This is a genomic window from Pseudomonas sp. IT-232MI5 (genome assembly GCF_949767845.1).
Taxonomy (GTDB): Bacteria; Pseudomonadota; Gammaproteobacteria; order Pseudomonadales; family Pseudomonadaceae; genus Aquipseudomonas.
On sequence record NZ_CATKQE010000044.1, the window covers coordinates 343,095 to 397,957 of the forward strand.

55 protein-coding genes and 1 pseudogene (2 of these 56 cut by a window edge) are annotated in these 54,863 nt (G+C 59.3%); 30 read left to right on the forward strand and 26 right to left on the reverse strand.

Features of this window, described 5'->3' with window-relative positions; translation table 11 throughout:
• A protein-coding gene (gene coaBC, locus ACM6JQ_RS20060) for a bifunctional phosphopantothenoylcysteine decarboxylase/phosphopantothenate--cysteine ligase CoaBC (protein WP_414894607.1) crosses the window boundary here: on the reverse strand, window positions 1–431 show its 5' end (the start). 778 nt of this gene lie to the left of the window's left edge; the window shows 431 of its 1,209 coding nt (coding positions 1–431); the start codon lies at window positions 429–431; its stop codon lies off the left edge, out of view.
• Between the two features lie 135 nt (window positions 432–566).
• Here coaBC and radC point away from each other — a divergent pair, with 135 nt between their 5' ends.
• Window positions 567–1,241 carry a RadC family protein gene (gene radC / locus ACM6JQ_RS20065; protein WP_007920367.1) on the forward strand — a complete coding sequence of 225 codons (675 nt, stop codon included), beginning with the start codon at window positions 567–569 and terminating at the stop codon, window positions 1,239–1,241.
• Window positions 1,242–1,373: 132 nt separating this feature from the next.
• Here radC and ACM6JQ_RS20070 read toward each other — a convergent pair whose 3' ends face one another.
• Window positions 1,374–2,960 carry an ABC transporter substrate-binding protein gene (locus tag ACM6JQ_RS20070; protein ID WP_414894563.1) on the reverse strand — a complete coding sequence of 529 codons (1,587 nt, stop codon included), beginning with the start codon at window positions 2,958–2,960 and terminating at the stop codon, window positions 1,374–1,376.
• 448 nt (window positions 2,961–3,408) lie between these two features.
• On the opposite strand from ACM6JQ_RS20070, the gene rpmB reads away from it, so the two are divergent.
• Together rpmB and rpmG are read left to right on the forward strand one after the other, a co-directional pair.
• The gene (gene rpmB, locus ACM6JQ_RS20075; RefSeq protein ID WP_007920377.1) at window positions 3,409–3,642 is read left to right on the forward strand and encodes a 50S ribosomal protein L28; all 234 of its coding nucleotides are present in this window, start codon (window positions 3,409–3,411) and stop codon (window positions 3,640–3,642) included.
• 11 nt (window positions 3,643–3,653) lie between these two features.
• Window positions 3,654–3,809 (forward strand): 50S ribosomal protein L33, encoded by a 156-nt coding sequence (rpmG, locus tag ACM6JQ_RS20080; protein ID WP_003177274.1) that lies wholly within the window; start codon window positions 3,654–3,656, stop codon window positions 3,807–3,809.
• Between the two features lie 76 nt (window positions 3,810–3,885).
• Here rpmG and ACM6JQ_RS20085 read toward each other — a convergent pair whose 3' ends face one another.
• Window positions 3,886–4,095 carry a hypothetical protein gene (locus tag ACM6JQ_RS20085; protein WP_007920378.1) on the reverse strand — a complete coding sequence of 70 codons (210 nt, stop codon included), beginning with the start codon at window positions 4,093–4,095 and terminating at the stop codon, window positions 3,886–3,888.
• 158 nt (window positions 4,096–4,253) lie between these two features.
• Window positions 4,254–4,616, reverse strand: a complete 363-nt coding sequence (locus ACM6JQ_RS20090; RefSeq protein WP_007920379.1) for a cupin domain-containing protein — start codon at window positions 4,614–4,616, stop codon at window positions 4,254–4,256.
• Between the two features lie 237 nt (window positions 4,617–4,853).
• Here ACM6JQ_RS20090 and ACM6JQ_RS20095 point away from each other — a divergent pair, with 237 nt between their 5' ends.
• Window positions 4,854–6,347, forward strand: a complete 1,494-nt coding sequence (locus ACM6JQ_RS20095; RefSeq protein ID WP_007920380.1) for an aldehyde dehydrogenase — start codon at window positions 4,854–4,856, stop codon at window positions 6,345–6,347.
• Between the two features lie 191 nt (window positions 6,348–6,538).
• Complete coding sequence (locus ACM6JQ_RS20100) at window positions 6,539–7,684, forward strand: MFS transporter (RefSeq protein WP_007920382.1); 1,146 nt, start codon at window positions 6,539–6,541, stop codon at window positions 7,682–7,684.
• Between the two features lie 87 nt (window positions 7,685–7,771).
• On the opposite strand, the gene ACM6JQ_RS20105 is transcribed toward ACM6JQ_RS20100, so the two are convergent.
• Window positions 7,772–9,340, reverse strand: a complete 1,569-nt coding sequence (locus tag ACM6JQ_RS20105; protein ID WP_007920383.1) for a phospholipase D family protein — start codon at window positions 9,338–9,340, stop codon at window positions 7,772–7,774.
• A 60-nt stretch (window positions 9,341–9,400) separates the two neighbouring features.
• Window positions 9,401–10,822, reverse strand: a complete 1,422-nt coding sequence (locus tag ACM6JQ_RS20110; protein ID WP_414894564.1) for a PLP-dependent aminotransferase family protein — start codon at window positions 10,820–10,822, stop codon at window positions 9,401–9,403.
• 178 nt (window positions 10,823–11,000) lie between these two features.
• Between ACM6JQ_RS20110 and ACM6JQ_RS20115 the strand changes: the two genes are divergently transcribed.
• Window positions 11,001–11,243 carry a DUF1127 domain-containing protein gene (locus ACM6JQ_RS20115; protein WP_007920387.1) on the forward strand — a complete coding sequence of 81 codons (243 nt, stop codon included), beginning with the start codon at window positions 11,001–11,003 and terminating at the stop codon, window positions 11,241–11,243.
• Window positions 11,244–11,326: 83 nt separating this feature from the next.
• Here the strand turns inward: ACM6JQ_RS20115 and ACM6JQ_RS20120 are convergent, their stop codons facing one another.
• Complete coding sequence (locus tag ACM6JQ_RS20120) at window positions 11,327–12,637, reverse strand: NAD(P)/FAD-dependent oxidoreductase (protein ID WP_414894565.1); 1,311 nt, start codon at window positions 12,635–12,637, stop codon at window positions 11,327–11,329.
• Between the two features lie 148 nt (window positions 12,638–12,785).
• Here ACM6JQ_RS20120 and ACM6JQ_RS20125 point away from each other — a divergent pair, with 148 nt between their 5' ends.
• A complete protein-coding gene (locus ACM6JQ_RS20125) occupies window positions 12,786–13,139 on the forward strand; it encodes a YkgJ family cysteine cluster protein (RefSeq protein ID WP_007920389.1) in 354 nt (117 codons plus the stop codon).
• A gap of 132 nt (window positions 13,140–13,271) precedes the next feature.
• Here ACM6JQ_RS20125 and ACM6JQ_RS20130 read toward each other — a convergent pair whose 3' ends face one another.
• The gene (locus tag ACM6JQ_RS20130; RefSeq protein WP_003177284.1) at window positions 13,272–13,760 is read right to left on the reverse strand and encodes an Lrp/AsnC ligand binding domain-containing protein; all 489 of its coding nucleotides are present in this window, start codon (window positions 13,758–13,760) and stop codon (window positions 13,272–13,274) included.
• A 156-nt stretch (window positions 13,761–13,916) separates the two neighbouring features.
• Between ACM6JQ_RS20130 and dadA the strand changes: the two genes are divergently transcribed.
• The 6 genes from dadA to ACM6JQ_RS20160 all read left to right on the forward strand — a co-directional run bounded on the left by dadA (window position 13,917) and on the right by ACM6JQ_RS20160 (window position 20,229).
• Window positions 13,917–15,221 carry a D-amino acid dehydrogenase gene (dadA, locus tag ACM6JQ_RS20135; RefSeq protein WP_414894566.1) on the forward strand — a complete coding sequence of 435 codons (1,305 nt, stop codon included), beginning with the start codon at window positions 13,917–13,919 and terminating at the stop codon, window positions 15,219–15,221.
• Entirely contained in the window at window positions 15,193–15,546 is a 354-nt protein-coding gene (locus ACM6JQ_RS20140) for a RidA family protein (protein ID WP_042561737.1), read from the forward strand. The genes dadA and ACM6JQ_RS20140 overlap by 29 nt, the downstream gene beginning before the upstream one ends.
• 94 nt (window positions 15,547–15,640) lie before the next feature.
• Entirely contained in the window at window positions 15,641–16,714 is a 1,074-nt protein-coding gene (gene alr / locus ACM6JQ_RS20145; protein ID WP_007920392.1) for an alanine racemase, read from the forward strand.
• 88 nt (window positions 16,715–16,802) lie between these two features.
• On the forward strand, window positions 16,803–17,351 hold the full coding sequence (locus ACM6JQ_RS20150) for a cupin domain-containing protein (protein WP_007920393.1): 549 nt from the start codon (window positions 16,803–16,805) through the stop codon (window positions 17,349–17,351).
• Window positions 17,352–17,532: 181 nt separating this feature from the next.
• Window positions 17,533–17,946, forward strand: a complete 414-nt coding sequence (locus ACM6JQ_RS20155) for a c-type cytochrome (protein ID WP_414894608.1) — start codon at window positions 17,533–17,535, stop codon at window positions 17,944–17,946.
• Window positions 17,947–18,306: 360 nt separating this feature from the next.
• Entirely contained in the window at window positions 18,307–20,229 is a 1,923-nt protein-coding gene (locus tag ACM6JQ_RS20160) for an acetyl-CoA hydrolase/transferase C-terminal domain-containing protein (protein WP_414894567.1), read from the forward strand.
• 111 nt (window positions 20,230–20,340) lie between these two features.
• On the opposite strand, the gene ACM6JQ_RS20165 is transcribed toward ACM6JQ_RS20160, so the two are convergent.
• The gene (locus ACM6JQ_RS20165) at window positions 20,341–21,279 is read right to left on the reverse strand and encodes a hypothetical protein (RefSeq protein WP_095113226.1); all 939 of its coding nucleotides are present in this window, start codon (window positions 21,277–21,279) and stop codon (window positions 20,341–20,343) included.
• Window positions 21,280–21,735: 456 nt separating this feature from the next.
• Here ACM6JQ_RS20165 and ACM6JQ_RS20170 point away from each other — a divergent pair, with 456 nt between their 5' ends.
• On the forward strand, window positions 21,736–22,884 hold the full coding sequence (locus tag ACM6JQ_RS20170; RefSeq protein ID WP_095113227.1) for a hypothetical protein: 1,149 nt from the start codon (window positions 21,736–21,738) through the stop codon (window positions 22,882–22,884).
• A 117-nt stretch (window positions 22,885–23,001) separates the two neighbouring features.
• Here the strand turns inward: ACM6JQ_RS20170 and ACM6JQ_RS20175 are convergent, their stop codons facing one another.
• Both ACM6JQ_RS20175 and rep read right to left on the reverse strand, forming a co-directional pair.
• Entirely contained in the window at window positions 23,002–23,574 is a 573-nt protein-coding gene (locus ACM6JQ_RS20175; RefSeq protein WP_007920398.1) for a xanthine phosphoribosyltransferase, read from the reverse strand.
• 59 nt (window positions 23,575–23,633) lie between these two features.
• A complete protein-coding gene (gene rep / locus ACM6JQ_RS20180) occupies window positions 23,634–25,643 on the reverse strand; it encodes a DNA helicase Rep (protein WP_007920400.1) in 2,010 nt (669 codons plus the stop codon).
• Between the two features lie 262 nt (window positions 25,644–25,905).
• Here rep and ACM6JQ_RS20185 point away from each other — a divergent pair, with 262 nt between their 5' ends.
• A complete protein-coding gene (locus tag ACM6JQ_RS20185; RefSeq protein WP_007920401.1) occupies window positions 25,906–27,579 on the forward strand; it encodes a putative bifunctional diguanylate cyclase/phosphodiesterase in 1,674 nt (557 codons plus the stop codon).
• Window positions 27,580–27,687: 108 nt separating this feature from the next.
• Here ACM6JQ_RS20185 and ACM6JQ_RS20190 read toward each other — a convergent pair whose 3' ends face one another.
• Window positions 27,688–29,085: a NorM family multidrug efflux MATE transporter gene (locus ACM6JQ_RS20190; RefSeq protein WP_095113247.1), complete on the reverse strand. Its 1,398-nt coding sequence runs from the start codon at window positions 29,083–29,085 to the stop codon at window positions 27,688–27,690.
• A gap of 159 nt (window positions 29,086–29,244) precedes the next feature.
• Here ACM6JQ_RS20190 and ACM6JQ_RS20195 point away from each other — a divergent pair, with 159 nt between their 5' ends.
• From ACM6JQ_RS20195 to ACM6JQ_RS20205, 3 genes are all read left to right on the forward strand, one after another.
• The gene (locus ACM6JQ_RS20195; RefSeq protein ID WP_007920406.1) at window positions 29,245–30,165 is read left to right on the forward strand and encodes a LysR substrate-binding domain-containing protein; all 921 of its coding nucleotides are present in this window, start codon (window positions 29,245–29,247) and stop codon (window positions 30,163–30,165) included.
• Between the two features lie 184 nt (window positions 30,166–30,349).
• Window positions 30,350–32,326: a methyl-accepting chemotaxis protein gene (locus ACM6JQ_RS20200; RefSeq protein ID WP_007920409.1), complete on the forward strand. Its 1,977-nt coding sequence runs from the start codon at window positions 30,350–30,352 to the stop codon at window positions 32,324–32,326.
• A 219-nt stretch (window positions 32,327–32,545) separates the two neighbouring features.
• The gene (locus tag ACM6JQ_RS20205; RefSeq protein WP_414894568.1) at window positions 32,546–33,760 is read left to right on the forward strand and encodes an aldose 1-epimerase family protein; all 1,215 of its coding nucleotides are present in this window, start codon (window positions 32,546–32,548) and stop codon (window positions 33,758–33,760) included.
• Here ACM6JQ_RS20205 and ACM6JQ_RS20210 read toward each other — a convergent pair.
• A complete protein-coding gene (locus tag ACM6JQ_RS20210) occupies window positions 33,757–35,250 on the reverse strand; it encodes a YifB family Mg chelatase-like AAA ATPase (protein ID WP_053124981.1) in 1,494 nt (497 codons plus the stop codon). The genes ACM6JQ_RS20205 and ACM6JQ_RS20210 overlap by 4 nt on opposite strands.
• A 147-nt stretch (window positions 35,251–35,397) precedes the next feature.
• Window positions 35,398–35,595, reverse strand: a complete 198-nt coding sequence (locus tag ACM6JQ_RS20215) for a hypothetical protein (RefSeq protein ID WP_414894569.1) — start codon at window positions 35,593–35,595, stop codon at window positions 35,398–35,400.
• A gap of 204 nt (window positions 35,596–35,799) precedes the next feature.
• Here ACM6JQ_RS20215 and ACM6JQ_RS20220 point away from each other — a divergent pair, with 204 nt between their 5' ends.
• Complete coding sequence (locus ACM6JQ_RS20220) at window positions 35,800–36,018, forward strand: HigA family addiction module antitoxin (protein WP_414894570.1); 219 nt, start codon at window positions 35,800–35,802, stop codon at window positions 36,016–36,018.
• A 50-nt stretch (window positions 36,019–36,068) separates the two neighbouring features.
• Here the strand turns inward: ACM6JQ_RS20220 and ACM6JQ_RS20225 are convergent, their stop codons facing one another.
• Together ACM6JQ_RS20225 and ACM6JQ_RS20230 are read right to left on the reverse strand one after the other, a co-directional pair.
• Entirely contained in the window at window positions 36,069–36,596 is a 528-nt protein-coding gene (locus tag ACM6JQ_RS20225; RefSeq protein ID WP_414894571.1) for a Bro-N domain-containing protein, read from the reverse strand.
• A 359-nt stretch (window positions 36,597–36,955) separates the two neighbouring features.
• Window positions 36,956–37,216 carry an accessory factor UbiK family protein gene (locus ACM6JQ_RS20230; RefSeq protein WP_008086041.1) on the reverse strand — a complete coding sequence of 87 codons (261 nt, stop codon included), beginning with the start codon at window positions 37,214–37,216 and terminating at the stop codon, window positions 36,956–36,958.
• A 413-nt stretch (window positions 37,217–37,629) separates the two neighbouring features.
• Here ACM6JQ_RS20230 and glnK point away from each other — a divergent pair, with 413 nt between their 5' ends.
• The 4 genes from glnK (at window position 37,630) to sutA (ending at window position 40,414) form a co-directional block, all read left to right on the forward strand.
• The gene (glnK, locus tag ACM6JQ_RS20235) at window positions 37,630–37,968 is read left to right on the forward strand and encodes a P-II family nitrogen regulator (protein ID WP_002555808.1); all 339 of its coding nucleotides are present in this window, start codon (window positions 37,630–37,632) and stop codon (window positions 37,966–37,968) included.
• 38 nt (window positions 37,969–38,006) lie between these two features.
• Window positions 38,007–39,344: an ammonium transporter gene (locus ACM6JQ_RS20240; protein WP_007920417.1), complete on the forward strand. Its 1,338-nt coding sequence runs from the start codon at window positions 38,007–38,009 to the stop codon at window positions 39,342–39,344.
• A gap of 215 nt (window positions 39,345–39,559) precedes the next feature.
• Complete coding sequence (locus ACM6JQ_RS20245; RefSeq protein WP_007920418.1) at window positions 39,560–39,985, forward strand: secondary thiamine-phosphate synthase enzyme YjbQ; 426 nt, start codon at window positions 39,560–39,562, stop codon at window positions 39,983–39,985.
• 102 nt (window positions 39,986–40,087) lie between these two features.
• Window positions 40,088–40,414 carry a transcriptional regulator SutA gene (sutA, locus tag ACM6JQ_RS20250; protein WP_007920420.1) on the forward strand — a complete coding sequence of 109 codons (327 nt, stop codon included), beginning with the start codon at window positions 40,088–40,090 and terminating at the stop codon, window positions 40,412–40,414.
• A 143-nt stretch (window positions 40,415–40,557) separates the two neighbouring features.
• Here sutA and ACM6JQ_RS20255 read toward each other — a convergent pair whose 3' ends face one another.
• From ACM6JQ_RS20255 to lptM, 6 genes are read right to left on the reverse strand one after another with little or no spacing between them, the layout of a single operon-like run.
• Entirely contained in the window at window positions 40,558–41,256 is a 699-nt protein-coding gene (locus ACM6JQ_RS20255; RefSeq protein ID WP_414894572.1) for an HAD family hydrolase, read from the reverse strand.
• Window positions 41,253–42,152 carry a tyrosine recombinase XerC gene (gene xerC / locus ACM6JQ_RS20260; protein WP_397484591.1) on the reverse strand — a complete coding sequence of 300 codons (900 nt, stop codon included), beginning with the start codon at window positions 42,150–42,152 and terminating at the stop codon, window positions 41,253–41,255. The genes ACM6JQ_RS20255 and xerC overlap by 4 nt, the downstream gene beginning before the upstream one ends.
• A gap of 2 nt (window positions 42,153–42,154) precedes the next feature.
• Complete coding sequence (locus tag ACM6JQ_RS20265; protein ID WP_007911092.1) at window positions 42,155–42,880, reverse strand: DUF484 family protein; 726 nt, start codon at window positions 42,878–42,880, stop codon at window positions 42,155–42,157.
• 13 nt (window positions 42,881–42,893) lie between these two features.
• Complete coding sequence (gene dapF, locus ACM6JQ_RS20270) at window positions 42,894–43,724, reverse strand: diaminopimelate epimerase (RefSeq protein ID WP_007911094.1); 831 nt, start codon at window positions 43,722–43,724, stop codon at window positions 42,894–42,896.
• Window positions 43,725–43,727: 3 nt separating this feature from the next.
• Window positions 43,728–44,975 (reverse strand): diaminopimelate decarboxylase, encoded by a 1,248-nt coding sequence (lysA, locus tag ACM6JQ_RS20275; RefSeq protein WP_007911096.1) that lies wholly within the window; start codon window positions 44,973–44,975, stop codon window positions 43,728–43,730.
• 9 nt (window positions 44,976–44,984) lie between these two features.
• On the reverse strand, window positions 44,985–45,158 hold the full coding sequence (gene lptM, locus ACM6JQ_RS20280; RefSeq protein WP_007911098.1) for an LPS translocon maturation chaperone LptM: 174 nt from the start codon (window positions 45,156–45,158) through the stop codon (window positions 44,985–44,987).
• A gap of 327 nt (window positions 45,159–45,485) precedes the next feature.
• Here lptM and cyaY point away from each other — a divergent pair, with 327 nt between their 5' ends.
• The 3 genes from cyaY to rnk all read left to right on the forward strand — a co-directional run bounded on the left by cyaY (window position 45,486) and on the right by rnk (window position 46,586).
• Window positions 45,486–45,818, forward strand: a complete 333-nt coding sequence (cyaY, locus tag ACM6JQ_RS20285; RefSeq protein WP_007911100.1) for an iron donor protein CyaY — start codon at window positions 45,486–45,488, stop codon at window positions 45,816–45,818.
• Window positions 45,819–45,822: 4 nt separating this feature from the next.
• Window positions 45,823–46,047, forward strand: a complete 225-nt coding sequence (locus ACM6JQ_RS20290; protein WP_081498736.1) for a DUF1289 domain-containing protein — start codon at window positions 45,823–45,825, stop codon at window positions 46,045–46,047.
• A 128-nt stretch (window positions 46,048–46,175) separates the two neighbouring features.
• Window positions 46,176–46,586 (forward strand): nucleoside diphosphate kinase regulator, encoded by a 411-nt coding sequence (gene rnk, locus ACM6JQ_RS20295; protein ID WP_095113237.1) that lies wholly within the window; start codon window positions 46,176–46,178, stop codon window positions 46,584–46,586.
• Window positions 46,587–46,592: 6 nt separating this feature from the next.
• On the opposite strand, the gene ACM6JQ_RS20300 is transcribed toward rnk, so the two are convergent.
• From ACM6JQ_RS20300 to ACM6JQ_RS20310, 3 genes are all read right to left on the reverse strand, one after another.
• The gene (locus ACM6JQ_RS20300; RefSeq protein ID WP_414894573.1) at window positions 46,593–49,436 is read right to left on the reverse strand and encodes a class I adenylate cyclase; all 2,844 of its coding nucleotides are present in this window, start codon (window positions 49,434–49,436) and stop codon (window positions 46,593–46,595) included.
• 183 nt (window positions 49,437–49,619) lie between these two features.
• Window positions 49,620–49,865, reverse strand: a complete 246-nt coding sequence (locus ACM6JQ_RS20305) for a TIGR02647 family protein (RefSeq protein WP_003229392.1) — start codon at window positions 49,863–49,865, stop codon at window positions 49,620–49,622.
• Between the two features lie 275 nt (window positions 49,866–50,140).
• Window positions 50,141–50,425: a hypothetical protein gene (locus tag ACM6JQ_RS20310; RefSeq protein WP_007911108.1), complete on the reverse strand. Its 285-nt coding sequence runs from the start codon at window positions 50,423–50,425 to the stop codon at window positions 50,141–50,143.
• Window positions 50,426–50,548: 123 nt separating this feature from the next.
• Between ACM6JQ_RS20310 and ACM6JQ_RS20315 the strand changes: the two genes are divergently transcribed.
• On the forward strand, window positions 50,549–51,208 hold the full coding sequence (locus tag ACM6JQ_RS20315) for a glutathione S-transferase family protein (protein ID WP_095112857.1): 660 nt from the start codon (window positions 50,549–50,551) through the stop codon (window positions 51,206–51,208).
• A gap of 120 nt (window positions 51,209–51,328) precedes the next feature.
• Here the strand turns inward: ACM6JQ_RS20315 and argH are convergent, their stop codons facing one another.
• Complete coding sequence (argH, locus tag ACM6JQ_RS20320; RefSeq protein ID WP_414894574.1) at window positions 51,329–52,723, reverse strand: argininosuccinate lyase; 1,395 nt, start codon at window positions 52,721–52,723, stop codon at window positions 51,329–51,331.
• Between the two features lie 336 nt (window positions 52,724–53,059).
• On the opposite strand from argH, the pseudogene ACM6JQ_RS20325 reads away from it, so the two are divergent.
• The 3 genes and pseudogenes from ACM6JQ_RS20325 to hemC all read left to right on the forward strand — a co-directional run.
• Window positions 53,060–53,200: pseudogene (locus ACM6JQ_RS20325) on the forward strand (sensor histidine kinase); the annotation flags it as partial.
• The gene (locus ACM6JQ_RS20330) at window positions 53,197–53,943 is read left to right on the forward strand and encodes a LytR/AlgR family response regulator transcription factor (RefSeq protein ID WP_007911111.1); all 747 of its coding nucleotides are present in this window, start codon (window positions 53,197–53,199) and stop codon (window positions 53,941–53,943) included. The pseudogene ACM6JQ_RS20325 and the gene ACM6JQ_RS20330, both read left to right, overlap by 4 nt.
• A 138-nt stretch (window positions 53,944–54,081) precedes the next feature.
• Window positions 54,082–54,863 carry the 5' portion of a hydroxymethylbilane synthase gene (gene hemC, locus ACM6JQ_RS20335; protein WP_007911112.1) on the forward strand. It continues 160 nt past the right edge of the window, so the window shows 782 of its 942 coding nt (coding positions 1–782); the start codon lies at window positions 54,082–54,084; the stop codon falls past the right edge of the window.

A 54,863-nucleotide genomic window follows, 5' to 3' on the forward strand; every position in this document is an offset into this window, starting at 1 on the left:
TTTTCCAGGAGTTGCAGGTTGGCCTGGGTCGCCGGGTCGCGCCACATCGCCTGATTCATGGCCGGAGCAACGGCGACGACGGCGTCGGTAGCGAGCACCAGAGTGGTCAGCAAATCATTGGCGATGCCTTGGGCAAGGCGGGCGATCAGGTCGGCGGTGGCCGGGGCGATCAGCACCAGATCGGCCCACTTGGCCAACTCGATGTGGCCCATCGCGGCTTCGGCAGCCGGGTCGAGCAAGTCGAGGTGCACCGGGTGGCCGGACAGCGCTTGCATGGTCAGCGGGGTGATGAACTCGGCGCCGCCATGGGTCATCACCACGCGCACTTCAGCGCCCTGATCGATCAGGCGACGAACCAGATCGGCGCTCTTGTAGGCCGCAATGCCGCCGCCGACGCCCAGAACGATGCGTTTCCGATACAGCCGCTGCATAGGTCTGCCTTTCATTTCGTGGGTGACATACGTGGCGAACCCCCCTCCCCAGGGTGAATTCGCCCGCAAAAAAGATGGGCTAAGATATCACAGCGACCGCTACGGAACAGCGGCGCCCACAGACAGGGAATGTGTATGAGTATTCGCGATTGGCCTGCGGCGGAACGGCCGCGGGAAAGGTTATTGGAGCACGGGGCAGCGAGCCTTTCGGACGCTGAGTTATTGGCGATTTTTCTGCGCACCGGATTGCCCGGAATAAGCGCTGTGGACCTGGCGCGCAATCTGTTGACTCAATTCGGCAGCCTGCGTTTGCTGCTTGAGGCCGACCAGCACGCATTCAGCAAACAATTGGGACTCGGGCCGGCGAAGTTTGCGCAACTGCAAGCTGCTCAGGAAATGAACAGGCGGCATCTGGCTGAGAAATCACGGCAGAAACCAGCCCTGGAAAACCCTCAGGTCGTTCGCGATTATCTGAAATCGATGCTGCGTCACGAACCGCATGAGGTGTTTGGTTGCCTGTTTCTCGACTCCAAACATCAAGTACTGAATTTCGAGATACTGTTTCGCGGCTCGATCGACAACACCAGCGTGCATCCACGCGAAGTTGTGAAGCGATGTTTGGCCAATAACGCGGCGGCGTTGATCCTGTGCCACAACCATCCATCGGGGAACACTGACCCCAGTCAGGCTGATCGATTGCTGACCAAGCGCCTGCAGAAGACGCTGGAGCTGATTGATGTGCGAGTGCTGGATCACTTCATCGTCGGCGATGGTGAGCCGCTGTCGATGGCGGAGTGTGGCTGGATGTAGTTCTAGGGACAAAACGCAAGTCCATGTAGGAGTGAGCCTGCTCGCGATGGCTTCATTTCAGTCAACATGTTTGGTGGCTGGAAGATTGCTATCGCGAGCAGGCTCACTCCTACAGGTTATGTGTAAGGCAGGTTATTTGAGGTTGACCTTGGAATAGTCCTGCCGGCCGAACGGGCTTACCGAGTAACCCTGCACGTCTTTACGCGTCAGTGCGTAGGCCGTCGGGTGCGCCAGCGGCAGCCACAACGCCTGCTGCTGAATCTGCGTCTGCGCCTGTTCGTACAGCTTGGTACGCACGCCTTGTTCGCTGGTGGTCTTGCCGGCGCTGATCAACCTGTCCAGATCGGCATTGCAGTACCGCGCGAAATTGGTGCCCGATTTGACCGCGGCGCAGGAAAACTGCGGCGTAAGGAAGTTGTCCGGGTCGCCATTGTCACCGGCCCAGCCCATGAACAGCAGGTCATGCTCGCCGGCCTTCGCGCGACGAATCAATTCGCCCCATTCGATCACGCGGATTTCTGCCTGAATGCCGATTTCCGCCAGATCCGATTGCAGCAATTGCGCACCGAGGCTTGGATTCGGGTTTAGCAGGCTGCCTGACGGGCGTGTCCAGATGGTGGTCTGAAACCCGTCCTTCAATCCTGCCTTGGCCATCAGTGCCTTGGCTTTGGCAACATCGTGCGGGTACCCCGGCAGACTCTTCGCGTAACTCCAGGTGTTCGGCGGATAAGGGCCATTGGCCGCTTCTGCGGTGTCTTCAAACACAGCCTTGATGTAGTTGGCCTTGTCGAAGGCAAGGTTGATTGCTTGACGCACCTCCGGCTTGTCCAGTGGCGGATGCTGACTGTTGATGCCGACGAATGCGGTCATGAACGCGTCAGTCTTTTCGACTTTCAGTGTCGGCTCTTTCAGCGCGGCCTGTACGTCCAACGGTTTTGGCGACAGGGCGATCTGGCATTCATTGCGCCGCAGTTTCTGCAGGCGCACGTTGGCGTCTGGGGTAATGGCGAAGATCAACGGATCCACCGCAGGCTTGCCGCCGAAGTAATCCGGGTTGGCCTTGTAGCGGATCGCCGCGTCTTTCTGGAAACGGTTGAAGACGAACGGGCCGGTGCCGATTGGCTGGCTGTTGAGCTTGTCGGTCGCGGCGGCCTTCATCAGCTTGTCGGCGTATTCGGCGGAGTAGATCGAAGCGAAGCCCATACTCAGAGTCGCCAGGAACGTCGAATCCGGGTGATCAAGGGTGAAACGCACGGTGAGCGGGTCAAGTGCGTCGATTTTCTTGATCAGTGCCGGCAACTGCATCGACTGCGCATGCGGGAAGCCGCTCTGGGCGACCTTGTGCCACGGGTTGGCCGGGTCGAGCATGCGGTCGAAGCTGAATTTGACGTCTTCGGCGGTCAGTTCACGGCTTGGCTTGAAGTAGTCAGTCGTATGAAACTTCACCTGCGGGTGCAGCTTGAACACGTAAGTCAGGCCATCGGTGCTGACTTCCCAGCTGTCGGCCAGGCTCGGCACGACTTTGCCGCTGGCGGTGTCGAAATCCACCAGACGGTTCATCAGCACGTCGGCCGAGGCGTTGGTGGTGGTCAGCGAGTTGTATTGCACCACATCGAACCCTTCAGGGCTGGCCTCGGTGCAGACGCTCAGCGCGGCGGCCTGGGCCAGGGGGCTCAGCAGGAGCGGGGCGAGCAACAGGGGTAGGGCAGCGAGGCGCATGGTCGGTTTCCTTTTACAGATCGAAGGCCCATCTGCAAGTGCAGTCTGGAAAAGGCCTACCCTAGAGGTCTGGATTACAAATGACTATCCCCTTTTTGCATTTTCGGGGCACAGTGATGGCGGTTTTTCAGACTGCGGCGCGCGGTAAAAAGTCTGGATCGGCCGTGAGGACGATTTTCTGCGACGAGTGGTAAAAATCGATGCCAGCCTTTATCCAAGGCGTTCGCAGGCTGAAAAAGCGTCTTTTTATGGATTGATTGCACACCGAATGTTGTTGCACCCGGGTCTTTCTGGTATAAAGCAGCGCTCTTTTCTAGGGGCCCGGTTCCTTCACTGTAGGTGTAGCCGGTAAGACCTCTAAAGAAACGCGGCGCCTGGCGCCAAATGACTGAGAGATTAAGCGGCCAACCCATGCCGGGTTGGGCATGTGGTTTTAGAGGGCTGAGGCATGTCGAGAGTATGTCAAGTTACCGGTAAGGGTCCGGTGACTGGGAATAACATTTCCCACGCAAACAACAAAACCCGTCGTCGTTTCCTGCCGAACCTGCAGCATCACCGCTTCTGGGTTGAAGAAGAGAAACGTTTTGTGCGTCTGCGCGTATCTGCCAAAGGCATGCGTATCATCGACAAGCGTGGCATCACTGTCGTGCTCGCCGAACTTCGCCGCGATGGCAAGATTTAAGGGAGCTAATCATGCGTGAATTGATTCGTTTGATCTCGAGCGCCGGTACTGGTCACTTCTACACTACCGACAAGAACAAGCGTACTACCCCGGACAAAATCGAGATCAAGAAATATGATCCGGTTGTTCGCAAGCACGTGATCTACAAGGAAGGCAAAATCAAGTAATTGATTTTTCCGGACTTACGAAAAAGGCCCGTATCTCACGATACGGGCCTTTTTTGTTGCCTTGAAGCCTGATCGATCAACCACAGATCAGTTCAATGATCTCGTTTTTCTCGTTGACCAGGACTCTGATGCGGTCCGCATCAGTGCGCAGGTTGTACATGCCATCCGGCACTTCGAGGCGATGCTTTGTTACTCCGGCTGCGTTGCGCACAGCGAGCAGGTTGTCAGTAGTAGCAACATCGCCGAGGAAAAATTGCGCGTTGTAGAGATTGCATTGGCTGGACATTGTGCCTCCTTGCTTTGGTTTGAGTTGAGGCCCCTATTCATCGAATCAGACTAACCTCCTGGTTTGACTGATCTTTTCTCGATTCCTAAGCGGCCAGCCGAAGTTTCACTCAAACCTGCTGGACATGCCTTACCCTGCTCGTCACCGTGTGTGTCGGATCAGCTTTTCTGTTCAAAGATCACATAGACCTTGCGGCAAGCCTCCAGCACTTCCCAAGTGCCACGAAACCCCGCCGGAATCACAAACCGGTCACCAACACGCAAGGTCTTGGCATTGCCATCGCCATCACGCAGCACCGAAACGCCCTGCAAGATCTCGCAGTATTCATGCTCGGTGTAGTTCACTGTCCACTGACCCACCGCGCCTTCCCACACACCAACGCCCATCTGCCCACAAGGGCTTTCGTATTGGTGGAACACCGCTTGCTCAGGATCACCCTTGAGCACTTTCGCCGGGTCCGGACGATAGCGTTCGGCTTCGCTGCTGGTCAGGCTGATGTCGACGACGTTCTGGATGTTCATTGTTGTTTTCTCCCGTAATGACGACGTGATGGTTGGAATGGGCGAAAGTCTATGTTTATTAAAATGAACACCGCAAGGCCGTATAGCCGGCTTATGTCAAATATATTGAAACAACCCCGGCCGCTGGTTTAGGGTGGCGGGTGCCTTGGGCCGAAATGCAGGCTGGCCGGGCAGAATTTTTGAGGACGCTGGCGACGATCGCGCGGCGCTCGTATTGAACAAGAGGAGGACACTTAAATGACCACCCTGACTCGTGCCGACTGGGAACAACGCGCCCGCGACCTGAAGATTGAAGGCCGCGCCTACCTCAATGGCGAATACACCGACGCCGTCTCCGGCGAGACCTTCGAGTGCATCAGCCCGGTCGATGGCCGTCTGCTCGGCAAGATTGCCAGCTGTGACGCCGCCGACGCTCAGCGCGCCGTGGAAAACGCCCGCGCCACCTTCAATTCCGGCGTCTGGTCGCGCTTGGCGCCGACCAAACGCAAAGCCACCATGATCCGTTTTGCCGGCCTGCTCAAGCAGCACGCCGAGGAACTGGCCCTGCTCGAAACCCTCGACATGGGCAAGCCGATCAGTGATTCGCTGTACATCGACGTCCCGGGCGCGGCGCAAGCGCTGAGCTGGAGCGGTGAAGCGATCGACAAGATTTACGACGAAGTCGCCGCTACGCCGCACGATCAACTGGGTCTGGTGACTCGCGAGCCAGTGGGGGTGGTCGGCGCCATCGTACCGTGGAACTTCCCATTGATGATGGCCTGCTGGAAACTCGGCCCGGCATTGTCGACCGGTAACTCGGTGATCCTCAAGCCGTCGGAAAAATCCCCGCTGACCGCCATTCGCATCGCTGCGCTGGCTGTTGAAGCCGGTATTCCGAAAGGCGTGCTCAACGTGCTGCCGGGCTACGGCCACACCGTCGGCAAGGCGCTGGCCCTGCACAACGACGTCGATACGCTGGTATTTACCGGTTCGACCAAGATCGCCAAGCAATTGATGATCTACTCCGGCGAATCGAACATGAAACGCGTCTGGCTGGAAGCCGGCGGCAAGAGCCCGAACATCGTCTTTGCCGATGCGCCGGATCTGCAAGCCGCCGCTGAATCCGCCGCCAGCGCCATCGCCTTCAACCAGGGTGAAGTCTGCACCGCCGGTTCGCGTCTGCTGGTCGAGCGTTCGATCAAGGACACATTCCTGCCGATGGTGATTGAGGCGCTGAAGGCCTGGAAGCCGGGCAATCCGCTGGACCCGGCGACCAATGTCGGTGCACTGGTGGATACGCAGCAGATGAACACCGTGCTGTCGTACATCGAATCCGGCCACAGCGATGGCGCCAAACTGGTCGCTGGCGGCAAGCGCATCCTGCAGGAAACCGGTGGCACCTACGTCGAGCCAACGATTTTCGACGGCGTGAGCAACGCGATGAAAATCGCTCAGGAAGAGATTTTCGGGCCGGTTCTGTCGGTTATCGCCTTCGATACTGCCGAGGAAGCTATCCAGATCGCCAACGACACGCCTTACGGCTTGGCCGCTGCGGTCTGGACCCAGGACATCTCCAAGGCACACCTGACCGCCAAGGCTCTGCGTGCCGGCAGTGTGTGGGTCAACCAGTACGACGGCGGCGACATGACCGCACCGTTTGGCGGCTTCAAGCAGTCGGGCAACGGCCGCGACAAGTCGCTGCACGCGTTCGACAAATACACTGAGCTGAAAGCGACGTGGATCAAGCTGTAAGCCGTTAGGAGGGGCTGTTCGCGAGAGCAGATCCTCCAGACGAGGCAGATCCCTGTGGGAGCGAGCCTGCTCGCGAAAGCGGTGTATCAGTCAGCCCTTGTGCTGAATGTGAAACCGCTTTCGCGAGCAGGCTCGCTCCCACATTTGCTTGATGTGGCCTCTAAAAATAATTATCCACAGGAGCGTGGAACATGCGGTGGGCGACGTATTTCGCCGTGTTGGCGTCTGTCTTGAGTGTCGGCCTGGCCCTGGGGGTCAGCATGCCGTTGGTGTCGTTGCGCCTGGAGGGTTGGGGTTACGGCTCTTTCGCCATCGGTGTGATGGCGGCGATGCCGGCGATTGGCGTGTTGTTGGGCGCGAAAATTTCCAGCCATCTGGCGGCACGCTTCGGTACGGCCAACCTGATGCGCCTGTGTCTGTGGGCTGGAGCGCTGTCTATCGGCCTGCTGGCGCTGTTGCCGAGCTACCCGATCTGGCTGGTATTGCGCCTGATGATCGGCGTGATCCTGACCATCGTGTTCATCCTCGGCGAGAGCTGGATCAATCAACTGGTGGTCGAGAACTGGCGCGGAAGATTGGTGGCGCTGTATGGCAGCAGCTATGCGTTGAGCCAGCTCTCCGGCCCGTTACTGCTGGGTGCGCTGGGTACCGAGCATGATTACGGTTTCTGGGTCGGCGTCGGCCTGCTGCTGGTTTCGCCCTTGTTGCTGCTGGGCCGCAGCGGTGCACCCAGCAGCGAAGCGAGCAGCGTAACGTTCCGTGACCTGTGGGGATTCGCTCGTGAGCTGCCAGCGATTGCCTGGGCGGTTTCATTGTTCGCCGCGTTCGAGGCGATGATCTTGACGCTGCTGCCGGTGTATTGCCTGCAGCAGGGTTTTACCGCCGAGATTGCACTGGCGATGGTCAGCACGGTGGTGGTGGGCGATGCGCTGCTGCAATTGCCGATTGGCGCGTTGGCCGACTACCTGTCGCGGCGCACGTTGTTCGCCGGTTGTGCGCTGGTGTTGATGCTGTCGAGTCTGGCGATCCCGCTGTTGCTCGATACGCTGCTCATCTGGCCGCTGTGGGTATTGTTCGGGGCGAGTGCCGGCGGGTTGTTCACCCTGTCGTTGATTTTGATTGGCGAGCGTTATCGCGACGATGCACTGGTGCGGGCGAATGCGCATATTGCACAGCTGTGGGGCGTGGGATGTCTGGTCGGGCCGCTCGCGGCCGGGGCGGGCAGCCAGTGGATCAATGGGCATGCGTTGCCGTTGTTGATGGCGATTGGGGCGTTTGGGTTGGTGATTCTGCTCTTGCGCCAAGGGGCATTCGGACCCATAACCGAGCCTGCCTAAGATCAAAAGATCGCAGCCTTCGTCAGCTCCTACAGTTGCAATGCATTCGTTCTGTAGGAGCTGCCGAAGGCTGCGATCTTTTGCTTTTTAAAGCATTCGCTCAAGGCCGACAGTGGTGCTGAACCACGCGTTGAATCGTCGCCACCAACTCCCCGGCTCTTTGCTCAGTGTATGCATTTGGCCGTTGTCCTCAGTCACCCAGACGATCTGCCCGTTCTCAAGCTTCGCCTCATAGCTCAACGCTGGCGCCATGCCTTGCAAGGCCAGTTCGCGAACATGTTCGGCCAGCTCGGGGCTGTCGACCAAGACCCCGACTTCGGTGTTCCACAGCACCGAGCGCGGGTCGAAGTTGAACGAGCCGATAAACGACTTCTGCCGATCAAAAATCATCGCTTTGCTGTGCAGGCTTGAATCCGAGCCACGAAACGACTTGCTGTAAAACACATGCGGACCGCTGCCGTAGTTATCCCCAGGCTGGCGCCGTAGTTCATACAACTTCACGCCATGCTCCAGCAGAGCTTTGCGATACGGCGCATATCCGCCGTGCACTGCGGGCACGTCGGTGGCTTCCAGCGAGTTGGTCAGCAGGCTCACGGACACACCCGCATCGGCGCGACCGGTCAGGTACACCAGCCCCGGCTGGCCCGGCACAAAGTACGCCGAGATCATGATCAGTTCCTTGCTGACGCCGCGCAGCTCCGGGCCCAATTGCGTGGTCAGCAGCAATTGCGGATCCGGCTCACCCTTGGCCAACACCTTGCTCGGCGCATCCCACAACGCCTGATTCCATGCCCAGATCAGTTCTTTGCGCCAGATATCCATGCGCGGCGCGGTCTTGAACGTCATGAGCTGCTGATACAGCGCGTGATTCTGTTTACGGGTGTCTTCCAGCGATTCTTCCAGGCGGGTGCGAGTGTTCTGCAGATCCTTGGCGGTCGGTTGGCTGGTGAGGAACTCGTCGATCGGTTTGCTCAGCGCGCTGTTCCAGTACTGGTCGAAACTGTGCCCGAGTTGCTCGGCGACCGGCCCGACACTGAGCATGTCGATGTCGGTGAAATTCAGGTTCGGCTCGGCGTCGAAGTACTCGTCGCCCAGATTGCGCCCGCCGACGATGGCCACGCTGTTGTCCGCCAGCCACAGCTTGTTGTGCATGCGCCGATGTTGCAGCGACAGATTGAACAAGCGCCCCGCCGCGCGGGTGACGCCGGTGCTGCGGCCCAGATGCAGCGGGTTGAACAGGCGAATCTGAATCTGTGGATGCGCCGCCAGTGTCGCGATGATCTGGTCGAGGCCATCGCTGGTGGTGTCGTCGAGGAGAATGCGCACACGGACACCACGATCGGCAGCCTTGAGCAGTTCCTCCACCAGCATCCGCGTGCTGATGCCGTCGTGGACGATGTAGTACTGCAGATCCAGACTGCTCTGGGCGTTGCGGATCAGTTCGGCGCGCGCGGTGAACGCCTCGCTGCTGTTGGACAGCAGGCGAAAACCCGAGCGGCCTTGATAGGGCGCCGCTTGTGCCTGAATCGAACGACCGAAGCTGGAATCGGAAGCCGGCAACGCCTGACTGGATTCGCGCGGAACATCGAGACTGGCACAGCCGCTCAGGAACGAGGCGAGTAACAGCAAAGCGAGAAGGGGCTGTCTGAAGCTCACGTAGGGTCATTCCGATTGGCGGCTAGGGTCGGCATATGGACGCGGTTCTCAGGAAAAAAGTCAGTCGGCTTCTGCCAGCAATCTGACAGCGGTCTCGCCGACCTTGCGCACCGCTTCTTCGATCTGCGCTGTCGGTTTGGCAGCGTAGTTCATCCGCAGGCAATTGCGGTATTTGCCCGAGGCGGAAAAGATACTGCCGACGGCAATCTGTACGCCTTGGTCGTGCAACTCACGATTCAGTTTCAAGGTGTCGAAACCTTCCGGCAATTCGACCCACAACATGAAGCTGCCTTGCGGCCGACTGGCGCGGGTGCCTGCCGGGAAATAGCGGGTCACCCAGTCGATCATCAGGTCGCGGCTGCGCTGGTATTGCGTGCGCATCCGCCGCAAGTGCGGTTCGAAATGACCGGCCTTGAGGAATTCGGCGATGGCGATCTGCGGCTGCGGTGCGGTCGATCCGGTGCTGATGTATTTCATGTGCAGCACGCGTTCGAGGTATCGGCCCGGCGCGACCCAGCCAATACGCAGCCCTGGCGCCAGGGTCTTGGAAAACGAGCTGCACAGCAATACGCGGCCGTCTTCGTCGAAAGATTTGATCGTGCGTGGGCGCGGGTAGGTGTAGGCCAGTTCGCCATACACATCGTCTTCGATGATCGCCACGTCGAAGCGCTGCGCGAGGTTGAGCAGAGCGCGTTTGCGCGACTCCGGCATGATGTAGCCGAGCGGGTTGTTACAGTTCGGGGTGAGCTGGATGACCTTGATCGGCCATTGTTCCAGCGCCAGTTCCAGGGCTTCGAGGCTGATGCCGGTGAGGGGATCGGTGGGGATTTCCAAGGCTTTCATGCCCAGGCCCTTGAGGGTCTGCATGGCGCCGTGAAAGCTTGGCGAGTCCACCGCGACAATGTCGCCCGGCTCGCAGATCGCGTGGATGCTGGTGGACAGCGCTTCATGGCAACCGGTGGTGACGACCAGGTCGCCGGCGCTCAACTGGCAGCCGGAATCAAGCATCAGTCTGGCGATCTGCTCGCGCAATTCGAGGGTGCCGTGGATGTTGTCGTAATACAGACCGGGCATGTCCTGGCGGCGGCTGATCCGCGCCAGCCCGCGCAGCAGCGGTTTCATCGTTGGCGAGCTGATGTCGGGCATGCCGCGACCCAGTTGCACGACATCCTTGCGCGGCACTGCGCGAATCAACTCCAGCACCTGATCCCATTGCGAAATCTCCACTGGCCGTTGCGCCGGGCGGCCAACGGCGGGCAGCTCCGGCAGTTCGCGGCCAACCGGCACAAAGTAGCCGGACTTGGGCTTTGGCGTAGCCAGACCGCTGTCTTCCAGCATGCGATAAGCCTGTTGCACCGTGCTCAGGCTGACCCCGTGTTCGACGCTCAAGGCACGTACAGACGGCAACCGATCGCCGGGTCGATAGAAGCCGTTTTCGATGCGCGTGCCGAGCAATTCGGCAAGGTTTACATAAAGGGTCATGGCACTGCCTCGGTGCGGTGATTCGATAAACCAGTACAGATGCGGCAGAAATCGACAATTCAGTCTTCAGAGCGGCAAATCTGTATGGAGTTAATACAGTTGCTTTGAATCTGTAACGGTTTTGCTTGCCCGCGCATCATGGAATCTCTGGCTACCCAAGTAAACAGGAGCAACGAAAATGAACGGCTTGAGCGATGTGCGGCTGACGTTACACAGTCAGGAGCTGGCGGCAGGGCAGAAGGACAACGCGCGCAATCTCATGCGTAACGCGCCATCCGGCCTGAGTCGCTGGAATCTGTTCTGGCATCGTCTGCACACGCGAAAGGCGTTGCTGGCGCTGACGGCGGATCAGCTCAAGGACATCGGGCTGACGCGTGAACAGGCGCAGGAGGAGGGGTTGAAGCCGTTCTGGCGGATCTGATAACCACTGATCGTTCCCACGCTCTGCGTGGGAACGCCGCCCCGGACTGGATGCATTCCCACGCAGAGCGTGGGAACGATCAATCAGACCAACTCTTTCATCCGATGCCACAACATCCCCAACGCCAAAAGCGGCGAGCGCAAATGCTTGCCGCCCGGGAAAGTGATGTGCGGCACCTTGGCAAACAGATCAAAGCCACCGCTGTGCTGGCCGCTGATCGCCTCGGCGAGCAACTTGCCCGCCAGGTGCGTGGCATTCACCCCGTGCCCGGAGTACGCCTGGGCGTAATACACATTTGGCTGATCCGCGAGCCGGCCAATCTGCGGCAAACGGTTTGCGCCGATACCGATCATCCCGCCCCACTGATAATCGATCTTCACCCCGGCCAATTGCGGGAATACTTCGAGCATCTTCGGCTGCATGTAGGCGCCGATATCCTTCGGATCCCGCCCCGAATAATGACAGGCACCGCCGAACAGCAAACGATGATCGGCCGAGAGCCGGTAGTAATCCAGCGCGACACGTTGGTCGCAGACCGCCATGTTCTGCGGCAGCAGGCTGTGCGCCTGTTCTTCGCTCAACGGTTCGGTGGCGATGATGTAGCTGCCGGCGGGCAGGACTTTGCCGCTGAGTTGCGGGTTCAGATCATTGAGATAGGCATTGCAGCCGAGCACCAGCGTTTTCGCGCGTACCAAACCGTGGGCTGTATGGACTTTGACTTCGGGGCCGTAATCGATACGCGTCACTGCGGAGTGTTCAAACAGTTTGACGCCCAATTGCTGCGCCGCTGCCGCTTCACCCAGCGCCAGATTCAGCGGATGCAGATGTCCTGAACCCATGTCGATCAATCCGCCGACATAGCGCTTGGAGCCGACCACCGTGTGCATATCGTTGGCTTGCAGCAAGCGGGTTTCGTAGCGATAGCCAAGGCCACGCAATTCTTCGGCGTCTTCGGCAAAGCCTTCGAGGTCGGACGGTTTGTTGGCGAGGTCGCAGTAGCCCCAGGTCAGGTCACAGGCAATCTGAAAACGCTCGACGCGCTGACGAACGATTTCCACCGCTTCCAGGCCCATGAGTTTCATCTCGCGCACGCCGTCGGCGCCGATGACGTTGGTGAACTGATCGAGGCCGTGGCCGACGCCGCGAATCAACTGCCCGCCGTTGCGGCCACTGGCGCCCCAGCCGATCTTGTGTGCTTCCAGTAGCACCACGCTGAGGCCGCGTTCAGCCAGTTCCAGTGCCGTGTTCAACCCGGAAAAACCGCCACCAACCACGCAGACATCAGCCACCATTTCACCTTGCAGCGCAGGATGATCCGGCTGCGGCAAGCTGCTGGCGGCGTAATAAGAGGCAACGTGGGGTTGGCTCGCGGGGGAGTGGGCGCGGGCAGTCATGGGCGTCATCCAACGGCTAAGGTGTCGAGAAAATTTGACGGAGCATAAGCCGCACGCCCGAACGTGGGCAACACTGGTCGGCCGGCGGTGTCTGGATCAGGGCTTTTGCGGCACAATTGGCGCCTATTCCACCTTGGTTACCGTTTCGATGAGCTGCAACAGCCAGACAGTCCGCACCTTGCGTCAGCAGATCCCCTCGTTCGAGTGCGTGCCCGGCTGCCACGACTGCTGCGGGCCAGTGACCACTTCGCCGGAAGAAATGTCCCGCCTGCCGCGCAAGACCCGCGCCGAGCAGGATGCGGCGATGGAGGAGTTGAACTGTGTGCATCTGGGGCCGAATGGCTGCACGGTGTATGAGGAGCGGCCGTTGATTTGCCGCTTGTTTGGCACGACCAAAACCTTGCCTTGCCCGAATGAGCGGCGGCCGGTGGAGCTGATTCATCCGCGGGTGGAGAAGCAGATATTCGAGTACATGACGGCGAATCGGCAGGTGTTGGTTTAGTCGTAGCGTTTCATGATCATTCCCACGCTCTGCGTGGGAATGCAGCCCGGGACGCTCTGCGTCCCAAATGCCGAACGCGGAGCGTCCGAAGAGGCATTCCCACGCAGAGCGCGGGAACGATCGTCGCGGTGCTCAGTCTGGAATCGGCAGGCTCAGGCTCTCCTTCACCTCTTCCATCACAATATAACTCTTCGACTCCCGCACATGCGGCAGCTTCAGCAGAATGTCGCCCAGCAGTTTGCGGTACGAAGCCATCTCGGAAATCCGCGCCTTCACCAGATAGTCGAAATCCCCTGACACCAAATGACATTCCAGCACGTGCGGCAATTTCAGCACCGCGCGGCGGAACTCTTCGAAAGTGTCGCCGGATTTGTAGTCGAGGCTGATCTCGACAAACACCAGCAAGCTACCCTTCAAGTGCTGCGGATTCAGCCGGGCGTTGTAGCCCATGATGATTCCTTCGCGCTCCAGACGCCTTACCCGCTCGGTGCACGGCGTGGTGGAGAGGCCGACCTTTTCCCCGAGTTCGGTAAAGGAAATCCGCCCGTCCGCCTGCAGGATCCGCAAGATGTTGCGGTCGATCTTATCCAGCTCACGTTTGGTCTGAGTGTTGGTACGCATAGGGGATGCGCCTCCGTGAAAAGGGTTTTTGCCGAGAATTGTCGCCAAATATAGGCGCTTATATAGTGAAAAGCACTGGCATTTCTTTTTTACACTGCGCGCATCATTGCTCTAACAACAGACGTACGCGGCCCTGCCGCGATGAGGGATACAAAAATGCGCGTAATGGTCTTGGGTAGCGGCGTCATCGGTACCGCCAGTGCTTACTATCTGGCCCGTGCCGGGTTTGAAGTGGTGGTGGTCGACCGGCAGCCCGCTGCGGCCATGGAGACCAGTTTCGCCAACGCCGGCCAGGTCTCGCCGGGCTACGCCTCGCCGTGGGCCGCGCCGGGCGTACCGCTGAAGGCGATCAAGTGGCTGCTGCAACGCCACGCCCCTCTCGCGATCAAGGCCACCGCCGACATCGACCAGTACCTGTGGATGGCGCAGATGCTGCGCAACTGCACCGCCAGCCGTTACGCGGTGAACAAGGAGCGCATGGTGCGTCTGTCCGAGTACAGCCGCGACTGCCTCGATGAATTGCGCGCCGAAACCGGCATCGCCTACGAAGGCCGCAGCCTCGGCACCACTCAATTGTTCCGCACCCAGGCGCAACTGGATAATGCCGCCAAAGACATCGCCGTGCTGAAAGAATCCGGCGTGCCGTTTGAAGTCCTCGATCGCGCCGGCATTGCCCGCGTCGAGCCAGCGCTGGCAGGTGTCACTGACATCCTCGCCGGCGCCCTGCGCCTGCCGAATGACCAGACTGGCGACTGCCAGATCTTCACCACGCGTCTCGCCGAAATGGCAGTGAAACTCGGTGTCGAATTCCGCTTCGGCCAGGACATTCAGAAACTCGACTACGCCGGTGATCGCATCAACGGCGTGTGGATCGACGGCAAACTGGAAACCGCCGACCGCTACGTGCTGGCGCTCGGCAGCTATTCGCCGCAATTGCTCATGCCGCTGGGCATCAAGGCCCCGGTGTATCCGCTCAAGGGTTACTCGCTGACCGTGCCGATCACCAACCCGGCGATGGCTCCGACCTCGACTATTCTCGACGAGACCTACAAGGTCGCGATCACCCGTTTCGACAACCGCATCCGCGTTGGCGGCATGGCCGAGATCGCCGGTTTTGACCTGTCGCTGAACCCGCGCCGCCGCGAAACCCTGGAGATGATCGTCAACGACCTTTATCCTCAGGGCGGTAATCTGGCCGAGGCGAGTTTCTGGACCGGTCTGCGTCCGACCACCCCGGACGGCACGCCGATCGTTGGCGCCACGCCGTTCAAGAACCTGTTCCTCAATACCGGTCACGGCACCCTCGGTTGGACCATGGCGTGCGGTTCCGGTCGTTTGCTGGCCGACCTGATGGCAAAGAAAAAGCCACAGATCAGCGCCGAAGGCCTCGATATTTCCCGTTACGGCAACAAAATTCAGGAGTCCGCAAAACATGGCAATCCAGCGCCAGCTCACCAATGAGCGCATGAGTCAGATCGTCAGCCACAACGGCACCGTGTATCTGGCCGGGCAGGTCGGCGACGACTTCGACGCCGGGATTGAACAGCAGACTCGCGAAGTCCTTGCCAATATCGAGCGTTTGCTTGATCTGGCCGGCACTGACAAACAACACCTGCTGTCGGCGACGATCTACCTGAACGACATCGAAGCACACTTTGCCGGGATGAACTCGGTGTGGGACCAGTGGCTGCCCAAAGGCGCCGCCCCGGCCCGTGCCACCGTCGAAGCGAAAATGGCCAAACCGAGCATTCTGGTGGAAATTTCCATCGTCGCCGCGCTGCCGTAACCGTTGTAAAGATCCCTCTCCCGGCGCTGTTGGCGGTTCACGTCGTCAGTCGGCGCCGGTTTTTCTTCCCATGACCGCCTAGAAGTCTGCCGCCATGCGTCCTGCCCGTGCCCTGATCGACCTAGAAGCCCTGCGCCACAACTACCGAATTGCCCGCGAAGTCACCGGCGCCAAGGCGTTAGCGGTGATTAAGGCGGATGCCTACGGCCATGGCGCAGTGCGTTGCGCGCAGGCGCTGGAAGCCGAGGCCGACGGTTTTGCCGTCGCCTGCATCGAAGAAGCGCTGGAGTTACGCGCGGCCGGCATCAAGGCCCCGGTGTTGTTGCTCGAAGGCATCTTCGAAGCCGATGAGCTGGCGTTGATCGTCGAGCATGATTTCTGGACCGTGGTGCATTCGCTGTGGCAGCTCGAAGCAATTGAGCAGGCGACGCTGAGCAAGCCGATTACCGTGTGGCTGAAGCTTGATTCGGGCATGCACCGTGTCGGTCTGCATCCCAAGGATTACCCGGCAGCCTATCAACGGCTGCTGGCCAGCGGCAAAGTGGCGAAAATCGTCTTGATGAGCCACTTCGCCCGCGCCGATGAACTGCACGCGCAGAGCAGCACCGAGCAGGTTGCGGTGTTTGAAGCGGCGCGTCAGGGCCTGGCGGCGGAAGTCAGCTTGCGCAACTCGCCGGCTGTGCTCGGTTGGCCGCAGATTCACAGCGATTGGGTGCGCCCGGGCATCATGCTTTATGGCGCGACCCCGTTCGAAGAAGCCAACGCCGTGGCCGAGCGCCTGCAACCGGTGATGACCCTCGAATCGAAAGTCATCTGTGTGCGTGAGCTGCCCGCCGGCGAGCCGATCGGCTACGGCGCCAAATTCATCACCGACAAGCCGATGCGCATCGGCGTGGTCGCCATGGGTTACGCCGATGGCTACCCGCGTCAGGCGCCGACCGGCACGCCGGTTTTGGTGGCTGGCAAGCGCAGCCGCATTCTCGGTCGCGTGTCGATGGACATGCTCTGCATCGATCTGACCGATGTGCCGCAAGCCGACCTCGGTTCGAGCGTCGAATTGTGGGGCAAAAATATCCTCGCCAGTGAAGTGGCGCAGTGGGCCGACACCATTCCGTACCAGATCTTTTGCAATCTGCGCCGAGTGCCAAGGCTCTATTCCGAGGGTTAACGCCGCTGCGGGGGCCAAGTGTTGTAAATACTGAACGCTGTCGCCATGATAACGCTCAATATTCTTACAACATCAGGAGGCTCCCGCCTTGGACGTCGGTGAACGACTGCAATCGATCCGCAAGCTCAAAGGGCTTTCCCAGCGTGAACTCGCCAAACGCGCGGGCGTCACCAACAGCACCATTTCGATGATCGAAAAGAACAGCGTCAGTCCTTCGATCAGTTCGCTGAGGAAGGTACTGGGCGGCATCCCCATGTCCATGGTCGAGTTCTTTTCCGAAGAAATCCTGCAGGAAGTCCCGACCCAGATTGTCTACAAGGCCAACGAGCTGATCGACATTTCCGACGGCGCCGTGACCATGAAACTGGTCGGCCGCGCGCACCCCAGCCGCGCCATCGCCTTCCTCAATGAAATCTACCCGCCGGGCGCCGATACCGGCGAAGAAATGCTCACCCATGAAGGCGAGGAAACCGGGATTCTGGTGGAAGGTCGTCTGGAACTGGTGGTGGGTCTGGAAACTTTTATTCTCGAAGCCGGCGACAGCTACTACTTTGAAAGTACCAAGCCGCATCGTTTCCGTAATCCGTTCGACGCGCCTGCGCGACTAATCAGCGCAGCCACGCCGGCGAATTTTTAACAAAGAGGTGCCAAGCCATGATGGCAAAGGCATCCGGACCGTTTTTCTACCGTGCGGTATAACCCCTTCGACTATGGGGTTGTTTCAGTGTGACGGGCTACCCGCTATACTTCCGCCCGCCTGCGAACCGTGGCCGCAGGCGTGAATAGCCACCATTGAGGGTGAACGCGTGAACCTAATTATGAAAATGCTGGCTGCACCAGCAACCGTACTGGCCCTCTGGGCTGTCAGCGCTCAAGCTGCGACGAATGACGCCATTGCCAAACGCCTCGAGCCGGTCGGCCAGGTGTGTGTTCAAGGGCAGGAATGCAAAGGGATGGAAGTGGCTGCAACTGCCGGCGGCGGTGATGCCAAGACTCCAGACTCAATCATTGCCAAACATTGCAACGCTTGCCATGGCTCCGGCCTTTTAGGCGCGCCGAAAATCGGTGACACCGCAGCCTGGAAAGAACGAGCCGATCACCAGGGCGGCCTCGACGGCATCTTGGCCAAGGCCATCACCGGCATCAATGCCATGCCGCCTAAAGGCACCTGCGCTGACTGCTCCGACGCCGACCTGAAAGGCGCAATCGAGAAGATGTCCGGCCTGAAATAAGCCGCGCTTCTGACGAAAAAAACCGTCTTCGGACGGTTTTTTTGTGCCTGCGATTTAGTAGCCCTCACCCCAGCCCTCTCCCGGAGGGAGAGGGGGCCGACCGAAGTGTCTTTCGCTATACATCGACCTGAAAGACCTTAGCGATTATGGATTCAGCACATCAGTTTCACGTCGGCGTATCTTCACAGCAACCCCCAATCAGTCCCCTCTACCTCTGGGAGAGGGCTAGGGTGAGGGCAACAATTTCGAGTCGGATAAATATTTCAAGAACAGCGCACATTCACTCTGAAGCTGTTCATTGCAGCAAACTCAAGGCAATCTCGGTCTACCCCTATTCACGGAACGGGCAGGAGGCTTCAGATGGTGCAGTTGTGTTCGATCGAACAGGCAGTGGACGACGTGCTGGCGCGCTTGCCGGCGCACATCCACATGGGCATGCCGCTAGGCCTGGGCAAACCCAATCACTTCGTCAACGCGCTGTACCGGCGAATCAAAGAGCTGCCCGAGCGGCAGCTGACGATTTACACCGCGCTGTGCCTCGGCCGCCCGGCGCTGGGTGATGGATTGCAGAAGCGCTTCATCGAACCCTTCGTCGAGCGCGTCTTCGGTGATTACCCGGAATTCGATTTCCTCGCCGACCTGCACCGCGACAGCCTGCCGGCCAACATCCGTATCGAACAGTTCTTCATGCAGCCCGGCAGCCTGCTCAACAGCGCGCCGGCCCAGCAGGATTACGTCAGCAGCAACTACAGCCACGCCGCTCGCGACATCAACGCCGCCGGGCTGAATCTGGTAGCGCAGTTATTAGCCAGCAGCAGCGAACACCCCGACCGTCTGAGCCTGAGCTGCAACCCCGATATCACCCTCGACCTGTTGCCGATGATCGCCAAGCGCCGCGAAGCCGGAGCGACCATTTTGCTGGTCGGCCAGGTGCACACCGATCTGCCTTACATGCCCGGCGACGCCGAAGTCGACATCGACACCTTCGACCTGCTGATCGACGCGAAGGACAGCAGCACGCTGTTTTCCACGCCAAACATGCCCGTCGGTTTTCAGGATCATTTCATTGGTTTGCACGCGAGTACGCTGGTGCGCGACGGCGGTACGTTGCAGATCGGCATCGGCTCGATGGGCGATGCACTGACCGCGGCACTGCTCGCACGTCAGGCGGATAATGCCGGATACAAAGCGTTGCTCGATGACATCAACCTCAGCCAGTGGGCGCAGTTGATCGAACGCGAAGGGGGCACCGCGCCCTTCGCCAAGGGTCTGTACGGCTGCAGCGAAATGTTCGTCAACGGCCTGCTGGTACTAGCCGATGCCGGGATCATCCGGCGCAAGGTCTACCCGGATGTACTGACACAGGAACAGGCCAACGCCGGCACCCTTGATGAGGCGGCGCAGACTGACGGGATCTCGGTGCACGGCGGCTTCTTCCTCGGCCCGCGCAGTTTCTACGAGCGCTTGCGCGAGTTACCGCAGAGCAAACGCCTCGAATTCAACATGACCCGCATCAGCTACATCAACGAGCTCTACGGGCAGGAAGAACTCAAGCGCCTACAACGCCTCGATGCGCGGTTCATCAACACGGTGTTCACCATGACCTTGCTCGGTGCCGGCGTGGCAGATCAACTCGAAGACGGACGGGTGCTAAGCGGTGTCGGTGGGCAGTACAACTTCGTGGCGCAGGGCCACGCGCTGCACGATGCGCGCTCGATTCTGATTCTGCGCAGCTGGCGTGAATCCGGTGGCGACGTCAGTTCGAATATCGTCTGGGAATACGGCCACTGCACGATTCCACGGCATCTGCGCGATATCGTCGTCACCGAGTACGGCATTGCCGATCTGCGTGGTAAATCCGACGCGGTCGTCATTGAATCGCTGTTGAACATCAGCGACTCGCGCTTCCAGCAGGGCTTGATCGAGCAAGCGCAAAAAGTCGGCAAGCTGCCAAAGGATTTCCGCCTCGACCCACGCTTTGCCGACAACACGCCACAGCGTTTGCAGGCAATCGCCGCGCTGCATCCGAACCTGTTTCCAGAATATCCACTGGGCTGTGATTTCACCGCGATCGAGCGGGATTTGCTGCGTGCGCTGAACTGGCTGAAGAGCAAATTCAAACTCACCGAAATCCTCGAACTCGGCAAAGCCGCCCTCGACGCCCCCGAGGCATCGCTATACCCAGAACACCTCGAACGCATGCAGCTCACCAACCCGGAAGGCCTGAAAGAAGACCTCTTCCAACGCCTGCTGCTCACCGGCCTCAAAGCCACCGCACAATAACTGCCGGACCCAAAACAACTGTAGGAGTGAGCCTGCTCGCGATGGCGGTGCATCAGTCAACCAAGATGTCGACTGACCCTAGGCATTCGCAATCAGGCTTACTCCTACATATTAAGCGCACTCTAACGAGTGAATCGGATGGACGCTCACGGATGGGCTAAGAAAGTCTATGTGGTAGCCAGAGGAACCATCACCAATAGCTAAATGAACACCGCTGACTCCCTCATTCATTTGAGAGTTGATTTTGTAATCAATTTTGGTCGAGATGGATTCGTTAACACCGATGGCAAATTCCGTAAGTTTAAGTCCGCGTTTGCCCGCAGCCAGATCCAGAAGCTTAATATGTTCTTCGTTATTTATTCTTAATGAGGTTATGTTGTTTTCTTCTATTGTGAGCAAGGTCTCTTCGTTTGATATCCGATCGCTTAGCCATTTTAGAGATGTTCTTACACCGGCAGGTAACTCGGGGTTAGGCTTTCTGAGTACAGTCAGTATTCCGGAAACATTCAATGTGCCTGAGAATATAAAAGGGCAGGGCTCTAATGGGTTCATATGTGCGTAATGAACCTCAAAAAATTCTGCGACGGACTGCACGAAGTTTTCGGTCACATCTTCGCCAAGCAATGCATAAGGCTGTGCATGGGGAAGAATAGATACGGTTGCATTGGATTCGTTGCCAGATAACGAAAAGGTCTGGTGGGAGTTAAGCATATTCAACACAGCTCGCTGCGAGCAGAGCGATTGCTGAAAATCGCTGCCCATCAGAAGCTTTAGGCTGTAAAGCGCGGCGGCCAAGGATGGTTCAAATACTTGGGTCGCGCAAAAGATGATTTTTTTTCGCTCCGTCTTTTTTGCGATCTCAAATGTCATTTTTGCAGCTTCGTTGCTGAATGAAAAAACGATGCTGTTTTTTGGAAACGTCTCTAACTGAGCAATATTGACCGTCGCGAATCCCCAAAGCTCGCATTCTCTAAGGAATTCATTCGAGTCGGCGATAATCGAAAATTCTTCATGATTGAAGAGCGCCGACGCTATATTTGGCGGTGACATAAAACCCTCCTTATTCTGAAGTGCGCGGCAAGGGCGGTTGCCGCGCGGTGCTTTCAATTAATCTTCAGTATGCGCCCAGGCTAACGGTGCCCACCCGAAATTGCCCGGGCCAGAAGTGATTCGATTGAGATTTTCTTTTATAGTTTTTTCGGTTTGCATTTTATTTTCCTTTTTCTGATTTTGTTGTGATCCCCCAAGTTGCATGGGGGTGAGCGGATTAATGCATAAGTTTGTGGTCGTGTTAAATAAATATTCTTGCTTTTTAAAAATGATTTCATCTGTCTTGTTTTGTGAGGTGGGTGGTTCGGTTATTTAAGTGGACTGCGTCTGTAGGCCTAATCTGAAAGTTGTAAATTCAAGGTTTTTAAATTGTGGTGGGAGGTCTTGTCTGGTTAGGTTTTATTTATGGGTCTTGTTTTCTGGGGCTCATGCCAATCATAAATACAGGGGCACAAAGTGCATATATCAAAGAAATACCTGACAGATGTTTCTGTCCATCAAGCCTTACTTCTGACTGACTTGACCGAAAAGAGCCACCCCGATCACGCTGTCCGACTAATACTGAATGAAGTCCTTCAGGGACTCGAAGAAAAGGGCTGGCCCCGAGCCCAGTTGCAGGTTGGACCAAGGATCGTATCCGCCGAAGAAAACTACGGTTTGCTGGGTTACGACCCGGCAGAAATCACCCTCGGCAGTGAGCACACCCGTTGGGTCGATGAGCATTCGCTTTTGCGAACACAGACCACTAGCCAGATTCCTGCGGCGCTTCAGCAGGTCGCGGAGGTTCGTCAGCCGGGACAAACCATTTTGCTGGCAGCACCGGGCATTACCTTCAGGCGTGATAGCCGAGATCGTTGGCATTGCGCCGAGCCGCACCAAATGGACATTTGGGTATTGGGCGATCCAGAGCTGGCATCCCATGAGCATTTGCTGCGTCTTGTCGGCGATATTTTGCAGTTGGCCGTTCCTGAAAAATCATGGGTTTATAGCGATAGTCCACATCACTACACCGAGGGTGGGATTGAAGTGAATGTGTTGAATGGTGGCGTGCCGGTCGAGGTTCTTGAGTGCGGGCGTATTGCGGAGTCGCTATTGCAGCGTTTGCAGATTGATCCTCTGCGCCATGGCGGGCTCGCTCTTGGGATGGGGCTGGATCGCCTGACGATGTTGCGCAAAGGCATTCCTGATATTCGTTTGTTGCGTGATCAGAACGTGCGCGTGCAGGCGCAGATGCATGATCTGGATCCTTGGACTGCGGTATCTCGTTTGCCGTCGATTGCCCGCGATATCTCGTTGGCGGTAACGCCGGGATTGAGTGAAGAGGTATTGACCGAGAGGATGTTGCAGGCGGCAGGGGATTGTTCTGGATGGATTGAGGAGATGCGAATCAAGGGGCGTTGGCAACATTCGGATTTACCTGCGCAAGCCATTGAGCGACTCGGAATGCTGCCGGGTCAGGAGAACGTGCTTTTGCATGTGGTGCTGCGTGATTGTTCGCGTTCGATTACCACCGGCGAGGCGAATGCCTTGTACGCGGATATTCAAGCTGCGATGCATGAAGGGGTGCCGGGGGCGGGGTACAGAATGGATTTGTCGAAGGCTTGAGAGTTGCCTGTTGGAGTGAGCCTGCTCGCGATGGCGGTGTTTCAGCCGACGAATGTATCGACTGACACTACGCTATCGCGAGCAGGCTCACTCCTACAGGGGGGCTGCGGTGTGGCTTTATTCGATGAAAGTGACGACGCCATCCTTCAGCGATTTCACGCGGGCCAGCGATTCAACGCGGTAGCCCTGCGAGTCCAGCTCGGCGCGGCCGCCCTGGAACGACTTCTCGATGACGATGCCCAGGCCAGCAACGGTCGCGCCGGCCTGTTTGATGATCGAGATCAGCGCTTGCGACGCCTTACCGTTGGCCAGGAAGTCGTCGATGATCAGCACGCGGTCGCTGCTGGTCAGGTGACGCGGGGAGATGGCCACGGTGCTTTCGGTCTTTTTGGTGAACGAGTAAACGGTCGCCGACAGCAGGTTTTCCGTCAGGGTCAGGGACTGTTGCTTGCGGGCGAAGATCACCGGCACGCCGAGGTTCAGACCGGTCATGATCGCCGGGGCTATCCCTGAGGCTTCGATGGTGACGATCTTGGTGATGCCCGAATCCTTGAACAGCGAGGCGAATTCGTCGCCGATCAGCTTCATCAGGGCCGGGTCGATCTGGTGGTTCAGGAAGGCGTCGACCTTCAGGACCTGGTCGGAAAGCACAATGCCTTGTTCGCGGATTTTCTGGTGCAATGCTTCCATGAAGCTGTCCTCTTTTGGCGCTTTGTGCGCCGAAGGTCTAGTAAAAAAAGTGGTCAATTCTAGCGCTTTAACATCGCGCGTATATCAGCCAATGCGCTGTTGCCACGCACGACTTTGACTTCGGTCGGTGTGTCGTCGTTGCCTTCCCACGCCAGATCGTCCGGCGGCAGCTCATCGAGGAAGCGGCTCGGCGCGCAGTCGATGATCTCGCCGTACTGCTTGCGCTTGGCGGCAAAGGTGAAGGCCAGGGTCTGGCGCGCGCGGGTGATGCCCACGTAGGCCAGGCGACGTTCTTCTTCGATGGTGTCGGCTTCGATGCTGGAACGGTGCGGGAGGATTTCCTCTTCCATGCCCATGATGAACACGTAAGGGAATTCCAGACCCTTGGACGCATGCAGGGTCATCATCTGCACGCCTTCGGCGCCGTCTTCCTCTTCCTGCTGACGTTCGAGCATGTCGCGCAGGACCAGTTTGCCGATGGCGTCCTCGACGGTCATTTCGCCTTCTTCGTCCTTTTCGAGGGTGTTTTTCAACGCCTCGATCAGGAACCAGACGTTGCTCATCCGGTAATCGGCCGCCTTGTCGCTGGAGCTGTTGGTGCGCAGCCAGTTCTCATAGTCGATGTCCATGACCATGCTGCGCAGCGCCGAGATCGGGTCTTCGCCGGCGCACTGCTCGCGCACTTTGTCCATGAAGCGCTTGAAGCGCGACAGGCGATCGGTGAAACGGCTGTCCAGATGCTCGCCCAGACCGATTTCGTCGGTGGCGGCGTACATCGAGATCTTGCGTTCGGTGGCGTAGTTGCCGAGTTTTTCCAGAGTGGTCGAGCCGATTTCCCGGCGCGGTACGTTGATCACGCGCAGGAAGGCGTTGTCGTCATCCGGGTTGACGATCAGGCGGAAGTAGGCCATCAGGTCTTTCACTTCCTGACGGCCGAAGAAGCTGTTGCCGCCGCTCAGGCGATACGGCACCTGGTGGTGCTGCAACTTCAGCTCGATCAGCTTGGCCTGATAGTTACCGCGATAAAGGATCGCGAAGTCGCTGTACGGACGGTCGGTGCGCAAGTGCAGGCTGAGGATTTCCATGGCCACGCGCTCGGCTTCGGCGTCCTCGTTGCGGCAGCGGATTACGCGGATCTCGTCGCCGTGGCCCATCTCACTCCACAGCTGCTTTTCGAATTCGTGCGGGTTGTTCGAGATCAGCACGTTGGCGCAGCGCAGGATGCGACTCGTCGAGCGATAGTTCTGCTCGAGCATCACCACTTTCAAGGACGGATAGTCGTCCTTGAGCAGCATCAGGTTTTCCGGCCGCGCGCCGCGCCAAGCATAGATCGACTGGTCGTCGTCGCCTACCACGGTGAACTGGTTGCGCTTGCCGATGAGCATTTTTACCAGCAGGTATTGGCTGGCGTTGGTGTCCTGATATTCGTCGACCAGCAGGTAGCGCACCTTGTTCTGCCACTTTTCGAGAATGTCGGCGTGTTCTTCGAAAAGCTTTACCGGCAACAGGATCAGGTCGTCGAAGTCCACCGCGTTGAACGCTTTCAGCGTGCGCTGATAGTGGGTGTAGACGATCGCGGCAGTCTGTTCCTTGGGATTACGCGCGTTCTCCAGCGCCTGAGGCGGCAGGATCAGGTCGTTTTTCCAGGCGCCGATCATGTTCTTGATCTCGTCGACGCCGTCGTCGCCCGCGTATTCCTTCTGCATGATGTCGGTCATCAGGGCTTTCACATCGGTCTCGTCGAAAATCGAGAAACCGGGTTTATAGCCCAGCCGCGCGTGTTCCTTGCGGATGATGTTGAGACCGAGGTTGTGGAAGGTGCAGACGGTCAGGCCACGCCCTTCGCCGGCCCGCAGCAAGGTGCCGACCCGCTCTTTCATCTCGCGCGCGGCCTTGTTGGTAAAGGTCATGGCGACGATGTACTGGGCGCGGATGCCGCAGTTCTGGATCAGGTGCGCGATTTTGCGCGTGATCACGCTGGTCTTGCCGGAGCCAGCACCGGCGAGCACCAATAGAGGGCCGCCGACGTAGTTCACGGCTTCTTGCTGCCGGGGATTGAGTCGGGACATACGAAAATTCGGGAGTCGTTGACGAAATGGGCCGGCATTTTAACAGGCTCAGAGAATTGTGCTGCTCTCTCCGACTTGTGACGTACCACGCGATTCAAATTTGCCGGTTTTGTTACTTTCGCGGAGGATGCGCGGTGATTTTGCGGCTAATGTACTCATTCGTGACACAAAATAACGTTTTGATAACCGTTGTCATTTGGTCATTGAACATCGCAACGGCATAATGCCCCGCCCACATCTTTGCAGAGTCTAGGGAGCTAGCTTGTCTACGCCTGTCGAACCCTTGCGTTTGCTGCTACTGGCCGAAGAGCCAGCGTGGACAGCGTTATTGCGTGAGTGTCTGGCTCCGATGGGGAGCGCGGCGGTGCTGATCAGCGCGCCGAGCTGGGACTCGGTCAGCAGTCTGTTCGAAGACAACCGCAATGCGGTGTTGTTGACCCTTCCGGCATTACAACCGGCACCGGGCCGTTGCAGCCTGCCGACGGTATTGCTGCTGGAACACGAACCGGACACCGCACCGGTTGGCGTCAGCGACTGGCTGGTGTTCGACGCCCTCGACGCCGGCATGCTGCGCCGTTGCCTGCGCCATGTGCGCGAACGCGGCGTTCTCGAAAACACCCTGCAACGCCTGGCCGAACAGGATCCGCTGACCGGTATCGCCAACCGTCAGGGTTTCCAGACCTTGCTCGCCGCGCGCCTCGCGGAAAACGACGGTCGCGGCCTGGCCCTCGGGCATCTCGATCTCGACAACTTCCGCCACGCCAACGACGCGCTGGGTCATCAGGCGGGCGATCGCTTGATCCTGCAGGTTGTCGCACGGCTGAAAAGTCAGCTGGAGGCGGGTGATCAACTGGCGCGATTGGGCAGCGACGAATTCGCTCTGCTGATCGACACCCGTCGTGCGCCACAACGCGCCGAATGGATGGCTGAACGCATCACCGAAGCGCTCGCCGAACCGTATTGGGTCGATGGCGAAAGCCTGCTGATCGGCTCCAGTCTTGGCATCGCCCATGCCCGTGCGCAGGGCGGTGCCGATCCGCTGATGTGGCACGCGCACATCGCCATGCAGCAGGCCAAAAGCACGCAGGGCTGCACTTTTCATATCTTCAACGAACGCATCAATCGCAATGCGCGAAGCATGGCCGACCTCGAAAGCGAATTGCGCCGGGCCTTGCGTCGCGATGAACTGGAGCTGCATTACCAGCCACGCCTGAATCTTGAGGATGGTCAGATCGTCGGCCTCGAAGCGTTGGTGCGCTGGCGCCATGGCGAACGTGGTTTGCTGCCGCCGAGCGAATTCGTGCCGCTGGCTGAGCAAAGCGGGTTGATCGTGCCGTTGGGTTATTGGGTGATTTCCCGGGCTCTGCGCGATATGCAGGCGTTGCGCGAACGTGGTCTGCCGGCGCTGCACATGGCGATCAACCTGTCGTTCCGCCAGTTTCAGGACAGTCAGTTGTTGCCGACGCTCAGCCGCTTGATCGCTGAGCGCGGTGTTGAAGCGCAGTGGCTGGAATTCGAACTGACGGAAACGGCGGTGATGCGCCGCAGCGATCTGGTCAAGCAGACCATGGACGCCCTTGGCCGCCTCGGTGTGCGCTTCTCGCTGGACGACTTCGGCACCGGGTTTTCCTCGTTCGTGCACCTCAACAGCCTGCCGATCACTTTGCTGAAGATCGACAAGAGCTTTGTCGGTGGCATGGAGCAGCGCGAAGAGAACCGCAAACTGGTGCACGCGATGATCAATCTCGCGCACAACCTGCATCTGGAAGTGGTCGCGGAGGGGGTGGAAACTCCGGAGCAACTGGAATTGCTGCGCGGCTTTGGTTGCGATCAGGTGCAGGGGTATCTGATCAGCCGGCCGTTGCCGTTAGCGGAACTGGTTGAATATCTCACCTACGGCTCAAGCCAACAGCCAGCCCTCGAAATCGTCAGTTAAACGCATAACCCCTGTAGGCCTTCGCCTGCTCGCGATAGCGGAGTGTCAGACAACTCATCATTATCTGACACACCGCTATCGCGAGCAGGCTCACTCCTACAAGGGATCTCAGTCAGTCTGAGGAATTGTGAATGGCCTGGATGACGCAGGCTCCAGCCGAATCATCCGCTTCATCTTCCATTCAAACGCCAGCGTCAGACTCACCGCCGCGCAGGCCAGGCCCAACGCCAAGCCCCACCAGACGCCCGTCGGCCCCCAGTTCAAGTGGAACGCCATCCACCACGCCGCCGGCGCGCCGATCAGCCAATAGCAGCCGAGCCCGACCAGAAACGTGGTCTTCGCATCCTTGAGCCCGCGAATGCAGCCCATGGCAATCGTCTGCGTGCCGTCGAACAGTTCAAACCACGCCGCCACTGCCAGCAGGCTCACCGCCAAGCGAATCACCTCGGCAAACGCCGGATCATTGTGATCGAGGAACAGCCCCACCAACTGGTTCGGCAACAGCCAGAACACCATGGCGAAACCCAGCATCACCACGGCGCCAAAGACGATCCCGACCCGTCCGGACATCCGCGCATCGCTCAATTGCCCGGCACCGTAATGCTGACCGACGCGCATGGTGATCGCGTACGACATGCCCGCCGGCACCATGAACGCCACCGAGACGATTTGCAGAGCAATCTGGTGCGCACCCAACTGCGTGCTGCCCATCGTGCCCATGCACAGTGCGGCGAAGGCAAATAATCCAACTTCCACCGCATACGTACCGCCGATTGGCAGGCCAAGGCGCCACAACTCTTTCAGGTACTGTCGATTCGGCCGCGACAGACCCGCGCGCAGCGGATAAGCGTCGTACGCCGGATGCCGACGGATGTGCCAGGCCAGCGCCAACGCCATGCAGTTGGCAACAATTGCCGTGACCAGGCCGATCCCCGTCAGGCCCATTTTTGGCAGGCCGAACATGCCGGTGATCAGCGCGTAATTGAGCAGGAAATTCGCCACCGTGCCGGCCAGGCTGATGACCATCACCGGTGTCGCCCGGCCGATGGCACTGGTGAAACCGCGCAGGGCCATGAAGCTCAGGTAGCCGGGCAGAGCGAAGGGCAGGGCGATCAGGAATTGTCCGGCGGCATTGACGTTGGTTTCGGTCTGGCCGAACAGCAGCAACACCGGTTTCAGGTTCCACAGCAGTAACCCGGCGCCCAGTGCCATCAACCACGCCAGCCACAACCCGGCCTGAGTCAGCCGTGCAGCGCCGATGATGTCACCGGCGCCCTTGCGGATCGCCACCAGCGTGCCGACTGCCGCAATCACGCCGATGCAGAAAATCGACACGAACGAGTAAGTCGCTGCACCGAGACCGCCGCCCGCGAGCGCTTCCGGACTCAGGCGCGCCATCATCAATGTGTCAGTCAGCACCATCAACATGTGCGCCAACTGTGAAGCAATCAACGGCCCTGCCAGCCGCAGAATGGCCCAGAGTTCGGTACGCACAGGATGCTGCATGGTCATCACCACTCGATTTTCAGAGGGAACAGGAGAGCGTCGATTCTCGGCGCTTGGCGGGCTTTGCACAAAGGGATAAAAAGGATGGGTGGCATGATTAAAACTCATCCTGGGCAAAGGGTTTAAGATTGGCTTTATCCCGCTATCGGAGCTTTCTGCATGTCTCGTCGTCTTCCTCCCTTGTATGCCCTGCGCGCATTTGAAGCGGCGGCGCGACATAGTTCGTTCACCCGGGCTGCCGAGGAACTGTCGATCACCCAGAGTGCGGTAAGTCGGCATATTCGGACCCTCGAAGATCACTTCGCCTGTCGGCTGTTTCATCGCAGCGGTCGCAATCTGCAACTGACCGAAGCGGCGCGGTTGCTGCTGCCCGGGATCCGCGAAGGCTTCAGTGCGCTGGAGCGGGCCTGCAATACCTTGCGTGCCGAGGACGACATTTTGCGCATGAAAGCGCCCTCGACCCTGACCATGCGCTGGTTGCTCGCGCGCCTGAGTCGCTTCCGCCATTTGCAGCCTGGCAACGAAGTGCAACTGACCAGTGCGTGGATGGACGTCGATTCGGTTGATTTCAACGATGAGCCGTTCGACTGCGCGGTGCTGTTGAGTGACGGGCATTTTCCGCCGGATTGGGAGGCGAGTTTATTGTTTCCCGAAGAGCTGATTCCGGTGGGGGCGCCAAACCTGCTGAATGATCAGCCGTGGGATCTGGCTCGACTGGCTTGCACCGAATTACTTCACCCGACACCGGACCGTCGCGATTGGCGCAGTTGGCTGGAACACATGGGGCTGTCCGATCAGGTGTCACTCAAGGGTGGGCAAGTGTTCGATACCCTCGAATTGGGCATGATCGCGGCGGCGCGCGGGTACGGTGTGTCGATGGGCGACCTGTTAATGGTCGCCGAAGATGTGGCGCAGGGAAGGCTGAGCCTGCCGTGGCCAACCGCGGTCGCCAGCGGCTTGAATTACTACCTTGTGTGGCCAAAGACCCGCCCGGGAGGTGAACGTTTGCGCCGTCTCAGCGACTTTCTGCAAAGCGAAGTCCGCGCCATGGAGTTGCCGGCGGTCGCGCGCTTGAGCTGAAACGTTAGAGCCGCCACAATGCCGGCCTTGTGCCATAACCTTGTTTTCCGCTCAAGTATTTGGATCCACCGCCGAATACGTGCTTGTGGAACCGTCGTGCCGGTATCCACGATTCACCCCCACAACCAGAAAAATTTCCGAGTCGAGATCAAGGAGGATCCCGTGGCTCGGCCAGGAGCTGTCCATGTCTCAACCTCGCGCTCGGATCGCCTCGCAGCTGGGCCTCGCGCTCGCTGTAATACTGGCGATAGTTATCAGTGGCAGTACGGTGTTCGCCTTGCGTTCGCTGGACTCCGCCAACCTCGCCACTCGTGAAGAGCATCTGGCCAGTGAGGCGCGGCTGCTGGCCGACCAACTGAGCACCTTCCACGGCACGCTGCGTGAAAGCACCCAGCGCCTGAGCGGGCTGTTCGAGAAGCGTTTCAGCGCAGGTCTGAGCATTCACCCGAGTGAGCCGGTGAATGTTGCCGGCACCCAGACCCCGGGTCTGCATCTGGGCAGCGAAGTGCTGAACAACAACTTCAAAGAAGTCGACGAGTTCAAGCAGATGACCGCCGGCGTCGCCACCCTGTTCGTGCGCAGCGGCGAAGACTTCATCCGCGTCAGCACTTCGCTGACCAAACAGGATGGCACCCGTGCCATCGGCACCTTGCTCGATCACGCGCACCCGGCCTACGCGAAGTTGATGGCGGGGCAGGGTTACGTCGGTCGCGCCTTGCTGTTCGATCGCTCCTACATGACCCAATACACCCCGGTGCGTGATGGCAGCGGCAAGGTGATTGCGGTGCTGTTCGTCGGCTTCGATTACACCGACGCGCAGAACATCCAGTTCGATAACCTCAAGCGCTTCCGCATTGGCCAGAGCGGTTCGCTGGCGTTGCTCGACGAGCAAAACAAATGGCTGGTCGCGCCAGCGGGGGTGCAGGCGCTGGATCAAGCCGTTCCGGTGATCAAAGGTTTGGCTGCAAAGCCGGGCAAGGGTGAGTTCTGGAGCGACACCTCGGAAGATTTCTACAGCATTGCCGTGCCGTTCGATGGCGGACCATGGTCGGTCGTGGCGAGCATGCCGAAAGCTGAGATCCGCGCGGTGACCTGGAGCGTGGGTACGCAACTGGCCATTGGCAGTCTGTTGGCGATGCTGCTGGCGGTCGGATCTGTGGTCTGGCTGCTGCGCAGCAAACTGGCGCCTCTGGGGGATCTGGTGCGTCAGGCCGAGGCCTTGGGCGCCGGTGATCTGAGCGTGCGCCTGAACGTATCGAGCAACGACGAAATCGGTCAGCTGTCCCGCGCGTTCAACCAGATGAGCCAGGCGCTGTCGACCATGGTCGAGCACATCCGCCGCTCTTCGGAAGAGGTCAACAGCCGTGCGCAAGCCTTGTCCGGTCTGTCCGGTGGCGCGTACGAAGGCATGGAGCAGCAGTCCGGTGAAATCACCAGCATGGCCGGCGCGGTGGAAGAGTTCAGTGCGACGTCGTTGAACATCGCCGACAACATGGGCGCGACCCAGCGTCTGGCGCAGGAAAATGCCCAGCAAACGCAGATTGGCCGCAGCTCGATGGAAGAAGCGTCGTCCTCGCTGGAGCAAATCGCTGGCGCCCTGAACAGCACCGCCACCGTGATCAACACCCTCGGTCAGCGTTCGCAGGAAATTGGCGGCATTGTAGGTGTGATCACCTCGATCGCTGAGCAGACCAACCTTCTGGCACTTAACGCAGCAATCGAAGCTGCCCGTGCTGGTGAGCAGGGTCGTGGCTTTGCTGTGGTGGCCGATGAGGTGCGCAGCCTGGCCTCGCGCACCCGTCAGGCGACGGATGAAATTTCCAGCATGATCCACAGCATCCAGCAGGAAACCGGTAACGCGATCAGCACCATGGAGCAGGGCAATGTGCTGATGCAGGAAGGCTTGTCGCGCAACGCCAACGTGGCGTCGGCGCTGGCGCGAATCGATGAACAGAGCCGTTCGGCGGGGCAGCAGTTTGCCGCGATTACCACGGCGACTCAGGAGCAGAGCAGCACCGCGACGTTGTTGAGCAGCAATTTGCAGAGCATTGCACTGGCCAACAGTGAGCAGCGTGAGGTTGTGTCGAACCTGGCTGTTACCGCCAAGGAGCTTGAGAAGCTGGCGGCGGATTTGCGTTCCGAGGTTGATCGCTTCCGTTGATGGGTGGCTGAAATCGCTATCGCGAGCAGGCTCACTCCTACAGGTATATTGGTTGGTCGCAATTTTTGTGGTCACTGAAGATCCCTGTAGGAGTGAGCCTGCTCGCGATCGCCTCACTGCCAATCCTGGGTAAAACACTCGAGCTCTTTCTCTTTCATACTTGCTGAAACGTTTCCGCAGCGCTATAAAAATGGCACAACTCCAATAAAGGCTGCTGCCATGACCCCGCTCAAACTCGCCGTCGCTCTCGGCGCACTCTCTGCTGCTTCCCACGCCATGGCTTGGGATTACGTTCTTCTCGATGCCAACAAACCCGCGCAAAACTGGACCATCACCAGTGAGCAACTCGGCGTGAAAACCGACAAACCCTTCTCCGTAAGCCTGCGTACCTTGCACGGTGGCCGGCAGGAAGGAGTCAGCATCGTCGATATCGATAACGGCACAATGAAACTCTCGGTGGTGCCGACCCGCGGCATGAATGTCTTGCAGGCCTCTGTCGGCAACGTGCGCATGGGTTGGGATTCGCCGGTCAAGGAAGTGGTCAACCCGGCCTTTATCGAACTTAACGGACGCGGTGGGCTGGGCTGGCTGGAAGGTTTCAACGAGCTGGTGACCCGCTGCGGTTACGAGTGGGTCGGCCATCCCGGTATGGACAATGGTGAATTGCTGACCTTGCACGGACGCGCCGCCAACATCCCGGCCAGTACGGTCACGCTGCACATCGACGAAAAGCCGCCCTACGCCATCAGCTTGCGCGGCGAGCTGAAAGAGCAAGCGTTCAAGAAAGTCGACTTCTCGGTCGTCACTGAACTGGTCACCGAGCCCGGCAGCGTGCGCTTCGCACTCAACGATACGCTGACCAACAACGGCGATTATCCGAAGGAATACCAGGCGCTGTATCACAGCAACTTCAGTACGCCGTTCCTCGAGCAAGGCGCACGATTTGCTGCGCCGGTAAAACAGGTGTCGCCGTTCAACGACAAGGCCAAGGGCGACCTGGCCGACTGGCAGACCTATCGCGCGCCGACCAAGGACTACGACGAAACCGTCTACAACGTCGTGCCCTATGCTGATGCCAAAGGCGAAACCCTGACGGTTTTGCACAATAAGGTCGGCAGCCTCGGTGTTTCTGTTGGCTTCAATACCCAGCAGTTGCCGGTGTTTTCCCTGTGGAAAAACACTGACACTCAAGGTCAGGGCTATGTCACCGGGCTGGAGCCGGGCACCAGTTTTTCCTACAACCGTCGCTATCAGCGTCCGCTGAATCTGGTGCCGACCATTGCACCCAATGAACACAAACAGTTCCACATCAGCTACAGCCTGCTCGCAGACAAAGGTGCTGTGGATAACGCCTTGAAGCGCGTGACTGAGATTCAGGCCGGACGCGACACCGAAGTGCGGCAGACGCCGCTGGTGGATCTGACCGAGCATTAAGGTGTCGCCGGCCGATATTGCAGCGCCTCGGCCAAGTGTTCGCGTTTGATCGCATCGACTTGCTCAAGGTCTGCCAGTGTCCGGGCGACTTTGAGTAGGCGATGGGCCGAGCGCAGCGAAAGCGTTAATCGCTCACAGGCCGACTCGAGCCATTTTTCATCGGCTGTGGATAACGCGCAGTGCCGCTTCAGCCCTGGCAAATCAAGAAATGCATTGGCGCAGCCCTGACGTTTCTGCTGTCGTTCCCGCGCCTCGGCGACCAAGGCAGCGGCGGTGGCACTGTCCTCTCCCGGTTTTACCTGCGGATTCAACGCGGTCGCCTCCCGCGCGACCGTCAGGTGCAGATCGATTCGATCCAGCAGCGGCCCCGATAGCTTGTTGCGATAGCGCTGCACCATGTCCGGGGTGCAGGAACATTTGCCGCTGGGCTCGCCAAGATATCCACAGGGACATGGATTCATCGCCGCCACCAATTGAAAGCGCGCCGGAAAACGCACGCGATCCTTGGCCCGGGAAATCACGATGTGTCCGGACTCCAATGGCTCGCGCAGCACCTCCAGAACCTTGCGATCAAACTCCGGCAATTCATCGAGAAACAGCACGCCGTGGTGGGCGAGGGTGATTTCACCGGGTTGCGGTTTCGAGCTGCCACCGACCAGTGCCGGGCCGGATGCCGAGTGATGCGGCTGGCGAAACGGCCGCTGCGGCCAGTGGGTCAGCGGCACGCAACTGGCGACCGATTGAATGGCCGCCACTTCCAGTGCCTCGCTTTCGGCAAGTGGTGGCAGCAACCCGGGGAGGCGACTGGCCAACAAGGTTTTGCCCGTCCCCGGCGGGCCGCTGAACAACAGGTTATGCGCGCCCGCCGCGGCAATCAGCAGCGCACGTTTGGCAGCTGATTGGCCTTGGACTTCGTTGAGATCGGGATAGGGTTTGCTGGCGTACATCAGGCCGTTAGAGACGTACGGTTCAACCGGCGTATGCCCATTGAAATGCGCCACCGCCTCCAACAAATGATCCACCGCAAACACCTTCAACCCCGAAGCCAGACAGGCTTCCTCAGCATTCGCTCGCGGCACCACCAGCGCACGACCCGCCTTGCGTGCCGCCAATGCTGCCGGCAACACGCCACGCACCGCTCGTACGGCGCCGGACAGCGCCAACTCACCAAGACATTCCACATCATCCAGCGTCAGACACGGCACCTGCACACTCGCCGACAGAATCCCCAAGGCAATCGCCAGATCAAACCGCCCGCCATCCTTGGGCAAATCAGCCGGCGCCAGATTCAAGGTGATCCGCCGCGCCGGAAACTGCAGCCCGGAATTGATGATCGCGCTGCGCACCCGATCCTTGCTCTCCTTCACAGCCGCCTCGGGCAGGCCGACCATGGTCAGCGACGGCAGACCGTTGGCCAGATGGACTTCGACGGTAACAGCGGGGGCTTCCACGCCAATCTGGGCGCGACTGTGGACGATGGAGAGGGACATGGTCGTTCCTTGAGCTGAATCGGGGAGCCGCTTCCTGCGGGTTTTTTAAGGGTAGTTGGGAGAGCGAATCCAGGCGACACGGATGCGAGGGCAAACCTTCACTGGATGTTGCCAAGGTGCCCTTCCACGTTCAGTAGAGGCGCCACATTAGTTTTCTTCTCCGGGATTTCTTACTTGGCTTTCTCCCCCGGCCAGCCAACCATCCGGTTCGAGTTCTTTACCGTACTTGGCCGCTACCTCAATAAAACGACGCTGATTGGCTGAAATACCTCCGGCTAACCGAAGTGCTTCAGCGTGATATCCAACAATCTCTTCTAGCTTTGCCCTTCTCTTTTTGTCTTTCATTGATGCCTCGTTTTTTGGGTGACAGATGCTTTGTTGGCCACCGTAGTACAAGGAGGAAAAGTCGCGTAATCAGGCGCAGACGCTGATGTTTGTAGGGCCATGCCCTAATAGTTGTAGGACGCCGGCGAAAGGGGGTGAGGGTTCTTGAATCCGGGAGTCGGATGCTCCAGTTTCGCCACTCAACGCAGCCTCTGGAGGCGAAAAATGGATCGCAATGGTATGCGCCCGATTCATCCGGGCGAGGTTCTGAATAAGGAATTCATGGAGCCGTTGGGCATGACCGTCATGGATCTGGCCATGCCCTCGAACTGGCCCGAAAGTGAGATCGAAAAGCTTGTGAAATGCCAGCTCAGGATCTGCGCCGATCTGGCAATCAGCCTTGCCTCTCATCTCATCTCAACACTACGCCTGAGTTCTGGATGAATCTGCAATCGACTTACGATTTGCGCAGGGCCCAGCTCCGGCATGCGGGTTTATAGCGATTGCAGCATCCGCGAAGCCCTTTTCCACCATGGCCCCGTCATTGGGCGCTTGGTCTGTTCCCGTTCCACCATCATCAGCGGCACATCTTGTAACCGTATCCACGGCTGGTTATTCCAGTGCAACAAACTCAAAGACATGTCCGGCCAACTGAGCAAGCTGAGGTGTGGGCGTTCGCTTGTGCTGGGGTGTTGCGCGTCGCGCAGGGTGGGGATGACCTGGTGGGTGAGCCATTCGCGCAGGGCTCGGTATTCGGGGCAGTAGTGGTAGACGAGGAGGGCGTAGATGCCGGACTCGCTGATCAGCAGGGTGTTTTCGATCTGGTTGTGGATCAGGGTTTTTCGGGTTTGGTATTGGTCGGGGTCGAGTTTTCGCAGCATGCGTTCGTTGAGGTAGATGTGCAGCAGGCGACTCAGGTCTCGTGCGCAGAACCAGGGTTGGTTCTGGATGAGAAGGGCGTGGAGGGGGAGTTTGTGGCGGGTGAAGAGGTGCGGGGTCAGATAAGTCTCTTCTTGATTCATTGAGCAGTTCCTCTTGCTTAAGGGGCTGCCCTCAATCGTCGCCAAACGATTGGGTGGCAGTTGTACGCGGGTTGGCGAACCGGAGCAAAAGGAACCCGGCAGACCCGAAGGTCTCCCACGCACAACCGCCATGAAACGATGTGGCGGTAAATTTAGCCGCCATCATGGTTGTCGTGCGCCTTAAGCTGTTCGGGTCGCCAAACCCGCTGCTGAACATTCAGCATCGGGTGAGCTTAGAAACCTGGGCTTTTCGGCGCAATCGGATGGCGGTCATTCAGGTTGTAGGACGTTGCCGGGATGGTTGAAGGGCTGGAGATCAAAAGATCGCAGCCTTCGGCAGCTCCTACAGGGGGCGCGGATTATTCCGCGGGCGGCGTCAGCTTGGCTTCCATCTCGGCAACCTTGGCTTCGAGGCTTTCGAGGCGTGCGCGAGTACGCGCCAACACAACCATCTGACTATCAAATTCTTCACGGCTCACCAGGTCGAGTTTGCTGAAGGCACTCTGCAGCAGCATCTTGAACTGGCTTTCGATTTCGGCTTTCGGCAGCGGGGTGTCGCCGTTGAACAGGCGGGAGGCGGTGCCGCTCAGGGCGTCGAGGAAGTCTTTGGGCGCGAGCATGGTGGATGTCCTGGAAACAATGGCCGGCAGTGTATCACGCAGTGTCTATAGTCAATCTCGTGGTCAGGGATGCACGCTTTTCGCGCAGGCGGACGGATGGCGACGCACCGTTGTTGTGCGTATCCGGATGGCGTTTTGCACGGGATGCCTTGCGGCAGCGGCCAAGGGATTGAAATCAGGGGATTTTGGCGAGATGGCAAGGTTTCTGCTTAGTCACCTTCGACCCATGCACTGATGCAGTCGCTGTGACGAATGCAGTGCGGCAGACGGAGCGGGGAGTTTCGTCAGCAGCGGTTAGCTGGCGTCAGTCGGGCAGGTAAGGCCGACGATGCGTTACAAAGCCAGGCACTGCGCTTAGACTTGAGTCGGGTTTGTTTTCCTGGGGCAAGTCCACCAATTCGGGAGAGAGTTTCATGAAGCTAGTCACTGCCATCATCAAGCCGTTCAAGTTGGACGACGTGCGCGAGTCGCTGTCCGAAATCGGCGTGCAGGGCATTACCGTTACTGAAGTCAAAGGCTTCGGCCGGCAGAAGGGTCACACCGAGCTGTATCGCGGCGCGGAATATGTGGTCGATTTTCTGCCCAAGGTGAAAATCGACGTGGCCATCGACGACAAGGATCTGGATCGGGTGATCGAGGCGATCACCAAGGCGGCCAACACCGGCAAGATCGGTGACGGCAAGATCTTCGTGGTCAATCTGGAACAGGCGATTCGCATCCGTACCGGCGAAACCGATACCGACGCGATTTAAACGCCGCCACAAACCCCAACGCCCCAGGAGAAAACAATATGACTCTGCGTAAATTCGCAGGGCTAGGAGCCCTGTTGTCCATCGTAATGCCAAGCCTTGCAATGGCGGCAGACGAAGTGGCGGCCCCAGTCCTCAATTCCGGCGACACTGCCTGGATGCTCACCTCGACGGCACTCGTGCTGTTCATGACCATCCCCGGCCTGGCGCTGTTCTACGGCGGCATGGTTCGCTCGAAAAACATTCTTTCCGTGATGATGCAGTGCTTCGCCATTACCGGTCTGATCAGCATCCTGTGGGTCATTTATGGCTACAGCATTGCGTTCGACACCACCGGCATGGAGCAGGGCGTCGTCAACTTCAACTCGTTCTTCGGCGGCATGGGCAAGGCGTTCCTCGCCGGTGTCACGCCTTCGAGCCTGACCGGCCCAGCGGCTTTGTTCCCTGAGGCGGTGTTCATCACCTTCCAGATGACCTTCGCGATCATCACTCCGGCGCTGATCGTCGGTGCGTTCGCTGAGCGGATGAAGTTCTCCGCGATGCTGATCTTCATGGGCATCTGGTTCACCCTGGTTTATGCACCGATCGCGCACATGGTCTGGTCCGGCAACGGCGGTCTGATGTGGGACTGGGGCGTACTCGACTTCGCGGGCGGCACCGTGGTGCACATCAACGCCGGTGTCGCCGGTCTGATTGCCTGCCTGGTGCTGGGCAAGCGTAAAGGCTTCCCGACCACCCCGATGGCTCCGCACAACCTCGGTTACACCCTGATGGGCGCGGCGATGCTGTGGGTCGGCTGGTTCGGCTTCAACGCCGGCTCCGCTGCAGCGGCCAACGGCACTGCCGGCATGGCGATGCTGGTCACTCAGATTGCTACCGCTGCTGCGGCACTGGGCTGGATGTTTGCCGAGTGGGTCACCCACGGCAAGCCAAGCGCACTGGGTATCGCATCGGGTGTGGTGGCCGGTCTGGTCGCGATTACTCCGGCTGCCGGCACCGTGGGCCCGATGGGTGCACTGGTGATCGGTCTGGCCGCAGGCGTGGTGTGCTTCTTCTGCGCCACCACCCTGAAACGCAAACTCGGTTATGACGATTCCCTGGACGCGTTCGGCGTGCACGGTATCGGCGGTATCCTCGGCGCGATCCTCACCGGTGTGTTCGCAGCTCCGGCTCTGGGTGGCTTCGGCACCGTTACCGATATCGGTGCGCAAGTCTGGATTCAGGTCAAAGGCGTGGGCTTCACGGTGATCTACACCGCGATCGTCACCTTCATCATCCTCAAGGTCCTCGACGCCGTCATGGGTCTGCGTGTGACCGAGGAAGAAGAGTCGGTTGGCCTCGATCTGGCACAACACAACGAACGCGGCTACAACCTGTAAGTACGCGCATTAAAAAACTTGCCCGGTTCGCCGGGCATTTTTTTGTCTGGAATTTGTCGCAGAGAGAGCAGCTGAAAGGATTTTTCGTACGGCTTTGGTCGTGTTTACGACGAGCGTTTTTCTGCGGCCAATGGCTTACATCATTGCAGGATTATTAGGGCCTTTGTTTTTTCCCAGAGCGCGCTAGAATGCGCCCCGAACGTGCGGAGAACTGTATGTGGCAACAGACTCTGATAACCCTGCGGGCACGGCCCCGGGGCTTTCATCTGGTAACGGACGAGTTACTCGCGGGGCTGCCTGAACTCAGGGAGTGTCGGGTCGGTCTGTTGCATTTGTGGCTGCAGCATACCTCGGCGTCGTTGACCATCAACGAGAACGCCGATCCGGCGGTACGTCGCGACTTCGAACGATTTTTCAATCGTCTGATCCCACAAGGAACAGACGGCTATGAGCATAACGACGAAGGCCTGGACGACCTCCCGGCGCACTTCAAGGCCAGCGTGCTTGGCTGCCAGATCAGTCTGCCGGTTTCGGCAGGCCGCCTGGCACTGGGGACCTGGCAAGGCGTTTATCTGGGCGAGCACCGTGATCATGGCGGTGCTCGAAAAGTCCTCGCCACCTTGCACGGTGAAGGGGCATAAACCGTTGGTCACCAATGGTTACTGATTTTTTAACGGCGACTTTCGACAGTTGCCAAAGCTGGTCTATAACTAATCTGCTTTTCGCAAGTCATGAGGTAGAACATGAGCGACGATGATCTGGAAAACGACGACCTCGAAGTAGGCGACGAAGACGAGGCCGAGGAAGGTCTGGAAGCAGCAGCGGAAGACGTTGCTGACGACGATGGTGGCGACGATACGCCGGCCCCTGCTGCCAAAGGCAAAGCCAAGGCTGCGGTGTCGGTAGACGAGTTGCCGAGCATTGAAGCCAAGAACAAGGAGCGCGACGCCCTGGCCAAGGCCATGGAAGAGTTCCTGTCGCGCGGCGGAAAAGTGCAGGAAGTGGAGGCGAATGTGGTCGCCGATCCGCCGAAGAAGCCAGACAACAAGTACGGTAGCCGCCCTATCTGAGGCGTGCCGCTGGCTTGCTGAAAAGGCCCGCCGTCGCTGCGGGCTTTTTCATGGGTGATGAAAAGATCAAAAGATCGCAGCCTTCGGCAGCTCCTACATTGGAATGCGTTTCCCTGTAGGAGCTGCCGAAGGCTGCGATCTTTTCAGCGGTTCCAGCGCGCAAGAACGGCTGGCAAATCGCTCAGGCTACGAATCTCGGCATCCGGCAAGCGATCCGCTTCCCAGGCCTTGCCCGCCGGGTTGAACCATATCGCCCGCAACCCCGCCTGCTGTGCCCCGGCAATGTCATCGCCCGGATGATCACCGATGTGCACAGCGGTTTCGGCGGTGGCGCCACCGCGTTGCAGAGCCTCATGAAAAAGCCGCGCATCCGGTTTGGCGATGCCGATATCTTCCGCGCAAAGCGCAAACTTGAAGTAATCCGCCAGCCCCAGCCGACGTACATCGGCATTGCCGTTGGTGACCACGCCAAGGGCGTAATGATTGGCGAGAATTTCCAGCACTGGCTCGACTTCAGGGAACACTTCGATCTGATGCCGCGCATGCAGAAATACTTCAAAACCCTTGTCCGCCAGGTCGGTGGCTTCGCCATGGGCGTATCCAGCGTCTTCCATTGCATGAAACAGCACTCGCCGACGCAGCGCGCTGATTCGATGCTTGAGCCGCGGCTCATTCGCCAGCACGCGCTCACGAATCGCCCACAAATGTTCCACCGGCACCGCGCCCAGATTCGGCGCATGTTTGCTCAGCCATTCGCGCAATACCGCTTCGGCGCTGACGATCACCGGGGCGGTGTCCCACAGGGTGTCGTCGAGGTCGAAGGTGATCAACTGGATGCTCATGAATCATCGCCTTTCATGCGTTTGGCCCGTGGGTGGGCGCTGTCGTAGACCGCCGCCAGGTGCTGGAAGTCCAGGTGGGTGTAGATCTGCGTGGTCTTGATGTCCGAGTGGCCAAGCAATTCCTGCACCGCGCGCAAGTCCTGCGAGGATTCGAGCAAGTGGCTGGCGAAAGAGTGCCGCAGCATGTGCGGGTGCAGGTTCTGCCCCAGTTCACGCTCGCCGGCCAGTTTGACCCGCACCTGAATCGCCCGCGGGCCGAGGCGCCGGCCTTGTTGGCTGACGAACACGGCGTCGTCCGCCGGGTTGGTCATCGCGCGCAACGGCAGCCATTGTTCGAGCGCTTCGCGGGCCTTTTTGCCGACCGGCAGCAGGCGGGTTTTGCTGCCCTTGCCGAGCACCTGAACCATGCCGTCGGCGAGGTCGAGTTGATCAAGATTGAGCCCGGTCAGTTCGGAAAGGCGCAGGCCGGATGAATAGAACAACTCCAGAATCGCCTGATCGCGCCGCGCCAGAAAATCATCTTCGACCGCACCTTCAAGCAGTTGCAGCGCACGGTCGGTGTCGAGGGTTTTCGGCAGGCGGCGCTCGCCTTTCGGCGGCGCCAGACCGGTCGCCGGATCATGGTCGCAAAGTCCTTCGCGATTCAGATAGTGATAGAGCCCGCGCACCGCCGAAAGCAATCGGGCGAGGCTGCGCGAGGACTGGCCCTGCGCATGCAAGCGAGCAATCAGGCTGCGCAGACGCTGAATGTCCAGCGCAGACCAACTGCCGATGTTCTGTTTGATGCACCAGCCGAGGACTTTATCGAGGTCGCGGCGGTAGGCCGACAGCGTGTGCGGTGACACCTGTCGCTCACTGCGCAGATGTTCGCAGTAAGCGTCCAGTTGTCGTTCCATGTTCAGCGTACCGAGCGCAGCGAGCTGTTGACCCGTGGCAGCACGCGGCCCATGACTTCGGCGATGTAGCTCAAGAACAGCGTGCCGACCGAACTCTTGTAGTGCTGCGGATCACGGCTGGCGATCGCCAGAATGCCGTGGATGCCTTGATGGCTGACCGCGACGACAGCGGTGGAACCGATCTGCTTGCGCTGCTCTTCGCCGAAGAGGAAGTCCAGTTCATGCTCACGCAGGCTGCCGCTGACGCTTTTGCCCTCGGTGAGCAGGCCGCCGATGGCGACCTGCGCGTCGGCGTGAGTGACCCAGCGGCCAACCGGTGCCGGGTTATCACCGAGCAAAATCAGGCTGACAAAAGGCACCTGGAAATCCTGGCGCAGACTGTCTTCGACGCTGATCACCACGTCTTCCAGGCTGCTGGCGTCCATCAGGGACAGGATCAAACGACGGGTCTTGTCGAACAGGCGATCGTTGTCGCGGGCGACGTCCATCAAATGCGAGAGGCGGTGACGCATCTCGATGTTGCGGTCGCGCAGGATAGTCATCTGCCGCTCGACCAAGGACACGGTGTCACCGCGCTGGTGAGGAATGCGCAAGGCGGGCAGCAATTCCTGGTGCTCGACAAAGAAGTCCGGATGAGCCTCCAGGTATGCGGCAACCGCTGCCGCCTCCAGGCTCTCGGACGCTGATTCGTCGGACTGTCGGGCGGGTACCTGAGGCTTATCGGTCATGGTTTCTGCTCACTCAAAGACGTACTTGTCCTTCGTATACACGCACTGCCGGACCGGTCATCAGCACCGGTTGACCAGGGCCAGCCCATTCAATGGACAGACGCCCGCCAGGCAGGTCGATCAATAGCGGCGAATCCATCCACCCCTGGCTGATCGCAGCGACAGCCGCTGCACACGCACCGGTACCGCAGGCCTGGGTTTCCCCGGCGCCACGTTCCCACACGCGCAGTTGCGCGCGGTTGCGGTCGATGACCTGGAGAAAACCGACATTGACCCGCGCCGGGAAGCGCGGGTGGTGTTCGATTTTCGGCCCCAGTTCATGCACCGGTGCACTGTTGATGTCTTGCACGCGCAATACGGCGTGCGGGTTGCCCATCGACACGGCGGCCAGCTCGACCGTGGTGCCGTCGACTTCCAGCTGATAGCTGGTCGCCTGGGCGGGTGCTTCGAACGGAATGTCCGCCGGCACCAGACGCGGGGCGCCCATGTTCACACCGATCTGGCCGTCGTTACGCACGTCCAGTTCGATGATGCCGCCCTTGGTCTCGACGCGGATCTGCCGTTTGGCGGTCAGACGCTTGTCGAGCACGAAACGGGCGAAGCAGCGCGCACCGTTGCCGCACTGCTCAACTTCGGATCCGTCGGAGTTGAAGATCCGATAACGGAAATCCACGTCCGGGTTGCTCGGCGCCTCGACGATCAGCAATTGGTCGAAGCCAATGCCAGTGTGGCGGTCGCCCCATTGCTTGGCGTGCTTTGGCTGAATATGCGCGTGCTGGCTGACCAGGTCGAGAACCATGAAGTCATTGCCCAAGCCGTGCATTTTAGTAAAACGCAGCAGCATGGGTTACTCCGGCAGCAGGCTTTCGCCGGCAAACAGCTCAGCCACGGTTTCGCGGCGGCGCACTTCAAAAACCTGGTCACCGTCTACCAGCACCTCAGCGGCACGGCCGCGGGTGTTGTAGTTGGAACTCATCACGAAACCGTAGGCACCCGCCGAATGCACGGCCAGCAGATCGCCTTCGGCCAAGGCCAATTCGCGATCCTTGGCGAGGAAGTCGCCGGTTTCGCAGATCGGGCCGACGATGTCGTATTTGCGCGCAGCGGAGTCACGCGGTTTGACCGCGGTAACGTCCATCCACGCCTGATACAGCGCCGGGCGGATCAGGTCGTTCATCGCCGCGTCGACGATGGCAAAATCTTTGTGCTCGGTGTGCTTGAGGTACTCGACCTGAGTCAGCAGCACGCCAGCATTGGCAACGATGAAACGGCCTGGCTCGAACACCAGCGCCAGATCACGACCGTTGAGACGCTCGCGCACAGCTTTGATGTAGTCGGCAGCCAGCGGCGGCTCTTCATCGCGATAACGCACGCCCAAACCGCCGCCGAGATCGATGTGGCGCAGGTGAATGCCGCAATCGCCAAGGCGGTCGACCAGATCCAGCAGGCGATCGAGGGCATCGAGGAACGGTGGCAGCGTGGTCAGTTGCGAACCGATGTGGCAGTCGACGCCGACCACTTCGAGGTTCGGCAGATGCGCGGCGCGCACGTACACGTCTTCGGCGTCGGCGATGGCGATGCCGAACTTGTTCTCTTTGAGACCGGTGGAAATGTACGGGTGGGTGCCGGCATCGACGTCCGGGTTCACCCGCAGCGACACCGGTGCGCGAACGCCCAGTTCGGCGGCAACCACTTGCAGGCGCTCGAGCTCATCGGTGGATTCGACGTTGAAGCAGTGCACGCCGACTTCCAGCGCGCGACGCATGTCGTCACGGGTCTTGCCGACACCGGAGAAGACGATCTTGTCAGCGCTGCCGCCAGCGGCGAGTACACGCTCCAGTTCACCACGGGAAACGATGTCGAAACCGGCACCGAGACGGGCCAGGACATTCAGTACGCCGAGGTTGGAGTTGGCTTTGACCGCAAAGCAGACCAGATGCGGCATGCCGGCCAACGCATCGGCGTAAGCCAGATACTGGGCTTCGATGTGCGCGCGCGAGTAGACGTAAGTGGGCGTGCCGAAGCGGTCGGCGATGGCGGACAGCGCCACACCTTCCGCGAACAGCTCCCCGCCACGGTAGTTAAAAGCGTCCATGGCGATCCCTTATTGGTAAACGTCGTGCTTGTGTGCTTTGGACGGCTGCTTCTGCGAAGACTGGGCTTGCTCGGCCGGGTCCTGATCGTCATCCGGCAGGTACAGCGGGCCTTTTTGACCACAGGCCGAAACGAGGCAGGCAACCGCGACGAGCGCAGCAAGGGAAGAGATCAGGCGCTTCATGGCGAAATCCTTGAAAATGCGTTAATTGCGCCGGAGTATACCGGCCACCCGGCAGCTTGCCTATGCGAGGGGGTTCCCGTCCGGCGGGGCTTGCCCAAAGCTGCCCGAACCGCCGCAATACCTTGTAGGAGTGAGCCTGCTCGCGATCGCGGTGTGTCAGCCAGCGATAATGTTGGATGTGCCGGCCATTCGCGAGCAGGCTCGCACCCACAGGGTTCGGTGTTGATGGGCCGGCAGGTGCTTGGTCGTTAATCTTTGCAATCGGCCGGAAGCGTCCGTATCTTTCGGCGCTTGAGCCTGATCAGAACATTTTTTGAGGTTGCCGCAATGAGTTTGTCCGAAGCCCGTTTCCACGATCTGGTCGATGAAACCCAGGAAAAACTGGAAGACATCTTTGATGAAAGCGACCTGGATATCGACATGGAGAACTCGGCCGGTGTGCTTACCGTCAAGTTCGAAAACGGCTCGCAGCTGATCTTCAGCCGCCAGGAACCGCTGCGTCAGCTGTGGCTGGCGGCGGTGTCCGGTGGTTTCCACTTCGACTACGACGAAGAAAGCGAGCGCTGGATGTGCGACAAGAGCGAAGAGCAATTGGGCGAAATGCTCGAGCGCATCGTCAAGCAGCAGGCTGGCGCCGAATTCGACTTCGAAGGTCTGTGATTCCGTGACTGACACCGCTCCCGTTCGTCCACCGAAGCCGCTTTACAGCAACATCAGCCCGGCCGTGCCCTCGCCGTGCAGCGGTGTGTGCCGGCTGGATGAGCACAAGGTCTGCCTCGGCTGCTTCCGCCATGTCGAAGACATTCGCGAATGGCGCTCGGCGGACGACCAGCGGCGACGGGTAATTTGCGCGCAGGCGTCGCAGCGCAAACAGTGCGGCGGGGCGTGACTTGTATATTTTTTGAGCTGTGATAGTGTCCGAACACGCCTCAACCCATCGAGGCCTGGTGAAAACCCCGTCTTTTTTGGCGGGGTTTTGCTTTTTTTGTGTGCAGAAGAAAGGAGTCTGCCCGGATCATGACCGCACCTTCCATCACCCTTACCCGTCTGGACGTGCAACGTCTGGAGCGCCTGATCGACAGCCTGGATGACACGCTGCCGGGCGTGATTGCGCTGCAAACCGAGCTGGATCGCGCCGACACCGTGGTTGGCCACGATGAAGTGCCTGCCGATGTCGTGACGATGAATTCCCGCGTGCATTGCCGTGAAGAAGGCAGTGGCAAGGACTACCACCTGACGCTGGTCTATCCCAAGGATGCCAACGCCGATCAAGGCAAGATTTCCATTCTGGCACCCGTCGGCAGCGCACTGCTGGGCCTGAAAGTCGGTCAACACATCGACTGGCCGGCCCCGGGTGGCAAGACCCTCAAACTGACCTTGCTGGAAGTTGAATCGCAACCGGCCAACGGTGGCGCGTTCCCCGAGTAATCCGCCTCAGACCTGTTCGAGTGCCTCGTTCAGGGCGCGCTCCAGGTCAGCCTTGTAGCGCAAATACAGATTGCTTGAACTCTGCCCGTCACCGAGCAGGCCTGAAAGGTCGAGGTCGGTGATGTAGCAGCGATAGCGTTCGCTTTCGCGGCGCTGCTCGACGATCTCCCGGGCGACCACGCTGAACAGCTGGTCGCCATGTTCCAGCTCACTGAACTCCCGTTGATTGCAATACAGGGTGACCTGCACCTCGCCCGGTGCGGCTTTGCCGACGATCGCCTGCACGTCGTAAAACGGCTTGTTCACCGGCGTCTGCGGTGCCGGTCGCGATTCGACCCGTCGTGCGCGCCCCGGACCCGAAGGCAATAACTGGTAATACAAAGTTTCGAGGCGGCCGTCGGGACCGGCGTCCATCGGTAGCACGGCTTCGCGGCGGAACAGGATCGATTGCAGAAAGCGCTGCAATGGCACCAACAGACTTTGCTCATCGTGATAGGGCAAATGTTGCTGCCACAGCGCGTTGAACTCATCCAGCACGTACAACTCGGCCTGCTGCTCGGTGATCCGGTAGAACACTTGAATGCATTCCGGCTGACCCATCGGCAGGATCAATGCGAGGTCGTGATCTTCCAGTGCCATCGGATCCAGATGCAGCGGACTGTAGCGCGGCTGTTCTTCACCGAGGTAATCGAGCAGGGCGGGCAACGTGGCGAGGGCGACATGGTTGACCTGGCCCGGCACCAACTCCAGCACGTGATAGTGCTGCTGCACCTGAATCAGGTAGCGGTGGTTCAACTCGCTGAGCAGCAGGTTCTGCGCGGTGTCGACGATTTCTTCGACGCGACGGGCAATGAATTGCGCGCGGTTGTGGCAGAAACAACGCACCTTCAGCGACGGCTGTAGCGGCCCACGCGGCAGATTGTTGAGGTAATCGCGCAGGCAATCGAGCAGGGCGTGCGGGCCGTCGAAACGATTGACCAGCACTTCGTTCCAGCTGTTGAGCGTGACCTGATCCAGCGTCAGCACGAGGTTTTCGCGCACGCCGGCGTAACTCAGCGAGTCGGTGCGCTCGGTGGTCATCAGGATGTTGAGGTCGCGGTGATGCTTGAGTGGATCAATCCCGACGTTGACCAGCATCAGCACTTCGCTCGGCACCGCTGCACGCAGCAACGGCTCTTCCGCGACGGTGGGCAAGGGCAGGGCAATGCACTGTTGCAGGCTGCCGAGCAGGTTGAACAGTTCGAACTCGCTCAGGTCGCTGGTGCCGGGATGCAGGGCCAGGCGGGTGCTGCTATCGATCACACCGTTGCGGTGGCACCAGGTCAACAGTTCGAGTAACTCGCGGCTGCGCTTGATCGGCGCGAAGTGTTCCCACTCCAGTGCCGTAAGGCTGCCGTTATACAGGCCCCACTGGGTTTGCCCCGGTTCCTTTTTGTTGCGTGACTGCACCAGGGTCAGGGTGTCTTCGGCCAGATCCGGGGCGATGCCGGGGTTGATGAATTCGACCTTGTCAGCCTTGCGTTCAAAGGCGGCATAGAGCCGGCGCCCGAGTACGTTGAGGTCACGCTTGTTGATCAGGCTGACGGTCTGCTCGGTGCGGGCGAACTGGGTGAGGAAGCGATAGCTGTAGTTCAGCTCATTGACCAGCGCCCGGCGTTCGGCGCTGACCTGGCGGACTTTCCATTGGCTGCGGCTGTCGAGCAGGGTCAATTGCCGCTGATCCCAATGCCATTCACTGGCCAGTCTTTCCAGCAATGAACGCTGCCAGCTCTGGGTGCGGCTGTTGCCGGTGAGCTTGCGGTTGACCTTCAGGTACAGCGCGCGGCGCACCAGCTCCAGCCGTTCCGGTTCGTTGCGTGCGGTGAGGTATTCCTCGATGCGCCGGTACACGACCATGTACGGATCCAGTTCATCCAGATCCAGTTGGTTGGCGAACACGGCTTTTTTGAAGCGCAGGCTCAGGCACTGCACCTGCGGGTGTTCGCTGGCGTAGACCTCGGTCAGCAGCAGTTTGAGCACCGATTTGTAGGGTGACTCGATGCCCTTGAACAGCTGCCACAATCCGGCGCCGATGAACTCGCCCGGTGGAATGGACGCCAGATGGCCGAGGTCCACGGTTTCGTCGGCACGGATGAAGCGTTTCGACAGCAGGGTGTGGGTATACAGGTCGTAGGCGGTTTCTTCGTAAACCGGCACCAGCCACCAGATCGGCGTGCGCCCGGCCAGCCAGATTGCAGTGCGATAAAACTCGTCAAGCAGCAGATAGTGCTGGGTGGTGCCGCAGTTTTCCGAACTGAGCTGGGTGTCGCGTTCGCCTTTGACGAAGCGCACCGGGTCGATCAGAAAGAAATGCGCCTCAGCACCCTGGCTGGCGGCCCAGGCTTCCAGTAACTGACATTTCTTGCTCAGTTCGGCGAGTTCACCTTCGCTCAAGTCAGGCGCGTGGCAGACCCATACGTCCATGTCACTCTGATCGGCCTGCGCCAGCGTGCCGAGGCTGCCCATCAAGAACAGGCCATGAATCGGTCGCGGCGGATTGCTGCCGTGGCGCGGCTTGTAGGAGAACGAACGCGTCAGACGCTGTGCCTCGGTCAGCACGTTGGCGTCCGGCTCGTAGTTCGACAGGCCGGCTGGCGTACTGCCCGAGACATAACCCGGCAACAGCGGATGATTGACATGGAAGAACAGCGGCAACAGCGTCAGCACGCTCTGCTGGCGTGTCGACAAGCCTTCGAGGGCGCGGCCGAGGCGGCCTTCATTGAGTTTGAGAAAGCGCGCGCGTAGCTGGCTGAGGACCTTGCGGTCGATGCCTTCGTCCAGGTCGGGGCGGATTTCGTGGGTGCGCGTCATGTCAGCTCAAACCGGCTCGCAAGCTCGGACGAAGAGGGTCTCGGAATGGGAGGCAGTTTAGCCTTTGCGCAGCGGGACTTTTAAGCTGAATTTGTTTTTTGACGTCAGATTTCTATCGCGGATGACCGGGCAGGCCCGCGGAAATCCCGTGGCAGGAGTTCCCGTGGGCAAAGTCAGGGGGAATCAGGCGGTTTCTTGCTCTCTCAGAATGGTCAGCACGGTTTGCACATTCTGTGCGGCGTCGCGACCGAGGCTGGTCAGATACCCGCCATCGGGCTGATCGGTGAGTTCTTTTTCGAAGAGGCGTTTGGCGGCAGCAATGTGTTTCGGGGCAGCGGTCTGATGAATTTTCAGACCTTCCTGGGAACTGTCCAGGTTGAAGAGTGCGAGGACTTCCAGTTCGGCAACCAACTCAGGGGTAAGCGACATAAGGACTCCAGACTTTCTAGGAATTGGACGACAGCGTCCCTAAGGTGAACCCGCTTTTGCGGCATGTCCAGTGCTCAGATCAGGGATTTTGTCTTGAGGCGGATTCCAGTGTAGTCGGGGCCGGGGAGTTGGCTGGATGGATGGGTGACAAATTGTGTGGGAGCGAGCCTGCTCGCGAAAGCGGTGTGTCATTCAGCGCTGTTTTTGCTGATGTACCGCTTTCGCGAGCAAGTCGAATCGTCGCACCGTCGCTCCCACAGGGGAATGTACTTGGCTTACTGCTTTTCGGGTGGCAGCTCTGGCAGTGCGCGCAGCGCGGCTTCGTACCATTCGGTATTGAACGCGCGGTCTTCATCAAGCATCGCGTCAATTTCATAGGCCAGCACATGCGCCATCAGATTGAGGATCTCTTCGCGCTCAACGCCCACCAGGGTCAGCTTGTTGAAGGTCGCTTTGGCCGCTGGCGGGTTGTCGCTTTCGATCTGGTTCTCGATGGCTTCGATCAAGGTAGCCTCGGTGAACTCTTCTTCGTCGTTGTCGATGTCTGTCGGCTCGCTCATGGCAGGCTCCTTATGGAAAGGCGCCAGTTTACCCGCATTCAGCGGGGTGATGCTGCTGGCGCGATTCGCCTGCACGATCTATAAACATGCCCTGCCCACCCCGCACGGCCTGGAGGCTATGTGATGCTCAAGCTCTACGGATTCTCAGTCAGCAACTACTACAACATGGTCAAACTGGCGCTGCTGGAAAAAGGCCTGCCGTTCGAAGAGGTCACGTTCTACCCGGCGCAAACCGCGGAATCTCTGGCCATCAGCCCACGCGGCAAAGTCCCGGTGCTCGGTGTGGACGCCGGTTTCATCAACGAAACCGCGATCATCCTCGAATACCTCGAGCAGACCCAGAAAGGCTCACCACTGCTGCCAAGCGATCCGTTCGAACGCGCGCAGGTATTGGCGATTGCCAAGGAAATCGAGCTGTACATCGAGTTGCCGGGACGCGCTTGTTACGGCGAGGCGTTCTTCGGCATGACCCTGCCGGACGCGATCAAGGAAAAGACCAAGACTGAATTGCAGCTGGGTTTTGCGGCGCTGGATCGGCACGGCAAGTTCGCCCCGTATGTGGCGGGCGACAGTCTGAGCATTGCCGACTTGTACTTCCTCTACAGCGTGCCGCTGGCCTGTGCAGTCGGGCAGAAACTGTTCGGGATCGATTTTCTGGCGCAGATGCCAAAGGCGAAAGCGCTGCTGGAGCGGCTTGAGCAGAATCCGCATGTGCAGAAGATTGCAGCGGATAAAGAAGCGGCGATGCCGGCGTTTTTGGCGATGATTGCTGCCAAGAAGTGAGTTTTGTGGCGTTTGTAAGTAGGTAATCGCTGGCACGCCAGCTGCCACAGGTCTTTGGGTCGAACGCAAAATTGTGTTCCAACAAAGAACCCTGTGGGAGCTGGCTTGCCAGCGATGCTTTTAGCGACTGGCGATCAGGGCCTGACCGCGCACCACAGCTGCCTTGACCTGCGCCGGCGCAGTGCCGCCGATATGGTCGCGGGCATTCACTGAGCCTTCCAGGGTCAGCACGGCAAACACGTCCTGCTCGATCTGGTCGCTGAACTGACGCAACTCTTCCAGGCTCATTTCGGCCAGATCCTTGCCAGTGTCAACGCCGTATTTCACGGCGTGGCCGACGATTTCGTGGCAATCACGGAACGGCAGGCCACGGCGTACCAGGTAGTCGGCCAGGTCGGTCGCTGTGGAGAAACCGCGCAGCGCCGCTTCACGCATGATCGCGTGCTTGGGTTTGATCGCCGGGATCATGTCGGCAAAGGCACGCAACGAGTCGCGCAGGGTATCGGCGGCGTCGAACAGCGGCTCTTTGTCTTCCTGATTGTCCTTGTTGTAGGCCAGCGGCTGGCCTTTCATCAAAGTCAGCAGGCCCATCAGTGCGCCGAAAACACGGCCGGTCTTGCCACGCACCAGCTCTGGCACGTCAGGGTTTTTCTTTTGCGGCATGATCGAGCTGCCGGTGCAGAAGCGATCCGGTAGATCGATGAACTGGAACTGCGCGCTGGTCCACAGCACCAGCTCTTCGGAGAAGCGCGACAAGTGCATCATCGCGATGCTCGCGGCCGAGCAGAATTCGATGGCGAAGTCGCGATCGGAAACGTTGTCCAGTGAGTTGCCGCCCACGGCGTCGAAACCGAGCAGTTGCGCGGTGTATTCGCGGTCGATCGGGTAGGTGGTGCCGGCCAGCGCGGCGCTGCCCAGTGGCATGCGGTTGGTGCGCTTGCGGCAGTCGACCAGACGCTCGTAATCGCGGCTGAGCATCTCGAACCAGGCCAGCATGTGGTGCCCGAACGTCACTGGCTGCGCGGTTTGCAGGTGGGTGAAGCCGGGCATGATGCTCGCCGCTTCACGCTCGGCTTGCTCCAGCAGGCCTTTTTGCAAACGGCTGATCTCGGCGAGGATCAGGTCGATTTCGTCACGCAGCCACAGGCGGATGTCGGTGGCGACCTGGTCGTTGCGGCTACGCCCGGTATGGAGCTTTTTACCGGTGACGCCGATGCGGTCGGTCAGGCGTGCTTCGATGTTCATGTGCACGTCTTCGAGGTCGATGCGCCAGTCGAACTGGCCGGCCTCGATTTCGCCCTGAATGGTCTTCAGGCCATCGATGATGCTGTCGCGCTCGGCATCGGTCAGCACGCCGACTTTGGCCAGCATGGTGGCGTGGGCGATCGAGCCCATGATGTCGTGGCGATACAGGCGCTGGTCGAAAGTGACGGAGGCGGTGAAGCGGGCGACGAAGGCGTCGACGGGTTCACTGAAGCGGCCGCCCCAGGACTGATTGGTCTTGTCAGTGCTCATGAATTCGCTCGTATCGGCTTGAAGAAAAAAGGCGTGAAACGCTGGCGCGGATAATAACAGGGTTGCCCGGACTGTCGCTGACACCGGTCGATACGTTTTTTTCTCATTGTGTGCGCCATAGTCGGCGCTGCACCCGGGGGATTTGCGCAAGGATATTTTTCGATTGAGCAATATCGGCCCGACGAGCGTCTACAGTAGGACATAAGGGTCGGCGCGACTGCAGATCGCGCAAAGGTCTGGTCGCCGACTATAAGAAGAGGGGGGTGGGTGTAATTGTCCTTCGGCAATCCCCGTGAGAAACGCAGGAAACAGCGGGCTTTGAGCAGTACGACCCGGACACTGGCAAATATTGCTGGCCGACGTACGGCACTTTTTGGCGCTCGGGCTAGTCTTAGCGTGGATCGCGGTGACGGACGTCACTTCACCTGTCTACGCTATCCTTGTGCGAGACTCACGCAGGAATCCAGCGCAATATGAATGTCCTGATCGTTGATGACGAACCACTGGCTCGCGAGCGCCTCAGCCGAATGGTGAGCGAGCTCGAGGGTTATACAGTTCTGGAGCCCAGCGCCACGAATGGCGAGGAGGCGTTGGCACTGATCGACAGCCACAAACCGGATATCGTGTTACTTGATATCCGCATGCCGGGCCTCGATGGCCTGCAAGTCGCTGCCCGTCTGTGCGAACGAGAAACGCCGCCCGCCGTGGTGTTTTGCACCAGCCCCGATGAATTTGCCGTGGAAGCCCTGCAGGCCAGCGCCGTGGGCTATGTGGTGAAACCCGTGCGAACCGAACATCTGCATGACGCCCTGAAACGGGCGGAACGTCCCAACCGGGCGCAACTCTCGGCCCTGACCCGTCCCGCTGCCGAAAGCGGCACCGGTCCGCGCAGCCACATCAGCGCCCGCACCCGCAAAGGCATCGAACTGATCCCGCTGGATCAGGTGGTCTATTTCATTGCTGACCATAAATACGTGACCTTGCGCCATGAGGCTGGTGAGGTGCTGCTGGACGAGCCGCTCAAAGCCCTTGAAGACGAATTCGGCGAGCGCTTTGTGCGTATCCACCGCAACGCGCTGGTCGCCCGCGACCGCATCGAGCGTCTGCAACGCACACCGCTGGGGCATTTCCAGCTGTTCCTCAAAGGTCTCAATGGTGATGCGCTGATCGTCAGTCGTCGGCATGTGGCCGGTGTGCGCAAAATGATGCAGGGCTTGTAACCCGCTCATTCCGGGTGGCTCCAGCTCCTTGTTACCGGGCACTGCGGGCCAGGGAGGCCGCGCCGACTCTGATTCAAGTCAAAGTGGATTTGGCTGAGCTGTTATTATCCGCCGTATCTATTCAGTACGGATTGATCCATGTCCTCTCGCGAAATCCGCATCGCCACCCGTAAAAGTGCGCTGGCCCTCTGGCAGGCCGAATACGTCAAAGCCCGTCTGGAAGCGGCCCATCCGGGCCTGCTGGTGACGCTGGTGCCCATGGTCAGTCGCGGCGACAAGCTGCTCGATTCGCCGCTGTCGAAAATCGGCGGCAAGGGCCTGTTCGTCAAGGAACTGGAAACCGCGCTGCTGGAAAACCAAGCCGACATCGCCGTGCACTCGATGAAAGACGTGCCGATGGACTTCCCTGAAGGCCTCGGTCTGTTTTGCATTTGCGAGCGCGAAGATCCGCGCGATGCCTTCGTGTCCAATACCTACGCCAGTCTCGATGCGTTGCCTGCCGGCGCGATCGTCGGCACCTCGAGCCTACGCCGACAGGCGCAATTGCTGACCCGTCGTCCAGACCTGCAGATCCGCTTCCTGCGCGGCAACGTCAACACGCGCCTGGCCAAGCTTGATGCCGGCGAGTACGACGCAATCATCCTCGCGGCCGCCGGCCTGATCCGCCTCGGCTTCGAAGACCGCATCACTTCGGCAATCAGCGTCGATGACAGCCTGCCGGCTGGTGGCCAAGGCGCAGTCGGCATCGAATGCCGCAGCGCCGACACTGAAATCCACGCCTTGCTCGCACCGCTGCATCACGCCGATACCACTTCGCGTGTGACCGCCGAACGTGCCCTCAACAAACATTTGAATGGCGGCTGCCAAGTGCCGATCGCCTGCTACGCCGTGCTCGAAGGTGAGCAGTTATGGCTGCGCGG

What these genes read in the sequence shown, in the direction of transcription:
- radC (WP_007920367.1), top strand. Translation starts at nt 567, where the DNA reads ATGAGTATTCGCGATTGGCCTGCGGCGGAACGGCCGCGGGAAAGGTTA.
- ACM6JQ_RS20070 (WP_414894563.1), bottom strand. Translation starts at nt 2,960, where the DNA reads ATGCGCCTCGCTGCCCTACCCCTGTTGCTCGCCCCGCTCCTGCTGAGC.
- rpmB (WP_007920377.1), top strand. Translation starts at nt 3,409, where the DNA reads ATGTCGAGAGTATGTCAAGTTACCGGTAAGGGTCCGGTGACTGGGAAT.
- rpmG (WP_003177274.1), top strand. Translation starts at nt 3,654, where the DNA reads ATGCGTGAATTGATTCGTTTGATCTCGAGCGCCGGTACTGGTCACTTC.
- ACM6JQ_RS20085 (WP_007920378.1), bottom strand. Translation starts at nt 4,095, where the DNA reads ATGTCCAGCCAATGCAATCTCTACAACGCGCAATTTTTCCTCGGCGAT.
- ACM6JQ_RS20090 (WP_007920379.1), bottom strand. Translation starts at nt 4,616, where the DNA reads ATGAACATCCAGAACGTCGTCGACATCAGCCTGACCAGCAGCGAAGCC.
- ACM6JQ_RS20095 (WP_007920380.1), top strand. Translation starts at nt 4,854, where the DNA reads ATGACCACCCTGACTCGTGCCGACTGGGAACAACGCGCCCGCGACCTG.
- ACM6JQ_RS20100 (WP_007920382.1), top strand. Translation starts at nt 6,539, where the DNA reads ATGCGGTGGGCGACGTATTTCGCCGTGTTGGCGTCTGTCTTGAGTGTC.
- ACM6JQ_RS20110 (WP_414894564.1), bottom strand. Translation starts at nt 10,822, where the DNA reads ATGACCCTTTATGTAAACCTTGCCGAATTGCTCGGCACGCGCATCGAA.
- ACM6JQ_RS20115 (WP_007920387.1), top strand. Translation starts at nt 11,001, where the DNA reads ATGAACGGCTTGAGCGATGTGCGGCTGACGTTACACAGTCAGGAGCTG.
- ACM6JQ_RS20120 (WP_414894565.1), bottom strand. Translation starts at nt 12,637, where the DNA reads ATGACTGCCCGCGCCCACTCCCCCGCGAGCCAACCCCACGTTGCCTCT.
- ACM6JQ_RS20125 (WP_007920389.1), top strand. Translation starts at nt 12,786, where the DNA reads ATGAGCTGCAACAGCCAGACAGTCCGCACCTTGCGTCAGCAGATCCCC.
- ACM6JQ_RS20130 (WP_003177284.1), bottom strand. Translation starts at nt 13,760, where the DNA reads ATGCGTACCAACACTCAGACCAAACGTGAGCTGGATAAGATCGACCGC.
- dadA (WP_414894566.1), top strand. Translation starts at nt 13,917, where the DNA reads ATGCGCGTAATGGTCTTGGGTAGCGGCGTCATCGGTACCGCCAGTGCT.
- ACM6JQ_RS20140 (WP_042561737.1), top strand. Translation starts at nt 15,193, where the DNA reads ATGGCAATCCAGCGCCAGCTCACCAATGAGCGCATGAGTCAGATCGTC.
- alr (WP_007920392.1), top strand. Translation starts at nt 15,641, where the DNA reads ATGCGTCCTGCCCGTGCCCTGATCGACCTAGAAGCCCTGCGCCACAAC.
- ACM6JQ_RS20155 (WP_414894608.1), top strand. Translation starts at nt 17,533, where the DNA reads ATGAAAATGCTGGCTGCACCAGCAACCGTACTGGCCCTCTGGGCTGTC.
- ACM6JQ_RS20160 (WP_414894567.1), top strand. Translation starts at nt 18,307, where the DNA reads ATGGTGCAGTTGTGTTCGATCGAACAGGCAGTGGACGACGTGCTGGCG.
- ACM6JQ_RS20165 (WP_095113226.1), bottom strand. Translation starts at nt 21,279, where the DNA reads ATGTCACCGCCAAATATAGCGTCGGCGCTCTTCAATCATGAAGAATTT.
- ACM6JQ_RS20175 (WP_007920398.1), bottom strand. Translation starts at nt 23,574, where the DNA reads ATGGAAGCATTGCACCAGAAAATCCGCGAACAAGGCATTGTGCTTTCC.
- rep (WP_007920400.1), bottom strand. Translation starts at nt 25,643, where the DNA reads ATGTCCCGACTCAATCCCCGGCAGCAAGAAGCCGTGAACTACGTCGGC.
- ACM6JQ_RS20190 (WP_095113247.1), bottom strand. Translation starts at nt 29,085, where the DNA reads ATGCAGCATCCTGTGCGTACCGAACTCTGGGCCATTCTGCGGCTGGCA.
- ACM6JQ_RS20195 (WP_007920406.1), top strand. Translation starts at nt 29,245, where the DNA reads ATGTCTCGTCGTCTTCCTCCCTTGTATGCCCTGCGCGCATTTGAAGCG.
- ACM6JQ_RS20200 (WP_007920409.1), top strand. Translation starts at nt 30,350, where the DNA reads ATGTCTCAACCTCGCGCTCGGATCGCCTCGCAGCTGGGCCTCGCGCTC.
- ACM6JQ_RS20205 (WP_414894568.1), top strand. Translation starts at nt 32,546, where the DNA reads ATGACCCCGCTCAAACTCGCCGTCGCTCTCGGCGCACTCTCTGCTGCT.
- ACM6JQ_RS20210 (WP_053124981.1), bottom strand. Translation starts at nt 35,250, where the DNA reads ATGTCCCTCTCCATCGTCCACAGTCGCGCCCAGATTGGCGTGGAAGCC.
- ACM6JQ_RS20215 (WP_414894569.1), bottom strand. Translation starts at nt 35,595, where the DNA reads ATGAAAGACAAAAAGAGAAGGGCAAAGCTAGAAGAGATTGTTGGATAT.
- ACM6JQ_RS20220 (WP_414894570.1), top strand. Translation starts at nt 35,800, where the DNA reads ATGGATCGCAATGGTATGCGCCCGATTCATCCGGGCGAGGTTCTGAAT.
- ACM6JQ_RS20225 (WP_414894571.1), bottom strand. Translation starts at nt 36,596, where the DNA reads ATGAATCAAGAAGAGACTTATCTGACCCCGCACCTCTTCACCCGCCAC.
- ACM6JQ_RS20230 (WP_008086041.1), bottom strand. Translation starts at nt 37,216, where the DNA reads ATGCTCGCGCCCAAAGACTTCCTCGACGCCCTGAGCGGCACCGCCTCC.
- glnK (WP_002555808.1), top strand. Translation starts at nt 37,630, where the DNA reads ATGAAGCTAGTCACTGCCATCATCAAGCCGTTCAAGTTGGACGACGTG.
- ACM6JQ_RS20240 (WP_007920417.1), top strand. Translation starts at nt 38,007, where the DNA reads ATGACTCTGCGTAAATTCGCAGGGCTAGGAGCCCTGTTGTCCATCGTA.
- ACM6JQ_RS20245 (WP_007920418.1), top strand. Translation starts at nt 39,560, where the DNA reads ATGTGGCAACAGACTCTGATAACCCTGCGGGCACGGCCCCGGGGCTTT.
- sutA (WP_007920420.1), top strand. Translation starts at nt 40,088, where the DNA reads ATGAGCGACGATGATCTGGAAAACGACGACCTCGAAGTAGGCGACGAA.
- ACM6JQ_RS20255 (WP_414894572.1), bottom strand. Translation starts at nt 41,256, where the DNA reads ATGAGCATCCAGTTGATCACCTTCGACCTCGACGACACCCTGTGGGAC.
- xerC (WP_397484591.1), bottom strand. Translation starts at nt 42,152, where the DNA reads ATGGAACGACAACTGGACGCTTACTGCGAACATCTGCGCAGTGAGCGA.
- ACM6JQ_RS20265 (WP_007911092.1), bottom strand. Translation starts at nt 42,880, where the DNA reads ATGACCGATAAGCCTCAGGTACCCGCCCGACAGTCCGACGAATCAGCG.
- dapF (WP_007911094.1), bottom strand. Translation starts at nt 43,724, where the DNA reads ATGCTGCTGCGTTTTACTAAAATGCACGGCTTGGGCAATGACTTCATG.
- lysA (WP_007911096.1), bottom strand. Translation starts at nt 44,975, where the DNA reads ATGGACGCTTTTAACTACCGTGGCGGGGAGCTGTTCGCGGAAGGTGTG.
- lptM (WP_007911098.1), bottom strand. Translation starts at nt 45,158, where the DNA reads ATGAAGCGCCTGATCTCTTCCCTTGCTGCGCTCGTCGCGGTTGCCTGC.
- cyaY (WP_007911100.1), top strand. Translation starts at nt 45,486, where the DNA reads ATGAGTTTGTCCGAAGCCCGTTTCCACGATCTGGTCGATGAAACCCAG.
- rnk (WP_095113237.1), top strand. Translation starts at nt 46,176, where the DNA reads ATGACCGCACCTTCCATCACCCTTACCCGTCTGGACGTGCAACGTCTG.
- ACM6JQ_RS20300 (WP_414894573.1), bottom strand. Translation starts at nt 49,436, where the DNA reads ATGACGCGCACCCACGAAATCCGCCCCGACCTGGACGAAGGCATCGAC.
- ACM6JQ_RS20305 (WP_003229392.1), bottom strand. Translation starts at nt 49,865, where the DNA reads ATGTCGCTTACCCCTGAGTTGGTTGCCGAACTGGAAGTCCTCGCACTC.
- ACM6JQ_RS20310 (WP_007911108.1), bottom strand. Translation starts at nt 50,425, where the DNA reads ATGAGCGAGCCGACAGACATCGACAACGACGAAGAAGAGTTCACCGAG.
- ACM6JQ_RS20315 (WP_095112857.1), top strand. Translation starts at nt 50,549, where the DNA reads ATGCTCAAGCTCTACGGATTCTCAGTCAGCAACTACTACAACATGGTC.
- argH (WP_414894574.1), bottom strand. Translation starts at nt 52,723, where the DNA reads ATGAGCACTGACAAGACCAATCAGTCCTGGGGCGGCCGCTTCAGTGAA.
- ACM6JQ_RS20330 (WP_007911111.1), top strand. Translation starts at nt 53,197, where the DNA reads ATGAATGTCCTGATCGTTGATGACGAACCACTGGCTCGCGAGCGCCTC.